This window comes from Rhodopseudomonas pentothenatexigens (assembly GCF_900218015.1).
In the GTDB taxonomy this organism is placed as follows: Bacteria; Pseudomonadota; Alphaproteobacteria; order Rhizobiales; family Xanthobacteraceae; genus Rhodopseudomonas; species Rhodopseudomonas pentothenatexigens.
Map to the genome: position 1 here is coordinate 110600 of NZ_UFQQ01000014.1, position 44526 is coordinate 155125.

Genomic DNA, 44526 nt, shown 5'->3' on the forward strand with positions numbered 1-44526 from the left:
CCGGTTCGATCCCCGATCCCGGCGGACTGGTGAAAGCCTATGCGGCGCTGTTCTCGCGGCGCGGCGGCCGCTTCGTCAAGGGCGACGCGCGCACGCTGCAGCAGGAGGAGGGCGGCTGGCGGGTCGCGACCGAGCTCGGCATCGTCACTGCGCGCGAGGCGGTGGTGGCAATGGGGCCGTGGTCGGACCTGGTGTTCAGGCCGCTCGGCTATCGCTTTCCGCTCGGCGTCAAGCGCGGCTACCACGTCCATCTCGCCCCGCGCGGCAATGCCAGCCTGCAGCACGCGGTGCTCGATGCCGATCGCGGCTATCTGCTGGCGCCGATGAATCGCGGCATCCGCCTCACCACCGGCGCCGAGTTCGCGCGACGCGACGCGCCGCCGTCGCCGGTGCAGGTCGCGCAGACGCTGCCGGTGGCGCGCGCGCTGTTCCCGCTCGGCGACACCATCGAGCCTCAGCCGTGGATGGGGTCGCGGCCGTGCCTGCCGGACATGCTGCCGCTGATCGGCCGCGCGCCGCGCCATCCCGGCCTGTGGTTCGATTTCGGCCACCAGCATCACGGCTTGACGCTCGGCCCGGTAACCGGACGGCTGCTCGCCGAGATGATGACCGGCGAACAGCCGCTGACCGATCCGCGTCCGTTCTCCGCCGAACGCTTCGGTTGAAGCGACCTGCCTGCGCGTCGGATCGCTTGCATCGCGGCACCAGTCGCGGCGATACTGGTTGATGCGTCAATGCAGGACTGTGGAGCTGCCATGAAAGTCAACGTCGAGATCGATTGCACGCCGGAGGAAGCGCGGCAGTTCTTCGGGCTTCCCGACGTGCAGCCCATGCAGACCGCGGTGATGGACAAGCTCCAGGAGCAGATGCTGTCGAACATCGAGAAGGTGTCGCCCGAGGCGTTGATGAAGACCTGGTTCACCTTCGATCCGAAGCTCGCCGAACGGTTCGGCGAGATGTTCATCTCGATGACCGGCCTCGGCAGCGCGCTGACCAAGGACAAGAAGTAAGCGACCATTTGGAGGCGCGATGCCCGTCGACAGCGGCGCTGGCGTGAAGCGCGAGCGGCTGAAGCCGCCGAGCGTGGCGCTGCTGCTCGCCGAGGCGCGCAGCTTCTTCGAATTCAACGCCAGCCTGCTGCTGTCGCCGCTGCTGCTGCAGGCCCCGCGCGGCGACGGCCATCCTGTGCTGGTGCTGCCCGGGCTGCTCGCCAGCGACCTGTCGACCGCGCCGATGCGGCGCTACCTGAAGCAACTCGGCTATCAGGTGTTCGCCTGGGAGCTCGGGCGCAATCTCGGCGGAATCTACCGGATGCGGGCCAAGCTGCGGCGCCGGCTCACCGCCGTTCACGAGGCGACCGGTCGCAAGGTCAGTCTGGTGGGGTGGAGCCTCGGCGGTGTCTATGCCCGGGACCTGGCGCTGCATGCGCCCGAAATGGTGCGCGACATCATCACCCTCGGCAGTCCGTTCACAGGCGACGTCTCCGCTACCAACGCCAAGCGGATCTACGAAAAGCTGTCGGGCGAGGAACTGAGCGAGGTCCATCTCGAGGACCTCGAGCCGCTCGGCGGAGAGATGCCGGTGCCGGCGACCTCGATCTATTCGCGCACCGACGGTATCGTGAACTGGCGCACTTCCCATTTAATGCCGTCGGCCCGCGCCGAGAACATCGAGGTGGTGCTCGCCAGCCATATCGGACTGGTGGTCAATCCGGCGGTGCTGTGGGCGATCGCCGACCGGCTCGCGCAGCCAGAGGGCGAATTCGCCCCGTTCGATCGCTCCGGTCCGTTTGGCTTCGCCTACGCCGTCGCCACCCGCTAAAACGTCGTCGCGCGGCGTGCCGCGCAGGGCAACGAGAGGAGACGGCAATGGCCGATAAGGACAACGATCCGGCAGCGGCATGGCAGGCGATGTTCGGGGAGATGAGCAAGGGCTTTGCGGCGTTCGCCAATCAGGCGCTGGCGTCGCCGGAGATCGGCAAGGTGGCGCAGCAGGTCGGCGGCGTTTCCGCCGAGGCCCACAAGCAGTTCGCCGAGATGATGGACAAATACCTCGCCGGTATGAATCTGCCGTCGCGCGCGCAGATGCAGGAATTCAGCGCCCGGCTGGCCGAGGTCGAGCGCCGCCTCGACGAACTCGCTGCCGCGGCGCAGCCGGCGAAGGCAGGGAAGCCGAAAGGCTAGCCCGGCGAACGCCAAATTCGGGTTAGATGCCCAATCAGCACGTTCTGATTGCGTTGTCGTCTCAAAGACCTGTTTGAATTTAATGGTTTAACGGGATTTCTGGTGCGGTGCAACATTCATGTTGCAGTGCAACATGGTTTATGTCATATTTTACCTGCCCGGGCCGCAGTTCGGACGGGAAGACCATAGCTCAGCCAACGAGGATGGAGATTTCAGATGACCGATGCTGCTAATCACGAGAGCTACACCCAGGCGACCGAAACGGTGGCCGACAGCGTCAAGCAGGCGTTTCAGCCGGTGACCGACGCGTTCAAGAACTTCCAGACCCTCGAGGTTCCGGAAGCCGCCCGCGACTTCGTCAAGCGTGCCGCCGGCACCGCCAAGGAGAAGGCCGCGGATTTCCACGCCGGTTCGGAGAAGGTGACCTCGGTGATCGAGGAAACCGTCACCAATTCGGTGAGCGAAGCTGCCAAGATCACCCGCAACATCCAGCAGGCGATCTATCAGGACACCGAAGCGTTCTTCTCCGGCATCGACAAGCTGGCGTCGGCGAAGTCGGTGAACGAGGCGTTCCAGATCCAGTCCGACCTTGCGCGTTCGCAGGGCGAAGTGCTGGTGTCGCGCGCCAAGTTCGCCACCGAGTATTTCGGCAGACTGGTCAGCGACGGCGCCAAGTCGGTGCAGGACAACTTCGCCAAGACTTTCAGCAAGTCGGCCTGACGCCGCTGCTGACGACCCCGAGCCTCGCGTGATCGAGGCTCGCTGTTCCTCCCGACCTCGGCCCGCTCGCGCGGGCCTTTCTTTTTGATGGCACCTTGTCCCCGTCATTCCGGGGCGCTCGCGTTAGCGAGCGAACCCGGAATCCCGAGGTTGTTCTGCGTTGCTGAGATTCCGGGCTCGCGCCTGTCGGCGCGCCCCGGAATGACTGGGGAGGGGGCGAGCTTACTTTTAGAAAAGTCGTGTCGCGCTGATACAAACGATTTCGGCGCAGCCCACCCGCCAAGTCCCGTCATTCCGGGGCGCGAGCGATCAGCTCGCGAACCCGGAATCCCGAGGTTGTTCTGGGTGGCTGAGATTCCGGGTTCGCGCTGCGCGCGCCCCGGAATGACGAGGGGAGAGGCGTTCGACCTACGCCTGCCGCGCCACCGCCGCCCGCTCGCTCTTCTTCCGCGGCGTTGCGCGCTCGGCTTTGCCCGGCGGCACGGTGATCGCGTCGATCGCCTGTTCGGCGCCGGCGATCATCAGCGTGGTCACCATCTGCGCGTAAGTCTCACGTGACAGACCCCTGCCTTCGCGGAACCAGAGGTAGTGCCAGTTCAGCATGCCGAACAGCGACATCGTCAGCGGCTTCAGCAGCTCCGGCTTGGCGGCCGCGGCCGGAATCGCAGCGGCGATCGCATCCGACATCGAGACGACCAGCTTCCGCTCCAGCGCCTTCAACACGTCCTGCTGCTCCGGCGGCAGCAGCTTCAGGCTGGAGATCTGCACCTGATGTTCGGCGTCGGCGCCGCGATAGGCTTCGAGTAGCGCCGCCGAAATCGCAAACAGTCTTTCGCTCGGAGTGCTTTCGCTCTGCGTTGCGGCGTCGACGACCGTGACCAGGTGCTGCAGGTGATCTTCGAGCAGATCGAACAGCACCGCGTCCTTCGACGGGTAGTAGTGATACATCAGCGCCTTGGAGACGCCGCAGGCATCGGCGATCATGGTGATCGAGGTGCCGGTGTAGCCGTGTTCGGCGAACAGCCGCGCGGAACGGCTGAGAATGCCGCGGCGTTTATCGTCGTAGTCGGTGGCTCGCGTGCGCGCCATGGGCTGTTGGAATCCTGCTGGCGGACAGTGCGTTGCGACGCACCATGGGTGATCGGTTCCGACACTTGCATTGACCGTCCAATTGGTCAATTATATTTCCAACAACTCCGGAGGAGATCGCCATGTACACCCAGGCACTGAACGTGTCCGACGGTGACGAGCGGAACATCGAGGACGCCGAACGGGCGGCGCGGTTCCAGGCGCGGATCGACGCCGAGGAGCGGATCGAGCCGAACGACTGGATGCCGGCGGCCTATCGCAAGACTCTTGTTCGTCAGATCTCCCAGCATGCGCATTCCGAAATCGTCGGCATGCTGCCGGAAGGCAATTGGATCACCCGCGCGCCGACACTGCGGCGCAAGGCGGCGCTGCTCGCCAAGGTCCAGGACGAGTGCGGCCACGGCCTGTATCTCTACGCCGCCGCCGAAACTCTCGGCGCCTCGCGCGAGGAGCTGGTCGACCAGCTGCTGAGCGGCAAGGCCAAGTACTCGTCGATCTTCAACTACCCGACCCTGACCTGGGCCGACATGGGCGCGATCGGCTGGCTGGTCGACGGCGCCGCGATCATGAACCAGATCCCGCTGTGCCGCTGCTCCTACGGGCCGTATGCGCGGGCGATGATCCGCGTCTGCAAGGAGGAGTCGTTCCACCAGCGCCAGGGCTACGAGATCATGCTGACGTTGGCCAAAGGCTCGGCCGAGCAGAAGGCGCTGGCGCAGGACGCGCTGAACCGCTGGTGGTGGCCGTGCCTGATGATGTTCGGCCCCCCGGATCAGGCCAGCCAGCACAGCGACACGTCGACCAAGTGGAAGATCAAGCGGTTCTCCAACGACGAGCTGCGCCAGAAATTCGTCGATGCCACCGTGCCGCAGGCGCATTATCTCGGCCTGACGCTGCCCGATCCCGATCTGAAGCAGAACGACGCGACCGGGCATTGGGAGTACGGCGAGGTTCCGTGGGACGAGTTCAAGCAGGTGCTCGCCGGCAACGGCCCGTGCAACCGCGACCGGATGGCGGCGCGGCGCAAGGCGCACGACGACGGCGCCTGGGTGCGCGAGGCGGCTGCCGCCTACGCCGAGAAGCGCAAGAAGAAACTGGCGGCGTAATCGCCGCGACGATCCTCCGGGAGGACATCACGATGACCACGCCGAACACGCAGCTGTGGGAGGTCTTCATCCGCAGCCGCAATGGCCTCGCGCACAAGCACGTCGGCTCGCTGCACGCCGCCGACGCCACGCTGGCGCTGCAGGCCGCGCGCGACATCTACACCCGCCGCGGCGAAGGCCTGTCGATCTGGGTGGTGCCGTCGAACGCGATCACCGCCAGCGATCCGGCCGAGGCCGGCATGCTGTTCGAGCCGGCCGAGTCCAAGATCTATCGCCATCCGACGTTCTACGAAGTGCCCGACGAAGTCGGGCATATGTAGTGAGTGGCTGTGCTGCAAGGCGTGCGCGCCGAGCACGGGCTAACCTCTCCCCGCGCGCGGGGAGAGGTCGGATTGCGCAGCAATCCGGGTGAGGGGGCGTCTCGACGCGGCCGAGCAATCGAGACTCGCGGAGACGCCCCCTCACCCCAGCCCTCTCCCCGCAAGCGGGGAGAGGGAGCAGAGGCGGCGCCACTGCGAAAGACCTACGGACGCGCAAAGGACACTGAAATGCCTGCCGCCTCGATCGAACTCACCGACACCCCGCTGTTCACCTTCGCGCTGCGCCGCGCCGACGATGCGCTGGTGCTCGGGCATCGGCTGTCGGAGTGGTGCGGGCATGCGCCGATGCTGGAAGAGGACATGGCGCTGTCGAACATCGCGCTGGACCTGATCGGCCAGGCGCGCGAGCTCTACAGCTATGCGGGCCAGGTCGAAGGCCGGGGCCGCGGCGAGGATCAGCTCGCGTATTTGCGCGAGGAGCGGCAATATCAGAACCTGCTGTTGGTCGAGCAGCCGAACGGCGACTTCGCCCGCACCATCGCCCGGCAACTGTTCTACTCCGCGTTCGCCGATCCGTATTGGCGGGCGATGATGCAATCCTCTGACGCCACGCTGGCCGCGATCGCGGCCAAGTCGGAGAAGGAGAGTGCCTATCACCTCCGTCATGCCGCCGAATGGATGATCCGGCTCGGCGACGGCACCGACGAAAGCCACCGCCGTGCCCAGGATGCGGTCGACGCGCTGTGGGCGTTCACCGGCGAGCTGTTCGAGGCCGACGATCCCGAGCGCCGGCTGATCGAGGCTGGCGTCGCGGTCGATCCGGCCAGCCTGCGTGGCACTTGGCAGAGCACGATCGACACCGTGCTGCGCGAAGCGACGCTGACGCTGCCGAGCAATCCGTGGATGCAGCAGGGCGGCCGCAGCGGCCGCCACACCGAGCATCTCGGCCGGCTGCTCGCCGAGCTGCAGCACATGCAGCGGACCTATCCGGGGCTGACATGGTGACGCTGACCGGCAGCGACGCCGAGCTGCGGCAGCGCGCCTGGGACGCCGCCGCCACGGTGTGCGATCCGGAGATCCCGGTGCTGAGCATCGCCGATCTCGGCGTGTTGCGCGACGTCCGTGTCGAGCAAGGCCGCGTCGAGGTGGCGATCACGCCGACCTATTCCGGTTGCCCGGCGATGAACATGATCGCGCTGGAGATCGAGACTGCACTGGCGCGCGCCGGCATCGAACATGCGCATGTGACCACTGTGCTGGCGCCGGCGTGGACCACCGATTGGATGAGCGAGGCCGGCCGCGCCAAGCTGAAGGATTATGGAATCGCGCCGCCGCAGGCGACCGGCTCGCGCCGCGCGCTGTTCGGCGCGCTCGAGATCGCCTGTCCGCAATGTGGCTCGAAAGACACCGAGCAACTCTCCGAATTCGGCTCGACCTCGTGCAAGGCGCTGTGGCGCTGCAAGAGCTGCCGCGAACCGTTCGATTATTTCAAATGCCATTGAGCGCCGCCATGAACATCTCCGCCAGCATTCCGCGCTTCCATCCGCTCACCATCGCCGATCTGCGCCGCGAGGGGCGGGATGCGATCTCACTCAGCTTCACGGTCCCGCCGGAGCTGGCGAGCGCCTATCAGTTCGTGCCTGGCCAGTATCTGACGCTGCGCACCACGATGGACGGCGAGGAAGTGCGGCGGTCGTATTCGATCTGCTCCGGCCCGGACGATGGCGAGCTGCGGATCGCGGTGAAAAAGGTCGACGGCGGCGCGTTCTCGGTGTGGGCGACCGAGGAGCTGAAGGTGGGCGATACGCTCGACGTGATGACCCCGACCGGCCGGTTCGGCGCGATCCACGCGGCGGCGGAAGTCCGCACCTATGTCGGCTTCGCGGCCGGCAGCGGCATCACCCCGATCCTGTCGCTGATCAAATCGGTGCTGGCGCGCGAGCCGGGCAGCCGGTTCTTCCTGTTCTACGGCAACCGCACCACCGATCAGATCCTGTTTCGCGAGTCTTTGGAGACGTTGAAGGACCGCTACCTCGATCGTCTCGCGGTGTTTCATGTGCTGTCGCAGGAGGAGCAGGACGTGCCGGTGATGCAGGGGCGGCTCGACCGCGACAAGGTGCGGCTGCTGCTCACCGCGATGGTGCCGGCGATGAGCGTCGATCACGTCTTCGTCTGCGGTCCGACCGGAATGAGTGACGATGTCGAAACGACTTGCCGAGAGCTCGGCATCGCCGCCGAGCGAATCCATGTCGAGCGCTTCGTCTCGGGGCTCGGCGGCAAGCCGCGGCCGAAGGCGGTGGTCGAGGCTGGCGCGCCGCCGAAGGCGATGGCGTCGCTGATCATCGACGGCAAGCGCCGCGAGGTGCCGGTGGCGGAGGGCGAAGCGATCCTCGACGCCGCGCTGCGCGCCGGCGTCGACCTGCCGTTCGCCTGCAAGGGCGGCATGTGCTCGACCTGCCGTGCCAAGTTGGTCGAGGGTGAGGCCAAGATGGATCTGAACTACTCGCTGGAGCCCTGGGAACTCGCCGCCGGCTTCGTGCTGACGTGTCAGGCCAAACCGACCACCGATCGCGTGGTGGTGGATTACGATCATTTGTGATCGGAGGAGGGGCGCACTCACGTCTCCACTCGTCATTCCGGGCCGCGCGTAGCGCGAACCCGGAATCCAGAGGTTGTGGAACGATAAGGCTGAACAGCTCGAGATTCCGGATTCGCTCACTTCGTGCGCGCCCCGGAATGACGGCGGGGCGGGCTTATGGCTTCGCCGGATGGATGAACGGCCACGGGCTGGCTTCGCTGTCGCGGGGCACGTCGATCGCGATCAGTTGCGGGCCGCCGGCGGCCAGGGCCTTTTCCAGCGCGGGGCGGAAGTGGTCGGGCGAGGTGACGCGTGCTGCACCGACGCCGAACGATTCCGCCAGCTTGACGAAATCCGGATTGACCAGATCGGACGCCACCACGCGGCCCTCGAAGCCGTGCAACTGGTCGCGGCGGACATTGCCATAGGCGGAATTGTCGAACACCAGCGTCACCACGCCGATGTTGTACTGAACCGCGGTGGCGAGTTCCTGCACACCGAACATGAAGCCGCCGTCGCCGGTGATCGCCACCACCGGCCTGTCCGGGCAGGCGACCTTGGCGCCCAGCGCGGTCGGGAAGCCGGAGCCGAGCGTGCCCTGATAGCCGGAGGTGAGGAAGGTGCGCGGCTGATAGATCGGGAAGCCATACCAGGACGCGAAGCCGACCTGCGACAGCTCGTCGGTGACGATCGCGTCGTCCGGCAGCACCTCGCGCAGGATCTTCAAATACGACATCTGCGGCTGGATCGCCTGGATCGCGTCGTTGGTCTTCGCGGTGGCGGCGCGGATCTCGTCGCGGCGGCCTTTCGTCTTGGAATAGCCCGCCTTGCTCACCGCATCGGCGAGCGCGCGGGTGCCGGCTTTCGAATCCGACACGATCGCCGCGTCCGGCGTATAGCGCCGCATCTCGGCCGGATCGATGTCGATCCGCACCGACTTCAGCCCCTCGGGGCGGAACGGCCAGCGGAAGGTGGTCGGCAGCTCCATCCGGGTGCCGATGCCGATGATCAGGTCGGTGTGCGGCCAGAGCTGATAGGCGGCCGCGAAGGTGAGGCCGAGTTCGTGCCGGTTGCTGACGATGCCACGCCCCGACCGGAACGCCACCACCGGCGCGTCGATCATCTCGGCGAGTTCGAGAATCTCGTCGCCGGCTTCCAGCGCGCCGGCGCCGACGAAGATCATCGGCCGCTTGCTCGCCGCAATCAGCTTCGCCGCAGCGGCGACGCGATCCGGATCAGGCGCGGGCGGTGCGATCAGATCGAGTTGCTGCGCAGCGCCGGTTTCGGTGGCTTGTGTGAATACGTCCCACGGCATCTCCAGCGCCACCGGGCCGCGCCGGCCGCTCATCATCTCCTGAAACGCCCGCGCCACCAGGGCCGGGGCGTTGCCCGGATATTCGATCCGCTCGGCCCATTTGATGAAGCTGCGCAAGGTGGCGAGCTGATCCGGCATCTCGTGCAGATGGCCGCGGCCCTTGCCGAGATATGCGCTCGGCACCTGGCCGGTGAGACACATCACCGGCTCGTTGCAGCCGAATGCGGTGAGCAGCGCCGCCGAGGCATTCAGCACGCCGGGGCCGGGCACCACGCTGAACACGCCGGGCTTGCCGGATGCGCGGGCATAGCCGAACGCCATGTAGCCGCAGGCCTGCTCGTGCCGCGCGCCGATCACCTTCAACTGCGCTTTGGCGAAGCCGTCGAACAGGCCGTAGATCTGCGCGCCGGGCAGGCCGAACACGGTGTCGACGCCGTGCGCGACGAGGCCCTGCACGATCGCTTCGCCGCCGGTCATGATGCTCATCTGGATATCCACTGCTTGCTGGAAAGAACTACTCGGCCTCGTCGACCACGCCGTTGCGCAAGATGCCGACGCCGTCGGCCTCGACCTCGATGACGTCGCCGGGCTTCAGATACACCGGCGGTTCGGCGCGGGCGCCGGCTCCGGCCGGGGTGCCGGTGACGATCAGGTCGCCGGGCACCAGCGTCGTAAAGGTCGAGATGTAGGCGATCAGATAGCGGAAGCTGAAGATCATCCGCGAGGTGCGGTCGTCCTGCCTGGTCTCGCCGTTGACGCGGGTGGTGAGGCGAATATCCGCGATCTGCGACTCATCGGTGTAGGGCACCAGCCACGGTCCCAGGCTGCCGGTGTGGTCGAAGTTCTTCCCCTGGGTGACGTTGAACTTGGCATGGCGAACCCAGTCCCGGATCGTGCCCTCGTTGCACAGCGTGATCGCGGCGACATGGTTCAGCGCGTCGGCTTCCTTGATGTGGCGGCCGCCTTGGCCGATCACCAGTGTCAGCTCGCCCTCATAGTCGAGCAGCTTCGACGCTCGCGGCCGCACCAGCGGCGCGCCATGGCCGACGAAGGAGCGCGGCGTGCGCATGAACATCGAGGGGAATTTCGGCGCCTCGCTCCCGTCCTTGTATTCGGCGTTGCGGTCCGGATAGTTGACGCCGACGCAGATGATCTTTTCCGGCTGCGGGACCGGCGGCTGAAGCTTCACCGCGTCGCGGGCGAAGTCCGGCGCGGTATGGTCGGCCTCGTCGACGATCCGCTGCAGCGCGCCGGCCGCGATCACCTCGCGCAGCGTCGGATAGTCGTTGGCATGGCGGGCCGACAGATCGACCACCCCATGATCGCACACCGCGCCGTAGCGGGTGAGGCCGTTGACGGTAAAGGTGGCGAGGCGAGGGGTGGGCATTGGCGTATTCCTTGAGGTCGTCGTCACCCGCGAAGGCGGGTGACCCAGTATTCCAGAGCGTCCGGTTTTAGACACCACTGCTTTGGGATACTGGATCGCCCGGACGAGCCGGGCGATGACGGTGGAAGGTTCAATCCGCAATCACCACATCGGCGACGAAGGCCGGTTCGCGGACCTCCTGGCCGAGGAACGGCGAGCCCTGTTCGAACCAGGACCGCGGGGCGGGGGCGCCCCACAGGGTCTGGCGGCGCGGGTCGCGCAACGACCAGCGCAGCGGCTCGTGGTCGTGGTCCATGGTCTGGTAGTCGCTGCAATACAGCTCGATGCGGTGGCCGTCCGGGTCGCGGACATAGAGGAAGAAAGCGTTGGAGATGCCGTGGCGGCCGGGGCCGCGTTCGAGAGCCAGCCCGCTCGACGCCATCACGTCGCAGAGATGGATGATATTGAGCGGGCCGGGCACCCAATAGGCGAAATGGTGCAGCCGCGGGCCGCGGCCGTTGGTCAGCGCGAAATCGTGGACGTTGCCCTTGCGGTGCATCCACGCTGCGGCGATCCGGCCGCCGTCGCCGTCTTCCTCGGCGTATTCGGTGAGGCGGAAGCCGAGCCGCGCATAGAACTCGACCGTATCCTGGGTCTCGGCCGCGAAGACGTTGAAATGGTCGAACCGCTGCGGATGGCAGCCCTTGTAGCGCTCGTAGCGGCGGAGCAGATGCGGCCGCTTCTCCATCGTCGCATAGAGTTCGAGGCGATAGCCGAACGGATCGGTGACGTGCAGGGTGCGGCCCTGATAGGGGCGGTCGACGAAGCTGTAGATCAGCCCGTTCTCGGCGAAGAAGCTGCCGGCCTTGTCGAGATCGTCCTCGGTGCCGACCTTGAATCCGAGCCGCGCCGCGGCGGGCGCGTCGGCTTTCCGCAGCACCAGCGAATGATGCTGATGCTCCTCGCAGCCGCGTAAGTAAGCGGTGGCGTCGTCGCGGTCCTCGACATGCAGGCCGATGATCTGGTCGTAGAACGCGACGCTCTTGTCCAGATCGACGACGTCGAGCACCACATGGCTGGCGCGGACGATATTGAACGGCGGATCGAACACGTGTTGCGGCACCGGCATCGGCGAGGTCCCCAGGAAGCTAAGTTGTTAGTTCACAGCATCAAAGTTCGTCATTCCGGGGCGCCGCGAAGCGGCGAACCCGGAATCCATAACCCCTGTGTCGGCGACTGTGCACGGCCGCGCCGGCAGGGAGTATGGATTCCGGGCTCGCGCTTCGCGCGCCCCGGAATGACAAAAGCGGGCGCGGCGAGATTCCGGGTTCGCTCACTTGCGCGAACGCCCCGGAATGACTCGGGGAGAGGGCGTCTATCACATCACCCCCAGCTTCTGAATCTTGTGCGTGCCGCGGGCCAGCGAGACGTGCTTGGTTTCCATGTAGAACTCGAACGAGTAGTCGCCGCCGTCGCGGCCGATGCCGGACTGCTTCATGCCGCCGAACGGCGTCGGCAGATGGCGGACGTTTTCCGAGTTCAGCCAGATCATGCCGGCTTCGAGCGCATCGGCGACGCGCAAGGCGCGGCCCATGTCGCCGGTCCAGACATAGCCGGTGAGGCCATAGCGGACATCGTTGGCGATGCGAACCGCCTCGGCCTCGTCCTTGAACGGGATCACCGTGAGGAACGGGCCGAACACCTCGTCCTGCGCCACCTGCATGTCGCTACGGGCATTCGTCACCAGCGTCGGCTGCACATAGTGGCCGCCGCCGGGGCCGTCGTAAGGCGCGCCGCCGACCGCGATGGTGGCGCCGTCCTTCCGGGCGACGTCGACATATGAGCAGACCTTGTCGAGATGGCGCTGATGGATCAGCGGGCCGACTTCGGTGGCCGGATCGAGCGGGTGGCCGACTCTCAGCGCACGCACGCGCGCCGCGAGCTTTTCGATGAACTGATCGGCGATCGAAGCTTGCACCAGCAGCCGGCTCGACGAGGTGCAGCGCTCGCCGTTGAGCGAGTAGATCATGAACACCACGGCGTCGAGCGCGCGATCGAGATCGGCATCATCGAACACGATCACCGGGTTCTTGCCGCCGAGCTCGAAATGCACCCGCTTCAGCGTCGGCGCGCCCTGCGCCATGATGGCGGCGCCGGTCGCGGTCTCGCCGACGAAGGCGATCGCCTTGATCGCCGGATGTTCGGTCAGCGCCTTGCCGGCTTCTTCGCCGAAGCCGTGCACGCAGTTGAGCACGCCGTCGGGCAGGCCGGCGTCCTTGCAGATCCGCGCCAGCAGGTCGGCCGTCACCGGCGACCACTCGGCCGGCTTGTGCACCACGGTGCAGCCGGCCGCGAGCGCGGGGGCGATCTTCCAGGTCGACAGCATGAACGGCGTATTCCACGGCGTGATCACCCCGACCGGTCCGATCGGCACCCGGGTCGAGACGTTCCAATGCTCGTCGCTCGGCGTGTTCAGCCCGTCGCGCGCCTCGGCGCATTTGTCGGCGAAGAACCGGAAGTTCTCGGCGGCGCGGATCGCGGCCTTGGCCATGAAGCGATGCGCCTGGCCGGTGTCGATGCATTCCAGTACCGCGATGTCGTCGGCACGCGCTTCGATCGCATCGGCGATCCTGTGCAGCAGTTTGCGCCGCCTGGCGGGCGCCATGTCGCGCCACGCCGGAAACGCCGCCTTGGCGGCCTTGGCGGCGCGGTCGATGTCCGCCGCCGTGCCGCGCGCCACCTGCGCCAGCACTGCATTGTCGATCGGCGAGGCCGTCTCGAACACCTCGCCGGATGAGGCTGCAACGATTTCGCCGCCGATCAGATGGCCGATGCCATCGGCCTTGAGTTGCTTCAGCAGCGGTGCGGCGCGGTCGAGATTGGCCTGGAATCCGGAAGGGGGCGTAGCGGCATCAGCCATGGCGGGCCTCGGCGATCAAGAGGTCGTGGATCGAATTGCGCTTCCAGCTCGTCTCCTTGTCGTTGACCATCATGTCGAACGACAGTGCGAAGCCCTCGTCGCCGAACAGCGGATCAAGATGGTGAGAGAGCTGGGCGAAGATGTGGTCGCCGGCGCGTTTGCGGGCGGCGAGGTCGCGGCCTTCGCCGAGCCGCAGCAGCATCGCCAGAAAACTGAAGCCCGGCCGGCCGTCGGCAATCGCGAAATGCTCGCAGCGGATCGCGCGGACGCGGATGCCGCCCACCGGAAAGATCCCGGTCTCGATCGCTGCGACGCGGACCAGCTCGACGATCTCGGCGATGTCGATCCGGTCGTCGAGATTGGCGGAATATTCGATGGTGAAATGCGGCATGTGTCCCTCGCTTCGGCGCCTCACCCGAAGTAACAACTCACGGTGCCGTAGGGGCCGTAGTCGGCCTGGATCGTATCACCCTTCGTGGTTTCGATCGCGCGGATGAACGAGCCGGCCAGCACGATCTGGCCGGGCTCCAGCGCCAGCCCCTGCGGCGCGATCTTGTTGGCCAGCCACGCGACCGCGGTCGCCGGATGGTTGAGCACGCCGGCGGCGAGCCCGGTCTCTTCGAGCTGGCCGTTCTTATAGGTCAGCGCGCCGATCCAGCGCAGGTCGGTGTCGAGCGGGCGGATCGGCCGGCCGCCCAGCACGATGCCGGCATTCGCGGCGTTGTCGGCGATGGTGTCGAAGATCTTGCGCGTCGCCTTGGTCTCGGGATCGACGCGCTGCACGCGAGTGTCGAGGATCTCCAGCGCCGGCACGACAAAATCGGTAGCATTCAGCACGTCGAAGATCGTGCAATGCGGCCCGGCGAGGCGATGCCTGATGACGAAGGCGAGCTCGGCTTCGACCCGCGTCGCGATGAAGCGATCGGTCGGCACGATACCGCCGTCGTCGAAATACATGTCGTCGAGCAGGATACCGCTGTCCGGTTCAGCGATGCCGAGCTGGCTCTGCATCGCCTTCGAGGTCAGCCCGATCTTGTGGCCGCGCACGCGGCGGCCCGCGGCGAGCTTGATCTCGATCCAGGCGCCCTGGATCGCATAGGCATCGGGAATCGTGATCGCCGGATGATCGAGTGACAGCTGGCGGATCTGGACCTTGGTTCGTTCGGCGCGATCGAGCCGTTCGGCCGCCGCGCGGATGTCGTCGTTCGAAAGCGCCATCGTCGCTCCAGCGAAAACCGTTTCATCCCGCGCGGTCCGTTCAACAAAACCGTCGCGCGGCAGATGATTAACATGTTAAATGATCGCGCTCAAACCGAAACCGCTCCCGTTGCGATGCAAAAATCTCCGCCACCGTCATTGCGCGCGAAGCGAAGCGATCCTGCCGTGCGATCCAAAGCTGGATTGCGTCGGCGCGATGCGCCCCGCAATGACGGGGAGGAATCGGGCCGAAGCAAAGCGCCGATGCGCGAGTTCTCGCGCTCGCTGCCGATGCTGCTGCTGCGCGGCCGCGAGGCGGTGATGCGGCACTTTCGTCCGCTGCTGCGCGCGCATGGGCTGAGCGAGCAGCAATGGCGGATTTTGCGCGTGCTCGCCGCGGCCGAGGCGATCGAAGTGACGGAACTTGCGGAGCGCGCCTTTCTGCTCGGCCCGAGCCTGTCGCGGATGCTGCGGGATCTGGAAGCGCGCAAGCTGCTGGTGCGCAAGCTGGTGAAGGACGATCAGCGCCGCAGCACGGTGTCGATCACTGCCAAGGGGCTGAAGCTGATCGAGACCGTCGCGCCGTTCTCGGAAGCGATCTACGCCGAGATCACGCGGCGGACCGGTGGCGATCGGCTCGCCGAGCTGCAGGACCTGCTGCGCGCACTGGAGGCGGGCCTGATGGCGATGCCGGTGCGCCATGCCGCAGGCGCGGTGGACAGCGATCCGGAATTTCGCTCAACTCGCGCCCCTAAAGTTCGACCGCAGGCGAAGGCCGCGGCGCCGGGAGGGGACGACGAATGACGCAGCAGCAGATGACCGCTGGCCGGCGGAGCGCGCCGGCATGGTAACCGTGCAGGTCGATCGTCTGATCGATTTCGTCGCCCAGGTGTTCGAGCGCGCGGGATCGTCCAAGGAAGAGGCGCTGCGGATCGGCTCTTATCTCACCACCGCCAATCTCACCGGCCATGACAGCCACGGCGTCATCCGCGTGCCGGTCTACATCCGCTGGCGCAATGCCGGCGCGGTGCATCCGGACCAGACCGTCGACGTGGCAGTCGATCTGCCGTCGCTCGCGGTGGTCGACGGCAAGTTCGGCTACGGCCAGACCGTCGGGCCGCAGGCGGTGCGGATTGGTATCAATAAATGCAAGGCGCAGGGGCTGTCCGCGGTCGCGCTGAAGAACGCCGGCCACATCGGCCGGATCGGCGACTGGGCCGAGATGGCCGCCGCCGAAGGGCTGGTGTCGATCCATTTCGTGACGGCGGCGGGCTCTGTCCTGGTGGCGCCGTTCGGCGGCGTCGAACGCAGGCTGTCGACCGCGCCGTATTGCGTCGGCATTCCGCGGACGGGTGCGCCGCCGGTGGTGCTCGATCTCGCCACTTCGATCGTCGCCGAAGGCAAGGTGCTGGTCGCCGCCCGCGGCGGCAAGAAGCTACCGCAAGGCGCGCTGATCAATGCCGACGGCAGCTTGAGCGAAGATCCGGCGACGCTGTACGGCCCGCACGAGAAAGACGGCCCGATCAATCACGCCAACGGCCAGGGCGCGATCCGCGCCTTCGGCGAGCACAAGGGCTCGGGGCTCGCGCTGATCTGCGAACTGCTCGGCGGCGCGCTCACCGGCAACGGCGCCACCGGCCCGGACCGGCCGTTCGCCAACGGCATGTTCTCGATCTATGTCGATCCCAAACGGATCGATCCGGCGCACGTCTTCGATGCCGAAGTCACGCGCTATGTCGATTACTTCAAGAGCGCCAAGCCGATCGCCGGCGTCGATCAGGTTCTGATCCCCGGTGATCCCGAAACACGCATGCGCGCCGAGCGCACCAAGAACGGCGTCCCGCTCCCCGACGACACCTGGGCGGCGATCGTGGCAACGGCGCGCGAAGTCGGCGTCGACGAAGCCGCGATCCAGGCGGCGACGGCGTGATGGATTGCGACCGGCACGACCTCATCCTGAGGAGACGCGCGCAGCGCGGCGTCTCGAAGGATGGGCCGCGCGGCGCACGCTATCCACGCAGCCCATGGTTCGAGACGGCGCTACGCGCCTCCTCCCCATGAGGGATTCTGCTTGGCTAGGTCACATGGCGTCATGCGCGGGCTTGACCCGCGCATCCATCCTCTTTCGCAGGATGGATCGCCGGGTCGAGCCCGGCGATGACAGCAACGACTAACAACATCGTCCATCACAACGCTCGAGGAGCAACATGGCGAACAAGGTGAAGCAACTCTGGGCCGACGGCAAAGTCGTGGTCAACGGCTGGCTGGCGATTCCGTCGGGATTCTCGGCGGAGGTGATGGCGCAGTGCGGGTTCGACAGCGTCACGGTCGATCTCCAGCACGGCGTGCAGGACTATCAATCGATGGTCACCTGCTTCCAGGCGATGCAGGCGCATCCGGTGACGCCGATGGTGCGGGTGCCGTGGAACGAGCCGGGCATCATCGGCAAGGTGCTGGACGGCGGCGCCTACGGGGTGATCTGCCCGATGGTGAACACCAAGGAAGAAGCGGAGAACTTCGTCCAGTATTGCAAGTACCCGCCGCGCGGCACCCGCAGCAACGGCCCGATCCGTGCCGGACTGTACGGCTCGTCCGGCAATTATCAGGCGACCGCGAACGACGAGACGCTGTGCATCCCGATGATCGAGACCCGCACCGCGGTCGAGAACATGGAAGCGATCCTCGACGTCGAGGGCATCGCCGGCGTCTATATCGGGCCGAGCGATCTCGGCTTTTCCTACGGCCTGGTGCCGAAGCTCGACCGCGACGAGCCGGAGATCCTGAAAATCTACGACAAGCTGATCAAGGAATGCGACAAGCGCGGCATCTATCCGGGCATCCACTGCTCCGGCCCCGAAGGCGCCGCCCGCAACATCGCCCTCGGCTTCAAGCTGGTGACGCTGCTCAACGACAGCGGCATCATGGCGATCGGCGCCCGGAGCTGGGTCGCCGAGACGCGGAAGAACTCGGGCGGCAAAGCGTAAGGGCCGGCGTCCATCTCCATTCTCCACCGACGTCGTCCCCCAGAGCCACCGCCTTCAATCCCCACTCGCCGTCATCCTCCGCGGAAGCGGAGGATCCAGTATTCCAGAGCATTGGTGTTCGGTTGCAAACGCTCTGGGATACTGGGTCGCCCGCTTTCGCGGGCGATGACGGCAGTGTGTGAGGGGCCAGACGCCTTCCGCTTGTGCACCCCTTGCCCTTTGTTAGCGCTTGATCGCCCCGAGTTCCGGTGTTCTGCTCAAATTCAATGCCGGAGCTGCCCTCGTGTCGATCTACGTCGCCCTTCATCACGTCACGCATTACAAATACGACCGCCCGGTCGACATCGGCCCCCAGACCATCCGGCTGCGTCCGGCGCCGCATACGCGGACGCCGATTCTGTCGTATTCGCTGAAGGTCACGCCGGCGAACCACTTCATCAATTGGCAGCAGGACCCGCAGGGCAATTGGCTGGCGCGGTTCGTGTTTCCGGAGAAGGCGGACGAGCTTCGAATCGAGGTCGATTTCACCGCGGCGATGACGGTGATCAACCCGTTCGACTTCTTCGTCGAAAGCTATGCCGAGAGCTTTCCGTTCTCATATACCGCCGACCTGCAGCACGAGCTGGCGCCATATCTGGCGACGATCGAGCCGGGGCCGCTGTTCAAGGCGTATCTCGATTCGATCCCGCGCGAAGCCGAAAGCACGGTCAACTTCCTGGTCGACCTCAACGCCAAACTGCGCGAGCGTGTCAACTACATCATCCGGATGGAGCCGGGGGTGCAGACGCCGGAGGAGACGCTTGCCAAAAGCGCCGGCTCGTGTCGCGACTCGGCGTGGCTGCTGATCCAGACGCTGCGGCATCTCGGCCTCGCCGCGCGGTTCGTGTCCGGTTATTTGATCCAGCTTCGCCCCGACATCGAGTCGCTCGACGGCCCGAAGGGCGCCGCGCACGATTTCACCGATCTGCACGCCTGGGCCGAAGTGTATCTGCCCGGTGCCGGCTGGGTCGGCTTCGACGTTACTTCGGGGCTGCTCGCCGGCGAGGGCCATATCCCGGTGGCCGCGACGCCGCATTATCGCACGGCGGCGCCGATCTCCGGCGTCGTCGGCTTCGCCAATGTCGATTTCAAATTCGACATGCGGGTCGAGCGCATCCGCGAAGCGCCGCGCATCACCAAGCCGTTCTCCGATGAATCCTGGGCGCGGCTCGATGCGCTCGGCGAAAAGGTCGATGCCGATCTGGTCGCGCACGACGTGCGGCTGACGATGGGCGGCGAGCCGACCTTCGTGTCGATCGACGACATGGAATCGCCGGAGTGGAATACGGCCGCGGTCGGCGGCGTCAAGCGGATGCTGGCCGACGATCTGATCCGGCGGCTGCGCAGCCGGTTCGCACCCGGCGGCCTGCTGCATTTCGGCCAGGGCAAATGGTATCCGGGCGAAAGCCTGCCGCGCTGGGCGTTCGGGCTGTATTGGCGCAAGGACGGCGTGCCGATCTGGAACAATGCCGAGCTGATCGCGCCGGTGGTCGGGCAGCGGCCAGCCAGGGTCGAAGAGGCCGAGCAGTTCGCGCTTCACACGGCGAAAAGGCTGGGCATCGACACCGACTACGTGCTGCCGGCCTATGAGGATCCGAACCACTGGCTGCAGAAGGAAGCGACGCTGCCGCCGAATGTCGATCCGCACGACAACAAGCTCGCCGATCCGGAAGAGCGTGCTCGCATGGCGCGGGTGTTCGACACCGGGCTGAATACGCCGCGCGGCTTCGTGCTGCCGATCCAGGCCTGGAATGCGGACGCCGCGCCGGCGCACAAGAAGCGCTGGCGCAGCGAGCGCTGGAAGCTGCGGCGCGGCAATCTGTTCCTGTTGCCGGGCGACTCGCCGCTCGGCTTCCGGCTGCCAATCTCGTCGTTGCCGCACATCCCGGAAGACGACTATCCGTACATCGTGCCGCGCGATCCGCTCGAGCCGCGCGGCGCACTGCCGCTGTTTGCGCCGCCGCCGGCCAGCGATGCCGAGTCCGAGCGCGAGCAGATGGCGGTGTTCGAACAGTCCGCCGAGGCGACGACAAGTCAGCCGGTCGAGGAACAGAAGCTGCGCAAAGGGGGCGTGCGCACCGCGATGTCGATCGAGCTGCGCGAGGGCGTGCTGTGCGCCTTCATGCCGCCGACCGAGAGAATCGAGGACTATCTCGAACTGATCGCCGCGGTCGAAGCCACCGCCGAACAGATGCAGATCCGCGTGCATATCGAAGGCTATCCGCCGCCTTACGATCCACGCATCGACGTCATCAAGGTGACGCCCGACCCCGGCGTGATCGAGGTCAACATCCAGCCGGCGCAGAACTGGCGCGAGGCGGTGCGTACCACGTTCGGCCTGTACGAGGACGCCGCCCAGGTGCGGCTCGGCGCCAACCGCTTCCTGATCGACGGCCGCCACACCGGCACCGGCGGCGGCAATCATGTGGTGGTCGGAGGCGCCAGCCCTGCGGACTCACCGTTCTTGAGGCGGCCGGATCTGCTCAAGAGTCTGGTGCTGTTCTGGCAGCGGCATCCGTCGCTGTCCTATCTGTTCTCCGGCATGTTCATCGGCCCGACCAGCCAGGCGCCGCGGATCGACGAGGCGCGGCACGATTCGCTGTACGAATTGGAGATCGCGCTGGCCCATGTGCCGCCGCCGGGCGTCAAGGGGCCGCTGTGGCTCGCCGACCGGCTGTTTCGCAACATTCTGGTCGACATCACCGGCAACACCCATCGCGCCGAAATATGCATCGACAAGATGTACTCGCCGGACAGTGCGACCGGCCGCCTCGGCCTGGTCGAATTCCGCGCGCTGGAGATGCCGCCCGATCCGCGGATGTCGCTGGCGCAGCAGCTTCTGATCCGCGCGCTGATCGCAATGCTGTGGCGCGAGCCGCTCTCCGGCAAATTCGTGCGCTGGGGCACTGCGCTGCACGACCGCTTCATGCTGCCGCATTATCTGTGGGAGGATTTCCGCGACGTGCTCGGCGAGTTGGCGCGCGCCGGCTACGCATTCGAGCCGGAGTGGTTCACCGCGCAGCTCGAGTTTCGCTTTCCGGTGTTCGGCAGCGTGTATCACGGCGGCGTCACGCTGGAGGTGCGGCAGGCGCTGGAGCCGTGGCACGTGCTCGGCGAAGAGGGCACCGCGGGCGGCACCGTGCGCTATGTCGACAGTTCGGTGGAGCGGCTGCAGGTCAAGGCCGAAGGCTTCGTCGAAGGCCGCCACGTCGTCACCTGCAACGGCCGCCGGCTGCCGATGACGCCGACCGCGCGTGCCGGCGAGGCGGTGGCGGCGGTGCGGTTCAAGGCCTGGCAGCCGGCCGCCGGGCTGCATCCGACGATTCCGGTGCATGCGCCGCTGGTGTTCGACATCGTCGACACCTGGAACGGCCGCTCGCTCGGCGGCTGCGTCTATCACGTCGCGCATCCGGGCGGACGCGCCTACGAGACCAAGCCGGTGAACTCGTATGAAGCCGAGGCGCGGCGGCTGGCCCGGTTCCAGGATCACGGCCACACGCCCGGGCGGATCGATCCGCCGCAGGAAGAACGCACACTTGAATTCCCCCTGACCCTCGACTTGCGCACGCCGCTGCTGCATTGAATCATTCCGCATGGGGGATGAGACGATGGCGCAGCAAGGCGGCCCGGCCCGGAAGGCACGACCGCGCGACCGCAAGGTTGCGCAGTGGACCCGCGACTACACGCGGCTGCCCGGCATCCCTGACGAATTCATCGGTGCCGACGGCCAGCCACGCGCGGTGTGGAGTCGTTATTTCGACGCGTTCGCAGCTCTGTCCGCCGACGAAATCGAGCGCCGCTTCGCCGCCGCCGATCGGCATCTGCGCGACGCCGGCGTCACCTATCGGGCGCCGGGCGATGCGGTCGATCGCGCCTGGCCGCTCAGCCATGTGCCGCTGCTGATCGGCGAGACCGAATGGCAGCAGATCGCCGCCGGCATCGCCCAGCGCGCGACGCTGCTGGAGAGCGTGCTGCAGGACATTTACGGCGACGGCCGGCTGATCGCCGACGGCGCGCTGCCGGCCGCCGCGATCGCCGGCAGCGCCGACTATCTGCGGCCGATGGTCGGGGTGAAACCACCGGGCGGCCGCTATCTGCACTTCTACGCCGCCGACATCGGCCGCGGCCCGGACGGGCAGTGGTGGGTGCTGGGCGATCGCACCCAGGCGCCGTCCGGAGCGGGCTATGCGCTGGAAAACCGGCTGGTGCTGTCGCGCGCCTTCAACGATCTCTACAAGTCGATGAATGTCGAGCGCGTCGCCTCGTTCTTCGAAGCGTTCCGCGACAGCCTGCGCGCGATCGCCGACCGCGACGAGCCGCGGATCGGGCTGCTGACCCCCGGCCGGTTCAGCGAGACCTATTTCGAGCACGCCACGCTGGCGCGCTATCTCGGCTTTCTGCTGGTCGAAGGCGACGATCTCGCGGTCGCCGACGACCGTCTGCACATCCGCACCGTCGCCGGCCTGAAGCGGATCGACGTGCTGCTGCGCCGGATCGACGCCAACTCGCTCGATCCGCTGGAGCTCGACGCCTCCTCGCAGCTCGGTGTCGCCGGGCTGGTCGACGTCGTCCGCAAGGGCGGCGTCGTGGTCGCCAACATGCCGGGCTCCGGCGTGCTCGAAGCGCGCGCGCTGCTCGGCTTCCTGCCGCCTTTGGCGCGCCGGCTGCTCGGCGAAGATCTGAAGATGCCGCACATCGCCACCTGGTGGTGCGGCCAGCCTGCGGCGCGCGCGGAAGTGCTCGACCGGCTCGACGAGTTCGTGATCGAAGGCGCCTACGGCCAGAGCGTGCCGGGGTTCTCGCATCATGGCCCGGTGCTGCCCGGCGAGCTGCCGCCGGTGGTGCGCGATCATCTGCGCGACGCCATCGCGGCGCGCGGGCTCGACTACGTCGCTCAGGAGCAGGTTCGGCTGTCGACCACGCCGGTGTGGGACGACGGCAAGCTGGCGCCGCGGCCGTTCGTGCTGCGGGTGTTCGCCGCCGCCACCGAACACGGCTGGGCGGTGATGCCGGGCGGGTTCTGCCGCATCGCCGACCGGCTCGACTCGCGCGCGGTGTCGATGGGCGAGGGCGCTCGCGCCGCCGACGTCTGGGTGGTGGCCGATCACGCGGTGGCGCCGTCCTCGCTGCTTCCGGCAGTCGACAGCGTCCGCATCCGCCGCATCACCGGGGTGCTGCCGAGCCGCGCCGCCGACAATCTGTTCTGGCTCGGCCGCTATCTCGAACGCGCCGAGGCGACGCTGCGGCTGCTGCGCGCGCTGAGCGCGCCGCAGCGCGACCCCGGCAAGGGACCGCTGCACCATGCCATCGAGAAGATCCAGCGGCTGCTGATCGCCTGGGGCGCGACCTCGCTCGGCCCGCGCGCACACACCGCCAAAATCGCTGCCGAGGCGCTGCAGAGCCCGGACCAGTTCGGCTCGGCGCTGTCACTGATCCGCGCCGCCCAGCGCAACGCCTCGTCGCTGCGCGAGCGGCTGTCGCCGGATGCGTGGCACGTCATCACCCAGATGGAAGCGCGCCTCGCGGTGCCGGTCGAGGGCGAAGAGGCGGTGGTTCAGGCCGCCGACGTCGCCCTGCAGGAGCTGGCGGGCTTCTCCGGCCTGTCGAACGAGAACATGAACCGCGCCGCCGGCTGGCGCTTCCTGCGGATCGGCCGCCGCGTCGAGCGCGCCGTCAACACCGCGCGGTTCGCCCGGCAGTTCTCCTGCGACGGCGCGACCTCCGAAGACCTCGACGTGCTGCTGACGCTGGTGGATTCCCAGATCACCTACCGGTCGCGCTATCTGCTGGCGCCACTGCTCGCTCCTGTGCGGGACCTCGCGGTGCTCGATCCCTACAATCCGCGTTCGGTAGCGTTCCAGGTCGAAGAGCTGAACGAGCACATCGCCAGCCTGCCGGCGCTGCACGAAGGTGGGCTGATCGAGCGGCCGCAGCGGCTGGCGGTAGCGGCACTGGCGAAGCTCACCGCGGCCGAGGTCGAGGCGATCGACGCATCGTGGCTGTTCGCGCTGGAGCAGGACCTGCTCGGTCTCGCCGAGGCGGTCGGCGCGCACTACTTCCCGCACGGCGCCAGCGCGATGCGGCCGGAAAAGCTGACGGGGCTGGCGTGATCTACGACATTCGCCACGTCACGACCTATTCGTATGGCAGCCAGGTCAGCTTCGCCCGCTGCTCGCTGCGGCTGAAGCCGATCGCCGATGCCGGTCAGCGGCTGCTGTCGCATGCGATCGAGATCAAGCCGCGGCCCGCGGTGCGCACCGCCCGGACCGATTACTTCGGCACGCTGACCGAGAGCATCGTGATCGAGGTGCCGCACAAGGTGCTGCGGATCGACAGCCGGTCGCGCGTCGAGGTGACGCGGAAGCCGCCGGCCCGTGAGGCGGACAGTCCGTCCTGGGAGCAGGTGCGCGACGCTGCGCTCACCAGCCGGAGTCTCGGTGCGAGCGCCCCGGTGGGTTACGTGTTTGCCAGCCCGCTGGTGCCGATCCTGTCGGCGGTAACGCGCTATGCGGCGCAGAGCTTTTCGCCCGGCCGCGGCGTGCTCGCCGGCGCCGCCGAGCTGATGCGCCGGATCCGCACCGAATTCCGCTACGATCCCAAGGCGACCGTTATTTCGACGCCGCTGGCCGAAGTATTCGAGAAGCGCCACGGCGTCTGCCAGGATTTCGCCCATGTGATGATCGCCGGCCTGCGCGGGCTCGGTCTGCCGGCCGCCTATGTCAGCGGGTACTTGCGAACCTATCCGCCCGAAGGGCAGGAGCGGCTGCAGGGCGCCGACGCCACTCACGCCTGGGTCTCGGTGTGGTGCGGGGCGGAGTTCGGCTGGGTCGGGTTCGACCCGACCAACGATCTTTTGGTCGGCACCGACCACATCGTGCTCGCGACCGGCCGGGACTTCTCGGACGTCTCGCCGGTTGATGGTGTCATCGTAGGCTCTCGCCGGCAAAAGCTCTCGGTTGCGGTGGACGTCATACCGATCGAGTAACCAATCCGGCCGGCAGTCAGCTGGCCCGAGTGTCTCCCAGCGTACCTTGGTCGCAAAAATCCGGTGCTGCGACAGGTAGTTAACGATTGCCAGCCCGGCGCTCCAAGTAACAACCCTAGGTCGGCGCTTAACACAACGTTCGCGTTTCATCGCCACCTTGGCCGCGTCTGAGGCCCTACGCATCCGAGGAGATGAACCATGAGCAAGAGCATGATCGCCACCGTCGCCGCCGCGGCGTTGGCATTTGCGGCCGTCCCTGCGGTCGCCGGCGCCAGCAAGGACGAGGCGGTCGCGATGGTCAAGAAAGCCGTCGCCGCGATCAAAGCCGATGGCGCGGAGAAGACCTATCCGGCGATCAGCGACAAGGCCGGCCCGTTCATCAAGGACGATCTCTACGTGGTCGTCTACCAGCTCGACGGCAAGGTCCTGGCGCACGGCGCCAACGCCAAGTTCATCGGCAAGGACATGATCGAGGCGCAGGACGTCGACGGCAAGCTCTACGTCAAGGAGCGGGTCGAGCTCGCCGCCAAGCAGCCCTCGTTCTGGCAGGACTACAAGTTCGTCAATCCGGTCAGCAAGAAGGTCGAGCCGAAGGAAATGTACTGCGAGCGGCTCGACAACACCGCCGTCTGCGCCGGCGTCTACAAGCTCTGACGGCGGCGCGGAAGCCGCCGACGACTATTGCCACCGGACTCGGGAGTACTCGATGGGAAGCTGGATCAAACACATCGGACTGTCGTGGAAGGTCCAGCTCGCCCCTGCATTTCTGGTCGTGGTGATGATCGCGATCGGCGCGTTCGCGCTGCAGTCGCTGCGCGCCAACCAGCAGAATGTCGACAAGCTGGTGTCCGGCCCGGTCAGGCTGTCGGAGCTGGCGGCAGACCTCAACAACACCGCCTGGACCGCGCACGCCAAGCTGTACCGGATGGCCGCGACCGCGGCCAACGAGACCGACGCGGCCAAGCTGACGGCCGTCATCAAGGAAGCGGCTGCCGGGATCGGGCAGATCCCGACTCCGCTGGCCGAGGTCGAGAAGGCGCTCGGCGCGGATGCCGCCAAGCCGGCGTTTCAGAAGTTGAAGGCGGCGGTCGCCGGCTATCAGAAGCAGGCCAAGAACGCGGTCGAGATGGCGGACGGCGACGCCGGCTCGGCGATGCTGTTCATCAAGAGCGCGGAGAAGAGTTTCGGCGAGATCGACAAGCTGATCGGCGATCTGATTTTGTCCAGCAACGACAGCCGCGACCGTGAGATCGCGCAGACCGGTATCGCGCTTGATCGCGAACAATGGCTGCTCGGATCCATCCTGGCGGTGGCGTCGTTGGTCGGCATCGCATTTTCGTTCCTGATCGGCCGCAGCATCGCCCGCCCGGTGGTGGCGATGACGGGAGCGATGCGCGAACTGGCGTCCGGCAATTTCGGCGTGCAGTTGCCCGGCCTGGAACGCGGCGACGAGGTCGGCCAGATGGCCCGCGCGGTCGAGGAGTTCAAGGTCCAGGCGGTCGCCAAGGCCGAGCGCGAGCAGGCCGAACGGCAACGCCAGGAACAGATCGCCGCGGAAGCCCGGCGGGCCGAGCTGCATCAGCTCGCCGACAGTTTCGAAGCGGCGGTCGGCCAGATCGTCGAACAGGTCGGGATCGCCTCGCAGGCGCTGGAAGCATCCGCGGGCGCGCTCGCCAAAGGCAGCGCCGAGACCCAGCAGCTTGCCACCACGGTGGCCGCAGCGTCGTCGCAGACCTCGAACAACGTGCAGTCGGTGGCGTCCGCCACCGAAGAAATGACCGCCTCGGTCGAGGAGATCAGCCGTCAGGTCAGCGAGTCGCGCAAGATCGCCGACGAGGCGGTGCAGCAGGCCGAACAGACCGACGCGCGGATCGCCAAGCTGGCGCAGGCCGCCAACCGGATCGGCGACGTCACTCAGCTGATCACCACGATTGCCGGCCAGACCAATCTCTTGGCACTCAATGCCACCATCGAGTCCGCCCGGGCCGGCGAGGCCGGCCGCGGTTTTGCCGTGGTGGCGCAGGAGGTCAAGGCGCTGGCGGAGCAGACCGCCAAGGCCACCGACGAAATCAGCGCGCAGATCGCCGAGATGCAGGCGGCCACCAAGGAGTCGGTCGTCGCCATCAAGGAGATCGGCGGCACCATCGGCAAGATCGCGCACATCGCCTCGACCATCGCGGCGTCGGTCGACGAGCAGGGCTCTGCGACCCAGGAGATCGCCCGCAGCGTGCAGCAGGCGGCGATCGGCACCAACCAGGTCGCGGCCAGCATCGGCAACGTCAATCGCGGCGCGGCCGACACCGGGGCGGCGTCGGACGAGGTGCTGACCTCGGCGCAGATGCTGTCGGGGGAAAACAACCGGTTGCGTGCCGAGGTGGCTAAATTTCTCGCAACCGTTCGGGTCGCCTGACGCGCGTGCCTTTGCTACCCTCCGGCCTGCGCTGCGACCGCAGCGCTCCGCCGGGGACGCCATGATCTACCGCCACAGCATCGGCAACGTCTCGTTCGTGTTCGAGGATCTGCGCGACCTGCTCGCCAAGGCGAGCCCGCCGCGCTCCGGCGACCGGCTCGCCGGGATCGCCGCCGACAGCGCCGAGCAGATGGTGGCGGCCCGGATGGCGCTGGCGAACCTGCCGCTGCGGCAATTCCTGTCCGAAATGGTGATCCCCTACGAGGCCGACGAGGTGACGCGGCTGATCGCCGATCGCCACGACGCCGCGGCGTTTGCACCCGTGGCCGCGCTCACCGTCGGCGGCTTCCGCGATTGGCTGCTGTCGGATGCCGCGACGCCTTCGGCGCTGGCCGCGCTGGCGCCGGGCCTGACGCCCGAAATGGTCGCCGCCGTCTCCAAGCTGATGCGCAACCAGGACCTGATCCTGGTGGCGAAGAAATGCCGCGTCGTCACCCGCTTCCGCAACACCATCGGACTGCCGGGTCGGATCAGCGTGCGGCTGCAGCCGAACCACCCGTTCGACGATGCCCGCGGCATCACCGCATCGATCCTCGACGGCCTGCTGCTCGGCGCCGGCGACGCCTGCATCGGCATCAATCCGGCGAGCGACGATCCGGCCGTGCTCGGGCAGCTGGTGCGGCTGCTCGACGATATCATCGCGCGGCTGGCGATTCCGACCCAGGGCTGCGTGCTCACGCACGTCACCACCACGCTGCGCCTGATCGAACAGGGCGCTCCGGTCGATCTGACGTTCCAATCGATCGCCGGCACCGAGGCCGCCAACCGCAGCTTCGGCGTCGATCTGGCGCTGCTCGCGGAGGCGCATCAGGCGACGCTGGCGCAGAAGCGCGGCACCCTCGGCGATAACGTGATGTATTTCGAGACCGGGCAGGGCTCGGCGCTGTCGGCGAATGCGCATCACGGCGTCGATCAGCAGACCTGCGAGGCGCGCGCCTATGCGGTCGCTCGTGCGTTCTCGCCTCTGCTGGTCAACAGCGTGGTCGGATTCATCGGCCCGGAATATCTCTACGACGGCAAGCAGATCGTCCGTGCCGGGCTCGAGGATCACTTCTGCGGCAAGCTGCTCGGCCTGCCGCTCGGGGTCGACATCTGCTACACTAACCACGCCGAAGCCGATCAGGACGACATGGACACGCTGCTGACGCTGCTCGCCGCGGCCGGCGTTAATTTCATCATGGGCGTGCCCGGCGCCGACGACGTCATGCTCAACTACCAGTCGACATCGTTCCACGACGCCCTGTATGTCCGCGACCTGTTCGGCCTGAAACGCGCGCCGGAATTCGACGACTGGCTGGTCCGTGCCGGTTTTGCCGGCCCCGATCATCGCCCGCTGACGGACGGTGCCCTGCTGCCGGAAATCGCCGCGCGGTTGATCGCCTGACGGGGCCGCTCGGCCGACGCCCGACAAGAAACGCTGGCCGCTCCGCTGCGACCGTGGTTAGATCATGCATCACGGACGCGGTCGGGCGGACTTTTTCGCCGCCATAGGGAACCGGTCGCGGGCCGCGCAGTTGTATTGGACTTGCCGTTTTTGGGGCCGGCGGTCGAACCGTGCCGACGATCGCCGCAACCAACACGGAGATCGTGTCGTTCGCGGGGAAAGTTCGATGAAAGCCGAATCCGGCCAGACCAGTCGTCGCATTCTTTGTGTTTTCCCGCGCTACACCAAGTCCTTCGGCACGTTTCAGCATTCCTATCCACTGATGGACGACGTCGCGGCCTTCATGCCGCCGCAGGGGCTGCTGGTGATCGCCGCCTATCTGCCGGACGAATGGTCGGTCCGCTTCGTCGACGAGAACATCCGCCCCGCCACCGAAGACGATTTCACCTGGGCCGATGCGGTGTTCGTCAGCGGCATGCACATCCAGCGCCAGCAGATGAACGACATCTGCCGACGCGCCCATGATTTCGATCTGCCGGTGGCGCTGGGCGGTCCCTCGGTCAGCGCCTGTCCCGATTACTACCCGAATTTCGACTACCTGCATGTCGGCGAGCTCGGCGACGCCACCGATCAATTGATCGCCAGGCTGGCGCACGACGTGGCGCGGCCGAAGCGCCAGATCGTGTTCACCACCGAAGACCGCCTCGACATGGCGCTGTTTCCGATTCCGGCCTACGAGCTGGCGGAATGCAGCAAATATCTGCTCGGCAGCATCCAGTACTCGTCGGGTTGCCCGTATCAGTGTGAGTTCTGCGACATTCCGGGCCTTTACGGCCGCAATCCGCGGCTGAAGACGCCGGAGCAGATCATCACCGAGCTCGACCGCATGGTGGAGTGCGGCATCCGCGGCTCGGTGTATTTCGTCGACGACAATTTCATCGGCAACCGCAAGGCGGCGCTCGATCTGCTGCCGCATCTGGTCGAATGGCAGAAGCGCACCGGGTTCGCGCTGCAGCTCGCCTGCGAGGCGACGCTGAACATCGCCAAGCGGCCGGAGATCCTCGAACTGATGCGCGAGGCGTATTTCTGTACGATCTTCGTCGGCATCGAGACGCCGGACCCGACCGCGCTGAAGGCGATGCACAAGGACCACAACATGATGGTCCCGATCCTGGAAGGCGTGCGCACCATCGGCAGCTACGGGATCGAGGTGGTGTCGGGCATCATCCTGGGGCTCGATACCGACACGCCGGAGACCGGCAACTTCCTGCTGAAATTCATCGACCAGTCGCAGATCCCGCTGCTGACGATCAACCTGCTGCAGGCGCTGCCGAAGACGCCGCTGTGGGACCGGCTGGAGCGCGAGGGCCGGCTGGTGCACGACGAATCCCGCGACTCCAATGTCGACTTCCTGATGCCCTACGATCAGGTGGTGGCGATGTGGAAAACCTGCATGTCACGCGCCTACCAGCCCGCGGCGCTGTTGGCGCGCTACGATTATCAGATCCGCAACGCCTATGCGCACCGGCTGAAGCTGCCGGCGACGCCGCAGCGCGCATCGAAAGCCAACATCAAGCGCGCCCTGGTGATGTTCCGGAACATCGTCTGGCAGATCGGCGTCAAGGGCGACTACAAGCCGGCATTCTGGAAATTCGCCCTGACCCGGCTGGTCCGCGGCGAGCTCGAATATTTCCTGTCGGTGATGGTGGTGGCGCATCATCTGATCATCTATGCGCGCGAAGCCTCGCGCGGCCATGCCAACGCGTCGAACTACTCGCTCCGCCTGCGCGAAGCCTCGGTCCCGGCGGAATAGGGAGCGCATGAATACTCTTGCCACGCCGCCGCGATCGCTCGCCGAGCTGCGCCGTTTCACGACGGCCCGCATCGCGCTCGGCCGCGCCGGCACCAGCCTGCCGACCGAGGCGCTGCTGGATTTCACCCTCGCTCATGCCCGGGCTCGCGACGCCGTCCATGCGAGGTTCGACGCCGACGCCATCGCGCGCGACTTGCAGGCGCTCGGCCTGCGCACGCTGCAGGTAGCGAGCCGGGCCGGCGGCCGGCGGGACTATCTGGTCCGGCCCGACCTCGGCCGCCAGCTTGATCCGGCGTCGGGCGCGATCCTGGACGGGGCAGGGAAGGCCGCCGACGTCGCGCTGGTGATCGGTGACGGCCTGTCGCCGGTCGCGGTGGCGGCGCAGGCGACCGCCGTGGTGCGGCATCTGCTGCCGCGGCTGGCGGCGGCCCGGATCGGCGTCGGCCCGGCGGTGGTCGCCTCCGGCGCCCGGGTGGCCCTCGGCGACGAGATCGGCGCGGCGCTCGGCGCTCGGATGGTGGTGGTGCTGATCGGCGAACGTCCCGGCCTGTCGGCGCCGGCCAGCCTCGGCGCCTATCTGACCTTCGGGCCGCGGCCCGGCCTCACCGACGCCGACCGCAACTGCGTGTCGAATGTGCACGCCGCCGGGATTTCGCCGGACGAGGCGGCGCACAAGATCGCCTGGCTGGTGCGCGAAGGATTCGCACGCCAGACCACCGGCGTCGCCCTCAAGGACGAGAGTGGCAGCCTGATGCCGGAGCTGCCGGCGCCTTGATCCGGGGCTCTCGGAAAACTCGCAAGCGGACCGCGAATCTGGTGGATTCCGGTTCCCAGTCTCGATGCCGAAGGGCGGTCGGTCCGAGCCTGCGCAGGTGGTGAATTGCTGCATGTCCGAGGACCTGGATGCCGGGCGATGCGACGCTGTCGCATTCGTGCCGGGAAGTCTGGCTAGGACAAGCGATCGATAGGACGGAATTGCGCATGCTGGACAGAAACGTGAACGACGCCGAAGTCGCGGAAATCAAGCGGCGGCGGGTCAGCATCGCCTTCGGCCTGGAGCGGCTCGGTCTGATCCCGCTGCGCGCCCCGGTGGTGTCCTGCATCATCCTGCTGGCGCTGATCGTCGGTGCGGTGTTCGGCATCGAACGGATCAAGATCGATGACTCCCTCAGCCAGCTGTTCCGCTCCGACACCAAGGAGTTCAAGCAGTACGAGGAGGTCACCAAGCGATTTCCCTCGACCGAATTCGACGTGCTGATGGTGGTCGAAGGCAAGGAGCTGCTGGCCCGCGACAATCTCGAGAAGCTGCGCGACACCGTCACCGATCTGCAATTGATCGACGGCGTCCGCGGCCTGATCTCGCTGTTTTCGGCGCGGCAGGCACCGGAGCCCGGCAAGCTGCCGGCGGCGCTGTTTCCACCCGATCTGCCGGAAGGCGAGGCCTACGACCGGTTCGTGCAGACGGTGAAGACCAACGAGATCATCCGCGGCAAGCTGCTGTCCGAAGACGGCACGCTGGCGCTGGTGGTGCTGTCGCTCGATCCCAAGGTGGTGGCCGACAACGCCCGGCTGCGCGCCACGATCGGCGAAATCCGCAAGGTCATGGCCGACGATCTCGACGGCTCCGGACTCAGCCGGCAATTGTCCGGCGTGCCGGTGATGCAGCTCGAAATCCGCAACGCCGTCGAGCGCGACGGGCTGATCTACAACGTCGCCGGCATTCTCGCCGGCTGCATCATCGCCATCCTGTTCTTCCGCAAGATCTCGTTCATGGTGGTGGCGGCGTTTCCGCCGCTGCTGGCGATCCTGCTGGCGCTCGGCGTGCTCGGCTGGGCCGGCTTCAGCCTGAACATGTTCCTCAACGTGATGACGCCGCTGATCATGGTGATCAGCTTCTCGGATTCGATGCAGCTCACCTTTGCGGCGCGGGACCGGCTGATTGCCGGCGAGGACAAATACACCGCGTTCAAGAACGCCGTGCTGGTGGTCGGCCCGGCCTGCGTGCTGACCCACGCCACCGCCGGGATTTCCTTCATCGCGCTGCAGTTTTCCAGTTCGGACCTGATCCGCGCGTTCGGCGAGGCCGGACTGCTCGCCACCGTGCTGGCGCTGGTGGCGGTGCTGACGCTGGTGCCGGTGTTCGGCGTGCTGCTGGTGCGCCACGAGGAAGCGTTCGCGGCCAAGTTCCAGAGCGCCGATCTCGGCGTCAACGCGCTGCGCCGGTTCTGCGCCTTCATCGCGGTGCGGATGGTCGGCCGGCCCGGGCTGTTCAGCCTTCTGGCGGTGCTGGTGGTCGGTGGCCTCGCGGTGATCTATGCCAATCTCGAGCCGCGCTATCGCCTCGCCGATCAGGTCCCCGACAAGGAGCAGGCGGTGCAGGCGAGCGACCGGCTCGACGCCAAGCTCACCGGCGCCAACCCGATCGACGTGCTGATCGAATTCCCCAAGGGCCAGTCGCTGTACTCGCCCGAGAGCCTGCAGATCATCGCCCAGGTCCATGCCACGATCGAGAAGCAGGCCGGCGTCGGCAACGTCTGGTCGCTGGAGACGCTGCGCCGCTGGCTCGCCGAGAAGGCGCACACCACCAGCGTCGACACGCTGAAGGAGTATGTCGACCTGCTGCCGCAGAACCTGGTTCGCCGCTTCATCTCGGAGGATCAGACCGCCGTGGTGGTCTCCGGCCGGGTGCCGGATCTCGACTCCAGCGCGATTCTCCCGGTGGTGCAGAAGCTCGACCACGCGCTCGACGCGGTGCGCGCCGCGCATCCGGGATACGAGGTCGCGGTCACCGGGCTGTCGGCGATTGCCGCGCGCAACAGTGCCGACATGATCTCCAAGCTCAACCACGGCCTCACCATCGAATTCGCGCTGGTGGCGATCTTCATCGGCCTGGCGTTCCGCTCGGTGGTGGTGATGCTGGCCTGCATCCTGCCGGGTATCTTCCCGGTGGTGCTGTCCGGCACGCTGCTGTGGCTGATGGGGGAGGGGCTGCAATTCGCCAGCGTGGTGGCGCTGACGGTGTCGTTCGGCCTCGGCCTGTCGGCCACCATTCACTTCCTCAACCGGTTGCGGCTGGAGAGCCCGCCGGGTGTCAGCGCCGCGCATGCAGTCGAGCGCGCCACCGTGCTGGTCGGACCGGCGCTGATCCTCACCACCGTGGTGCTGGCCTGCGGTCTCGGCGTCACGGTCTTCTCGGACCTGCCGTCGCTGCGGCTGTTCGGCTGGCTCAGCGCCTTCGCGATGGTGGCGGCGCTGATCGCCGATCTGTTCATCCTGCGCCCGACCGCGATGTGGCTGATCGCCACGGCGCAGCGCCTGCGCGGCGGCCGCCATCGCGCCGGGCCGGTGGTGTAGGCCCGCTGTCAAACGAAAGCCCCCGGACTGCAGGATCCGGGGGCTTTTCTGACTCAGAGTGTCGTTGTGTAGATCGTCAGCCGCGGGTCATCGAGATGTTGACGCCGCGGATCTCGCCCTTCGAGCTGATGCCGACCGACTGCTTGTTGCCGCGGGTGGTCAGCGAGATGCTGGCGGCGAAGCCGGCGGCTTCGACGAACACTTCGATGTGGCCGCCGCCCGCCTTGCCCTGCAGGCTGCCGTTGATGTTGCGGCTGGCCTCGCTCCAGTTGCCGGAAATCCGGTCGCCGTTGCTGGCGACGTCGGCGGAGAGATCGAACTTGTAGCTGTCGCTGGCGCAGCGCAGCGTCTGCGTCAACTGGTTGCCGCCGCCGCCGACTCGGTAGGTCGCTTTGCAGCGGATCCGTTCCTTCGAGCCATCCGAAAGCGCCACGGTACCGTTGCCCGACCACGATCCTTCGAAGCCTGAGAACGGTCCCGGGTCCGCGAGCGCGGCCGAAGCCGACAGCATCATCGCGGCGCCGATTCCGGCCGCCTTCAAGGCGTGCAGTGACGAAGTCGTGGAACGAAGCAGGCTCATTCTGGCTATCCTCGGAGATCGCTGTGTAACGCGTCGCGTCACGTCCGCTGGTTAGTGTATTCGCCTTGCGGCAGGTTCAACTCAAATAGTAACGCCGCGCCCGCGCACCAAGGCGGGTGGTCATGCTGTTCCGCCGGCTCGTCCGCGGAACTATCGCATTTGCATCAAATCGGCAACGTTCCGCGAAAATCACCGGGCCCGGCGTTGCTCCGCGCTGCCGCTTGGTAATGCCGCGTGCGTCGGCGCTAATTTGGCCGTATTTGTCGCCTTGATCGACACATCATACCGCTGTGTCGTCGTGCGTGCCGCGATCCATCCAGGCGGCGACGCTGATGAACCGACAACGGGTTTCCGACCCCCAGCCCATATCGAAGGAAGACAATGCAAAAGACTTTGGTTGCGCTCGCGTTGCTGCTGGTTTCGATGTCGTCCGGCGCCAATGCCCAGCAACAGCAGCGTAGCGGCACCGAAGCCGAGCAGAAGGCCTGCTCGCGCGACGTGTCGCGTTTCTGCCGCTCCGTGATGGAGCAGAGCGATCTGGTGATTCTGTCCTGCCTGCAGCAGAATCGCGCCAAGATCAGCAAAGCCTGCGACCAGGTGTTGGTCAGCCACGGCCAGTGAGGCGGTGAGACGGCGTCCGCCGGGCCGGTTTCGGTCCGGTTCGGAGGCGGCGGCGGCGATCGGGGCAGAACTGCGACCCCGACATCCTCCGTCAAGATCGTTGGTTTAGCCGCCGATTTCCCTTATATGGCGTCGCGAACGGTGCGCCCGGCCCGGCCGGGTGCGGCCGTTCGCTTTTTTTCGTCACCAAACCAAGTGTTTAGCCAGTGCCGATGACGACCGCGAGCGAGCTTCGATCGGGCAAGACCCACCGGGACGAGAATTTCCCGGTGGCGTCGTGGATCATCCATCCGCGGCACCGTGACCTGATTCTGGCGTTCTACAACTTCGTCCGGACCGCCGACGACATCGCCGACCACGCGATGCTCGATGCCGCGACCAAGCTGGAATATCTCGATCTGCTCGAAGCCGAGCTGCTCGGCCGCGGCGAGACCCAGCCCGAGGCGGTGCATCTGCGCCGGGCGCTGGCCGAGCGCGGCATGCCGCCGCGCCACGCGCTCGATCTGCTGATCGCATTCCGGATGGACGTCACCAAGCTGCGCTACGAGGATTGGGACGAGGTCATTCACTATTGCCGCTATTCGGCGATGCCGGTCGGCCGCTTCATGCTCGACGTCCACGGCGAAAGCACAGCGACCTGGCCCGCCTCGGACGCGCTGTGCGCGGGCCTGCAGATCAACAATCACCTGCAGGACTGCGGCAAGGACTATCGCACCCTCAACCGGGTGTATCTGCCGCGCGACGTGCTCGACGCCGCCGGTGCCACGGTCGAAGACCTCGGCCTGCAGAAGTCGTCACCGGCGCTGCTGAAGTGCCTGCACGGGCTGGCAGCCCGCACCGCGTCGCTGCTCGGCGACGGTCGGCCGCTTGCCGCCGAGATCAAGGATTTCCGGCTCGGCCTGGAAGTTTCGGTGATCCAGGCCTATGCCGACCGAATCGTGCGGATGCTGCAGACCCGCGACCCGCTCAGCGAGCGCGTGCATCTGAAGCCGACCGAATTCGCCACCGCAAGCTTCGGCGCGATGGGCTCGGAAATCGTTCGCCGCAGCTTCGGAAAGGGGCCGGTATCGCATCCGGCGCCGCGCGCATGACCGTTCACGCCACGCCGGAGCCGGCCGCGCATCAAGGCGTCGCGCTCGGCAGTTCGTTCTACGCCGCGATGCGCATCCTGCCGCGCCCGCAGCGCGAGGCGATGTTCCAGGTCTACAGCTTCTGCCGCTTCGTCGACGACATCGCCGATTCCGACCGGCCGCGCGAGCAGCGGGTCGCCGAGCTGCAGCAATGGCGCGACGACATCGCGGCGCTGTATCGCGGCGCGCCGCCGCCGCGGCTGGCGGACTATCAGGATTCGCTGCGCACCTTCGGGCTGAAGCGCGAGGATTTCGAGGCGATCATCGACGGCATGGAGATGGACGTCGACGCCGACATCCGTGCGCCGGACGAAGCCACGCTCGATCTGTACTGCGACCGCGTCGCCAGCGCGGTGGGGCGGCTGTCGGTGCGGATCTTCGGCCTGCCGGAAGCCGATGGCATCGAATTGTCGCACCATCTCGGCCGCGCGCTGCAGCTCACCAACATCCTGCGCGACATCGACGAGGACGCCGGCATCGGCCGGCTGTATCTGCCGAGCGAGCTGCTGCACAAGGCCGGCATCACCGCCACCGATCCGCGCGTGGTCGCGGCGCATCCGGCGCTGCCGAGCGTCTGCGCGCCGCTGGTGGAGCGCGCGCTGACGCATTTCGCCGCTGCGGACAAGGTGATGAACCGCAATCCGCGCCGGCTGGTGAAGGCTCCCCGCATCATGGGCAAGTACTACTACGCGATCCTGCAGCTTCTGATCGCGCGCGGTTTCGCAGCGCCGCGCGCCCCGGTGAAGCTCGGCAAGGCGTCGAAGATCGCCATCCTGCTGCAATACGCGATCGTGTGATGTCGAAAACGGTTCACGTCATCGGTGCGGGAATCTCCGGTCTTGCGGCCGCGACCCGGCTCGCCCGCGCCGGGCTTGTCGTCCACGTCCACGAAGCGATGCAGCAGGCCGGCGGCCGCTGCCGCTCGTATTTCGACGCCCAGACCGGGCTCGTGATCGACAACGGCAACCACCTGTTGCTGTCGGGCAATCACGCCGCCTGCGGGTATGCGCGTTCGATCGGCACCGAAGCCGGCCTGGTCGGCCCGGAGCGCGCCGAGTTCGACTTCATCGACCTGCCGAGCGCTGCGCGCTGGCGGCTCAAGCTCGGCGGCGGCAAGCTGCCGCTGTGGCTGTTCGATGCGAATAGCCGCGTGCCGGACACGTCGATCGGCGATTACCTCGGGCTGATGCCGCTGCTGTGGGCGCCGACCACCAGGCTGATCGGCGACACCATCAAATGCTCCGGCCCGCTGTACGACCGGCTGGTGGCGCCGCTGTTGCTCGCCGCGCTCAATGTCGATCCGCCGGAAGGCTCCGCCGGGCTCGCCGGCGCAGTGGTGCGTGAGACGCTGCTGGCCGGCGGTCAGGCCTGCCGGCCGCTGATTGCCCGCGACGGGCTGTCGGCGGTGCTGGTCGAGCCCGCAGTGGCGCAGCTCGCCGCCAGCGGGCCGGGCGTGCGGTTCGGCCACGAGCTGCGGGGGCTGACGTCTTCCGGCGACCGCGTCGGCGCGCTGCAGTTCGGCGGCGAGGATGTCGTCGCCCTTGGGCCGGACGATGCGGTGGTGCTGGCGGTGCCGCCGCGCCCGGCCGCGTCGCTGCTGCCCGGCCTGAAGACGCCGCAGGAATACCGCGCCATCGTCAACGCGCATTTCAACTATGCGCCGCCGCCCGGCATGCCGGCCCTGACCGGGGTGATCGGCGGGGTGGTGGAATGGCTGTTCGCGTTCCCGAACCGGCTGTCGGTGACTATCAGCAACGGCGACCGCCTGGTCGAGGCGCCGCGCGAGCAGCTCGCAGCCGAAATCTGGGGCGAAATCTGCAGGATCGCCGGGATCACGGCCAATCTGCCGCCGTGGCAAATTGTCCGCGAGCGCCGCGCCACGTTCGCGGCTACACCGGCGCAGAATGCCCTGCGCCCCGGGCCGGTCACCCAGTGGAGAAACCTATATCTCGCTGGCGATTGGACTGATACGGGGTTACCGGCGACCATCGAAGGATCGGTCCGGTCCGGCAACCGCGCCGCGGACCTGGTGCTGGCCGCCGGCCGCGCCTGATCCGCCCCCAACAACGGAGACACAGCAGATAAAATGGATTCCGGCAGCTACGATACCGGTGTCGGGCGCGACGCGCTCGAAGCTTCGATCGATGCGGCGCGCAGCGCGCTGCTGAACTTTCGACGCGACGACGGCCATTGGGTGTTCGAACTCGAGGCCGATTGCACCATTCCTGCCGAATACGTGCTGCTGCGGCATTACCTCGGCGAGCCGGTCGATGCCGCGCTCGAGGCCAAGATCGCGGTGTATCTGCGCCGGATCCAGGGCGCCCATGGCGGCTGGCCGCTGGTCCACGACGGCGACTTGGACATGAGCGCCAGCGTGAAGGGGTATTTCGCGCTGAAGATGATCGGCGACAGCGTCGACGCGCCGCACATGGTGCGGGCGCGCGAGGCGATCCGTTCGCGCGGCGGCGCGATCCACTCCAACGTGTTCACCCGGTTCCTGCTGACGCTGTACGGCGTGACCACGTGGCGCGCGGTGCCAGTGCTGCCGGTCGAAATTATGCTGCTCCCGAGCTGGTCCCCCTTCACGCTGAACAAAGTGTCGTACTGGGCGCGGACCACGATGGTGCCGCTGCTGGTGCTGTGCGCGCTGAAGCCGAAGGCCAAAAATCCCAAGGGCGTCGGCATCGACGAATTGTTCCTGCAGGACCCCAAGACGATCGGGATGCCGGCCAAGGCGCCGCATCAGAACTGGGGGCTGTTCAAGCTGTTCGGGTCGATCGACGCGGTGCTGCGCGTGATCGAGCCGGTGATGCCGAAGCGGCTGCGCCAGCACGCGATCGACAAGGCGCTCGCCTTCATCGAGGAGCGGCTCAACGGCGAAGACGGCCTCGGCGCGATCTTCCCGCCGATGGCCAACACCGTGATGATGTACGAGGCGCTCGGCTATCCCGAAGATTATCCGCCGCGGGCCATCCAGCGCCGCGGCATCGATCTGCTGCTGGTCGATCGCGGCGACGAAGCCTACTGCCAGCCCTGCGTCTCGCCGGTGTGGGACACCGCGCTCGCCAGCCACGCGGTGCTGGAGGCGGACGGTCACGACGGTGCCAAATCGGTGCGGTCCGCGCTCGACTGGCTCCTCCCGCGCCAGGTGCTCGACGTCAAGGGCGACTGGGCCGTGAAGGCGCCGAACGTCCGCCCCGGCGGCTGGGCGTTCCAATACAACAACGCCCATTATCCGGATCTCGACGACACTGCGGTGGTGGTGATGGCGCTCGACCGCGCCCGCAAGGACCAGCCGAATCCCGCCTACGACGCCGCGATCGCCCGCGCCCGCGAGTGGATCGAGGGCATGCAGAGCGACGACGGCGGCTGGGGTGCCTTCGACATCAACAACACCGAGTACTATTTGAACAACATCCCGTTCTCGGACCACGGCGCGATGCTCGATCCGCCGACCGAGGACGTCACCGCGCGCTGCGTCTCGATGCTGGCGCAGCTCGGGGAGACCGTCGACAGCAGCCCGGCGCTGGCCCGTGCGATCCGCTATCTGCGCGACACCCAGCTCGCGGAAGGCTCCTGGTACGGCCGCTGGGGGATGAATTACATCTACGGCACCTGGTCGGTGCTGTGCGCCCTCAACGCCGCCGGCGTTTCCCATTCCGATCCGATGATCCGCAAGGCGGTGGCTTGGCTGGAGTCGGTGCAGAATCGCGACGGCGGCTGGGGCGAGGACGCGGTCAGCTACCGACTGGATTACCGCGGCTACGAAAGTGCGCCTTCGACCTCCTCACAAACGGCATGGGCCTTGCTTGCTCTGATGGCTGCGGGTGAGGTCGATCATCCGGCCGTGGCACGGGGCATCGAGTACCTGAAAAGCACACAGACCGAAAAAGGACTGTGGGACGAGCAACGTTACACGGCGACGGGCTTCCCGCGGGTGTTTTATCTGCGGTATCATGGCTATTCGAAGTTCTTCCCGCTCTGGGCGCTAGCGCGGTATCGGAACTTGCAGGCCACGAACAGCAAGGTGGTAGGGGTCGGAATGTGATTCTGGGGGCAGTGGACGACCAGGCCGCGGCAAATCGCCAAGATCCGAGGCCGGTATTGATTGTGACGGGCCTGATTCAGGAAGCACGTATCGCGGCAGGGCCGGGCCTCACCGTTATCTGCAGCAGTAGCGACCCCAAGCAATTACGCGCGATCATGGCCGATTTCGACGCATCGTCGATTCGCGGCGTGATCAGCTTCGGCGTCGCCGGGGGGCTCGATCCTGCGCTCGAGGCCGGTGACATCGTCATCGCTACCGAGGTCGTGGCGGGTGAACGCCGCTGGACGTCGGAAGTTGCATTGACGGACGAATTATTGCGCAGCGCCGGTGTCGGCCGCCACCGCGTGGTACGCGGCGGATTGGTCGGGGCCGAGCAGGTGGTCGCGGCGCGCACCGCCAAGGCGGCGCTGCGCTCGGAGACCGGCGCGGCCGCGGTCGATATGGAAAGCCATATCGCCGCCGATTTCGCCGCCGCCGCCAAGCTGCCGTTCGCGGCGTTGCGGGTGATCAGCGATCCTGCGGGCCGAAGCCTGCCGCAGATCGTCTCGACCGCGATCAAGCCGAACGGCGACGTCGATCTGCGCAAGGTGCTGCGTGGCGTCGCCCGCCACCCGACCTCGATCCGGTCGCTGGTCTCGACCGGCATCGACTTCAACCGCGCGCTGCGGTCCTTGCGCGGCTGTCGGAACTTCGTGCAGGAAGCCGTGCTGGGCGGCAGCGGCATCGTCGCCGAGATCTGAGAGCCCGATCTGAGAGCCCAGCCCATGGGCTCCCCATCCTTGAAGACGCTCGGCTTTGCCGGGCGCGTCAGGATGGGCTTAGGGCCGACGTCCTGATCTCCTCCTTCAACCATTCCACGAACCGGCCGAGATAGCGCGGATCGGCGCGCGAGGTCGGGTGAGCGGCGTACTTTTCGCCCTTCACGACCAAGTCCGGAAACGGGCAGACGAGCCGCCATTCGGGCTTTCCGGGAAAGAACTCCTTCGGCGCGACGATCGAGCCGAATCCCTCGCGCACCGCATGCATCGCCACGAACATGTGGTCGAAGCGATGGCCGCCTTCGAACAGGTGGCCGCGCAGGCCTGCCTTGTTCAACCATGCCTCCCAGTGCCCCGGCCGCGTCGCGGACGTGATCAATGGAAACGCGAGAAGATCCTCCGGTTTCTCGATGGGCTGCTCCTGAAGAAGATCGATGCTGCAGACCGGCGTCAGATTCTCCTCGAACAACGCCGTCGATGCTTTCGAATGCCCTCCGATCTTGTCGCCGCTGCCCCGCGTGATCAGAAGATCGTGGGACGCCACGTCCGGGGTCTGGCCGGTCATCCGGGTCGAAATCCACACCGCCAGATCGGGATTAGCGGTCTCGAACCGCTTGAGCCGCGGCATCAGGAAATACATGGCGAATGTCGAAGGCGCTTCGACCGCCAGCACCGCCTTGCTGCGACGGCGCCTGACATACTGGCAGGCGGATTCGATATTGCGGAACGACTGGCTCAGCTGCTCCGCCAGGACGCTGCCGTATGGCGTGAGCGCCAGACTGCGGCCCTCGCGGGTGAAGACCTGCTGTCCCAGCCAATCCTCCAATAGGCGCACCTGCTTGCTGACGGCGCCGTGGGTGACTCCCAGTTCTTCGGCGGCCGCGCTCAAGCTGTCGCTGCGCGCAGCGACAGCAAACGCCCGGAGGGCGACCAGCGGCAATTCGCGTTCTTTCAACATGACCTCCGTGTGACGAGGGCGACCGGCGGGGGCGTTTGAATCTCTACTTATACTCACACGTTTGTTGATTTTATTCGATCGATCCTCACACAGGAGCGGCCTACCACCCGGACGTCAGCCGCCACGACAGGCGGCACTCAGCACCGGGATGACTGCATGACGATCCAACCTCAATCCGACAGACCGCGGACTCTGATCCAGGCCAACGGGCGCAGCTATGCCGTGCCGCCCAGACCGGTGGTCGTGATCTGCCTCGACGGGTTCGACCCCGAATATCTGGAGCGCGGCATTGCCGACGGCGTACTGCCGACGATCGGTGCGCTGAGGTCGGTCGGCTATGTCGGCACCGCGCTTGCCACGGTGCCGACGACCACCAACACCAACAACACCTCGATCGTCACCGGCGTGCCGCCCGCCGTCCACGGCATCAACGGCAACTACTATCTCGACGCCGACACCGGCGAAGAGATCATGGTGACGGACGCGAGGCGATTGCGCTGCGGCACCATCCTCGGCGCCATGTGCAAAGCGGGCGTGCAGACCGCGGTGGTCACCGCCAAGGACAAGCTCCTGAAGGTGCTCGCCTTCGAGATGGACGGGATCGCCTTCTCATCCGAGCACCCGAACGCCGCCGATCTCACGGCGCTCGGTTTCGCGAGCGGCGAGGACATGGTGGGGCGCAGAAGGCCGGATCAGTATTCCGCCGATCTGTCGCTGTTCGCGCTGGATGCCGGCATCAGGCTGCTGGAGACGGCCAAGCCCGACCTGATGTATCTGTCGACGTCGGATTATGTGCAGCACAAGTACCGGCCGGGCGACGACGAATCCAACGACTTCCACGCGGCCGTGGATCGGCGGATCGCGCGCCTGATCGAACTCGGCGCCACCGTCGCCCTGACTGCCGACCACGGCATGGCCGACAAGTCGGGTGCGGATGGCCAGCCGAACGTCGTCTATCTCGAGGACGCTCTGAACGAGAAGTTCGGTGCCGGCATTGCGCGGGTGATCTGTCCGATCGCCGATCCATTCGTCCGCCATCACGGCGCACTCGGGGGCTTCGTGCGTGTCCATGTGATGAAGAGCTGCGATATCGAGACGCTGATGACCTTTACGCGGTCGCTGCCCGGCGTCGAGCTGGTGCTCGATCGCGCCACGGTGTGCGAACGCTACCAGTTGCCGCCGGATCGCGAGGGCGACTTCGTGGTGTTCACCGATCGCGGAACGGCGGTTGGAGCCAGGCGTGAAGATCACGACCTGTCGGCGCTGGGCGACCATCGCCTGCGCTCGCATGGCGGGCTTGGCGAGCAGCGCGTGCCGTTCGTGCTGTCGCGTCCGCTCAGGCGCGACTACCGAGAGCGCGCCGAAACCGGCGTGCTGCGCAACTACGACATCTTCGACTTCGTCCTGAACGGCGTCGAATAATCCCGCCCCACCCCAGTCACAGCAGCCACAAAGGAAACAACATGCGTGCGATTCGCTTCGCATTGATGGCGCTCGCCATCAGCTCGGCAGGCGTCACAGCCGGTCGTGCCGAGATGTCGGTGATGGGGACCGGTTCGGCCTTCGCCGCTCCGATCTACATCAAATGGGCAGAACAGCAGAAGCCGACGACGGGGCTCGCGATCAACTATCAACCATCAGGATCCTCGGTCGGACAACTGCAGGTGCTGAGGGGCCTGACGGACTTCGGCGGATCGGACGTGCCGATGGACGACAACAAGCTGAAGGAAGGAAATATCCGGCAATTTCCGACCATCGTCGGCGGCTACGCCGTCGTGGTCAATATTCCGGGCGTTTCGGCCGGCAAACTTCGGCTCACCGCGCCTGTGCTTGCGGACATCTTCATGGGCGTGGTCAAGTCGTGGGACGACGTGCGGATCGTGCAGCTCAATCCGGGTCTGGCTCTGCCCAGCCTGCCGATTTCGCTGCTGTATCATGCCGGCGGGTCGGGCGGCACCTACGCGATCTCTCGCTATCTGTCCAAGAACAGTGCGGCCTGGCGCGACAGGATGGGGATCGGCATGACGTTGAGTTGGCCGGTCGGTGCCGGCGTCAAAGGCAGCTATGGCGCGGCGTCGACGGTGCCGATGACGCCCGGCGGCATCGGCTATGCCGAGCTCTCCTACGTCACTGCCAACAACCTTGCGACCGTGCAATTGCAGAACAGGGCAGGGCGGTTCGTGATGCCGAATGGACGCAGCTTTGCCGACGCCGCCGAGCATGGCGACTGGTCCGTGCCGAACTTTGCGGTCGATCTCACCGACATGCCGGGAGAGCACGCCTGGCCGATCGTGACGGCGACCTTTGCGCTGGTGCCGAGAAGCCCGGACAAGCGCGCCACGTCGGCCGCCGCCTTGGAGTTCTTCAAATGGGCGTTCGCCCATGGCGACGCCACCGCGCGGTCGATGCAGTTCGTGCCTCTGCCAAGCAAAGTCAAAGCCGACATCGTGACGACTCTCATGAACTGATCGCCGAGACGTGCCCAACAAAAAAGCGCGGCCCGCCGGCCGCGCCAGACTGCTGACAAAGTCCTCGCCATTGGCGGGGGCTTTTGATTCCATGGGGGATGCTTCGCAAACCCTCACCGCAACAGACTTCGATCGAGATG

39 protein-coding genes (1 of these 39 running past the window's edge) are annotated in these 44526 nt (G+C 66.7%); 30 read left to right on the plus strand and 9 right to left on the minus strand.

The genetic code is table 11. The features are described from left to right. The 5 genes from DWA33_RS14935 to DWA33_RS14955 form a co-directional block, all read left to right on the plus strand. Positions 1-665 carry the 3' portion of an FAD-dependent oxidoreductase gene (locus DWA33_RS14935; RefSeq protein WP_114358860.1) on the plus strand. 589 nt of this gene lie to the left of the window's left edge, so the window shows 665 of its 1254 coding nt (coding positions 590-1254); its start codon lies off the left edge, out of view; it ends in the stop codon at positions 663-665. Positions 666-755: 90 nt separating this feature from the next. Further along, the gene (locus DWA33_RS14940) at positions 756-1010 is read left to right on the plus strand and encodes a DUF6489 family protein (protein ID WP_011159311.1); all 255 of its coding nucleotides are present in this window, start codon (positions 756-758) and stop codon (positions 1008-1010) included. 19 nt (positions 1011-1029) lie between these two features. Then, positions 1030-1821 (plus strand): alpha/beta hydrolase family protein, encoded by a 792-nt coding sequence (locus DWA33_RS14945; RefSeq protein WP_114358861.1) that lies wholly within the window; start codon positions 1030-1032, stop codon positions 1819-1821. A 47-nt stretch (positions 1822-1868) separates the two neighbouring features. Continuing rightward, positions 1869-2183 carry a poly(R)-hydroxyalkanoic acid synthase subunit PhaE gene (locus tag DWA33_RS14950; protein ID WP_114358862.1) on the plus strand — a complete coding sequence of 105 codons (315 nt, stop codon included), beginning with the start codon at positions 1869-1871 and terminating at the stop codon, positions 2181-2183. Positions 2184-2399: 216 nt separating this feature from the next. After that, on the plus strand, positions 2400-2903 hold the full coding sequence (locus DWA33_RS14955; protein ID WP_114358863.1) for a phasin: 504 nt from the start codon (positions 2400-2402) through the stop codon (positions 2901-2903). Between the two features lie 408 nt (positions 2904-3311). On the opposite strand, the gene DWA33_RS14960 is transcribed toward DWA33_RS14955, so the two are convergent. After that, positions 3312-3992, minus strand: a complete 681-nt coding sequence (locus tag DWA33_RS14960; RefSeq protein ID WP_114358864.1) for a TetR/AcrR family transcriptional regulator — start codon at positions 3990-3992, stop codon at positions 3312-3314. Positions 3993-4114: 122 nt separating this feature from the next. Between DWA33_RS14960 and paaA the strand changes: the two genes are divergently transcribed. The 5 genes from paaA to paaE all read left to right on the plus strand — a co-directional run bounded on the left by paaA (position 4115) and on the right by paaE (position 8017). After that, positions 4115-5098, plus strand: coding sequence for a 1,2-phenylacetyl-CoA epoxidase subunit PaaA (gene paaA / locus DWA33_RS14965; protein ID WP_114358865.1), 984 nt, complete (start codon positions 4115-4117; stop codon positions 5096-5098). Positions 5099-5130: 32 nt separating this feature from the next. Then, positions 5131-5418, plus strand: coding sequence for a 1,2-phenylacetyl-CoA epoxidase subunit PaaB (paaB, locus tag DWA33_RS14970; RefSeq protein WP_011159305.1), 288 nt, complete (start codon positions 5131-5133; stop codon positions 5416-5418). 228 nt (positions 5419-5646) lie between these two features. Next, on the plus strand, positions 5647-6423 hold the full coding sequence (gene paaC, locus DWA33_RS14975) for a 1,2-phenylacetyl-CoA epoxidase subunit PaaC (RefSeq protein ID WP_114358866.1): 777 nt from the start codon (positions 5647-5649) through the stop codon (positions 6421-6423). Beyond that, complete coding sequence (gene paaD, locus DWA33_RS14980; protein ID WP_114358867.1) at positions 6417-6920, plus strand: 1,2-phenylacetyl-CoA epoxidase subunit PaaD; 504 nt, start codon at positions 6417-6419, stop codon at positions 6918-6920. The genes paaC and paaD overlap by 7 nt, the downstream gene beginning before the upstream one ends. A gap of 8 nt (positions 6921-6928) precedes the next feature. Next, positions 6929-8017, plus strand: coding sequence for a 1,2-phenylacetyl-CoA epoxidase subunit PaaE (gene paaE / locus DWA33_RS14985; RefSeq protein ID WP_114358868.1), 1089 nt, complete (start codon positions 6929-6931; stop codon positions 8015-8017). 154 nt (positions 8018-8171) lie between these two features. Here paaE and DWA33_RS14990 read toward each other — a convergent pair whose 3' ends face one another. From DWA33_RS14990 to hpaH, 6 genes are all read right to left on the minus strand, one after another. Continuing rightward, a complete protein-coding gene (locus DWA33_RS14990; protein ID WP_114358869.1) occupies positions 8172-9797 on the minus strand; it encodes a thiamine pyrophosphate-dependent enzyme in 1626 nt (541 codons plus the stop codon). A gap of 28 nt (positions 9798-9825) precedes the next feature. Then, on the minus strand, positions 9826-10698 hold the full coding sequence (locus DWA33_RS14995) for a fumarylacetoacetate hydrolase family protein (protein ID WP_114358870.1): 873 nt from the start codon (positions 10696-10698) through the stop codon (positions 9826-9828). Positions 10699-10828: 130 nt separating this feature from the next. Next, positions 10829-11806, minus strand: coding sequence for a 3,4-dihydroxyphenylacetate 2,3-dioxygenase (gene hpaD, locus DWA33_RS15000; protein ID WP_114358871.1), 978 nt, complete (start codon positions 11804-11806; stop codon positions 10829-10831). A gap of 249 nt (positions 11807-12055) precedes the next feature. Then, on the minus strand, positions 12056-13597 hold the full coding sequence (gene hpaE / locus DWA33_RS15005; protein WP_114358872.1) for a 5-carboxymethyl-2-hydroxymuconate semialdehyde dehydrogenase: 1542 nt from the start codon (positions 13595-13597) through the stop codon (positions 12056-12058). Then, positions 13590-13988, minus strand: coding sequence for a 5-carboxymethyl-2-hydroxymuconate Delta-isomerase (locus DWA33_RS15010; protein WP_114358873.1), 399 nt, complete (start codon positions 13986-13988; stop codon positions 13590-13592). Before DWA33_RS15010 ends, hpaE begins: the two co-directional genes overlap by 8 nt. A 20-nt stretch (positions 13989-14008) precedes the next feature. Next, positions 14009-14815 (minus strand): 2-oxo-hept-4-ene-1,7-dioate hydratase, encoded by an 807-nt coding sequence (gene hpaH / locus DWA33_RS15015; protein ID WP_114358874.1) that lies wholly within the window; start codon positions 14813-14815, stop codon positions 14009-14011. Between the two features lie 183 nt (positions 14816-14998). Here hpaH and hpaR point away from each other — a divergent pair, with 183 nt between their 5' ends. The 12 genes from hpaR to DWA33_RS15075 all read left to right on the plus strand — a co-directional run bounded on the left by hpaR (position 14999) and on the right by DWA33_RS15075 (position 33823). Then, on the plus strand, positions 14999-15598 hold the full coding sequence (gene hpaR, locus DWA33_RS15020) for a homoprotocatechuate degradation operon regulator HpaR (RefSeq protein WP_430707896.1): 600 nt from the start codon (positions 14999-15001) through the stop codon (positions 15596-15598). A gap of 40 nt (positions 15599-15638) precedes the next feature. Then, positions 15639-16724, plus strand: coding sequence for a malate/lactate/ureidoglycolate dehydrogenase (locus tag DWA33_RS15025; RefSeq protein ID WP_114358876.1), 1086 nt, complete (start codon positions 15639-15641; stop codon positions 16722-16724). Positions 16725-17001: 277 nt separating this feature from the next. Beyond that, positions 17002-17778 carry an HpcH/HpaI aldolase family protein gene (locus DWA33_RS15030; RefSeq protein WP_114358877.1) on the plus strand — a complete coding sequence of 259 codons (777 nt, stop codon included), beginning with the start codon at positions 17002-17004 and terminating at the stop codon, positions 17776-17778. 283 nt (positions 17779-18061) lie between these two features. After that, on the plus strand, positions 18062-21400 hold the full coding sequence (locus DWA33_RS15035) for a transglutaminase family protein (RefSeq protein WP_114358909.1): 3339 nt from the start codon (positions 18062-18064) through the stop codon (positions 21398-21400). Positions 21401-21425: 25 nt separating this feature from the next. Then, the gene (locus DWA33_RS15040) at positions 21426-23927 is read left to right on the plus strand and encodes a circularly permuted type 2 ATP-grasp protein (RefSeq protein WP_114358878.1); all 2502 of its coding nucleotides are present in this window, start codon (positions 21426-21428) and stop codon (positions 23925-23927) included. After that, positions 23924-24802 (plus strand): transglutaminase family protein, encoded by an 879-nt coding sequence (locus DWA33_RS15045; RefSeq protein ID WP_114358879.1) that lies wholly within the window; start codon positions 23924-23926, stop codon positions 24800-24802. The genes DWA33_RS15040 and DWA33_RS15045 overlap by 4 nt, the downstream gene beginning before the upstream one ends. Positions 24803-25000: 198 nt before the next feature. Further along, positions 25001-25456 (plus strand): cache domain-containing protein, encoded by a 456-nt coding sequence (locus DWA33_RS15050; RefSeq protein WP_114358880.1) that lies wholly within the window; start codon positions 25001-25003, stop codon positions 25454-25456. Between the two features lie 52 nt (positions 25457-25508). Beyond that, entirely contained in the window at positions 25509-27212 is a 1704-nt protein-coding gene (locus DWA33_RS15055; RefSeq protein ID WP_114358881.1) for a methyl-accepting chemotaxis protein, read from the plus strand. 61 nt (positions 27213-27273) lie between these two features. Further along, positions 27274-28656 (plus strand): ethanolamine ammonia-lyase subunit EutB, encoded by a 1383-nt coding sequence (locus DWA33_RS15060; RefSeq protein WP_114358882.1) that lies wholly within the window; start codon positions 27274-27276, stop codon positions 28654-28656. A 226-nt stretch (positions 28657-28882) separates the two neighbouring features. Further along, the gene (gene hpnP, locus DWA33_RS15065; RefSeq protein ID WP_114358883.1) at positions 28883-30469 is read left to right on the plus strand and encodes a hopanoid C-2 methylase; all 1587 of its coding nucleotides are present in this window, start codon (positions 28883-28885) and stop codon (positions 30467-30469) included. A 7-nt stretch (positions 30470-30476) separates the two neighbouring features. Beyond that, positions 30477-31244 carry an ethanolamine ammonia-lyase subunit EutC gene (gene eutC, locus DWA33_RS15070; protein WP_114358884.1) on the plus strand — a complete coding sequence of 256 codons (768 nt, stop codon included), beginning with the start codon at positions 30477-30479 and terminating at the stop codon, positions 31242-31244. Positions 31245-31450: 206 nt separating this feature from the next. Next, entirely contained in the window at positions 31451-33823 is a 2373-nt protein-coding gene (locus tag DWA33_RS15075) for an efflux RND transporter permease subunit (protein ID WP_114358885.1), read from the plus strand. A gap of 76 nt (positions 33824-33899) precedes the next feature. Here the strand turns inward: DWA33_RS15075 and DWA33_RS15080 are convergent, their stop codons facing one another. Beyond that, positions 33900-34403 (minus strand): hypothetical protein, encoded by a 504-nt coding sequence (locus DWA33_RS15080; protein ID WP_114358886.1) that lies wholly within the window; start codon positions 34401-34403, stop codon positions 33900-33902. A gap of 381 nt (positions 34404-34784) precedes the next feature. On the opposite strand from DWA33_RS15080, the gene DWA33_RS15085 reads away from it, so the two are divergent. The 6 genes from DWA33_RS15085 to DWA33_RS15110 all read left to right on the plus strand — a co-directional run bounded on the left by DWA33_RS15085 (position 34785) and on the right by DWA33_RS15110 (position 40942). Then, positions 34785-35024 (plus strand): hypothetical protein, encoded by a 240-nt coding sequence (locus DWA33_RS15085; RefSeq protein ID WP_114358887.1) that lies wholly within the window; start codon positions 34785-34787, stop codon positions 35022-35024. Positions 35025-35236: 212 nt separating this feature from the next. Next, positions 35237-36115 carry a squalene synthase HpnC gene (hpnC, locus tag DWA33_RS15090; RefSeq protein ID WP_114358910.1) on the plus strand — a complete coding sequence of 293 codons (879 nt, stop codon included), beginning with the start codon at positions 35237-35239 and terminating at the stop codon, positions 36113-36115. Next, the gene (hpnD, locus tag DWA33_RS15095; RefSeq protein WP_114358888.1) at positions 36112-36951 is read left to right on the plus strand and encodes a presqualene diphosphate synthase HpnD; all 840 of its coding nucleotides are present in this window, start codon (positions 36112-36114) and stop codon (positions 36949-36951) included. The genes hpnC and hpnD overlap by 4 nt, the downstream gene beginning before the upstream one ends. Next, positions 36951-38207 carry a hydroxysqualene dehydroxylase HpnE gene (hpnE, locus tag DWA33_RS15100; RefSeq protein ID WP_114358889.1) on the plus strand — a complete coding sequence of 419 codons (1257 nt, stop codon included), beginning with the start codon at positions 36951-36953 and terminating at the stop codon, positions 38205-38207. The genes hpnD and hpnE overlap by 1 nt, the downstream gene beginning before the upstream one ends. A 33-nt stretch (positions 38208-38240) precedes the next feature. Then, positions 38241-40202 (plus strand): squalene--hopene cyclase, encoded by a 1962-nt coding sequence (gene shc / locus DWA33_RS15105; protein ID WP_114358890.1) that lies wholly within the window; start codon positions 38241-38243, stop codon positions 40200-40202. Then, on the plus strand, positions 40199-40942 hold the full coding sequence (locus DWA33_RS15110) for a phosphorylase (protein ID WP_114358891.1): 744 nt from the start codon (positions 40199-40201) through the stop codon (positions 40940-40942). The genes shc and DWA33_RS15110 overlap by 4 nt, the downstream gene beginning before the upstream one ends. A gap of 67 nt (positions 40943-41009) precedes the next feature. Here the strand turns inward: DWA33_RS15110 and DWA33_RS15115 are convergent, their stop codons facing one another. Beyond that, positions 41010-41918 carry a LysR substrate-binding domain-containing protein gene (locus DWA33_RS15115; protein WP_114358892.1) on the minus strand — a complete coding sequence of 303 codons (909 nt, stop codon included), beginning with the start codon at positions 41916-41918 and terminating at the stop codon, positions 41010-41012. A gap of 156 nt (positions 41919-42074) precedes the next feature. Here DWA33_RS15115 and phnA point away from each other — a divergent pair, with 156 nt between their 5' ends. Together phnA and pstS are read left to right on the plus strand one after the other, a co-directional pair. After that, positions 42075-43340 (plus strand): phosphonoacetate hydrolase, encoded by a 1266-nt coding sequence (gene phnA, locus DWA33_RS15120; RefSeq protein ID WP_114358893.1) that lies wholly within the window; start codon positions 42075-42077, stop codon positions 43338-43340. Between the two features lie 41 nt (positions 43341-43381). Further along, on the plus strand, positions 43382-44386 hold the full coding sequence (gene pstS, locus DWA33_RS15125) for a phosphate ABC transporter substrate-binding protein PstS (RefSeq protein ID WP_114358894.1): 1005 nt from the start codon (positions 43382-43384) through the stop codon (positions 44384-44386). The last annotated feature ends 140 nt before the right edge of the window (positions 44387-44526 follow it).

Coding starts and splice junctions, on each gene's coding strand:
- DWA33_RS14940 (WP_011159311.1), top strand. CDS start 756: ATGAAAGTCAACGTCGAGATCGATTGCACGCCGGAGGAAGCGCGGCAG.
- DWA33_RS14945 (WP_114358861.1), top strand. CDS start 1,030: ATGCCCGTCGACAGCGGCGCTGGCGTGAAGCGCGAGCGGCTGAAGCCG.
- DWA33_RS14950 (WP_114358862.1), top strand. CDS start 1,869: ATGGCCGATAAGGACAACGATCCGGCAGCGGCATGGCAGGCGATGTTC.
- DWA33_RS14955 (WP_114358863.1), top strand. CDS start 2,400: ATGACCGATGCTGCTAATCACGAGAGCTACACCCAGGCGACCGAAACG.
- DWA33_RS14960 (WP_114358864.1), bottom strand. CDS start 3,992: ATGGCGCGCACGCGAGCCACCGACTACGACGATAAACGCCGCGGCATT.
- paaA (WP_114358865.1), top strand. CDS start 4,115: ATGTACACCCAGGCACTGAACGTGTCCGACGGTGACGAGCGGAACATC.
- paaB (WP_011159305.1), top strand. CDS start 5,131: ATGACCACGCCGAACACGCAGCTGTGGGAGGTCTTCATCCGCAGCCGC.
- paaC (WP_114358866.1), top strand. CDS start 5,647: ATGCCTGCCGCCTCGATCGAACTCACCGACACCCCGCTGTTCACCTTC.
- paaD (WP_114358867.1), top strand. CDS start 6,417: ATGGTGACGCTGACCGGCAGCGACGCCGAGCTGCGGCAGCGCGCCTGG.
- paaE (WP_114358868.1), top strand. CDS start 6,929: ATGAACATCTCCGCCAGCATTCCGCGCTTCCATCCGCTCACCATCGCC.
- DWA33_RS14990 (WP_114358869.1), bottom strand. CDS start 9,797: ATGAGCATCATGACCGGCGGCGAAGCGATCGTGCAGGGCCTCGTCGCG.
- DWA33_RS14995 (WP_114358870.1), bottom strand. CDS start 10,698: ATGCCCACCCCTCGCCTCGCCACCTTTACCGTCAACGGCCTCACCCGC.
- hpaD (WP_114358871.1), bottom strand. CDS start 11,806: ATGCCGGTGCCGCAACACGTGTTCGATCCGCCGTTCAATATCGTCCGC.
- hpaE (WP_114358872.1), bottom strand. CDS start 13,597: ATGGCTGATGCCGCTACGCCCCCTTCCGGATTCCAGGCCAATCTCGAC.
- DWA33_RS15010 (WP_114358873.1), bottom strand. CDS start 13,988: ATGCCGCATTTCACCATCGAATATTCCGCCAATCTCGACGACCGGATC.
- hpaH (WP_114358874.1), bottom strand. CDS start 14,815: ATGGCGCTTTCGAACGACGACATCCGCGCGGCGGCCGAACGGCTCGAT.
- DWA33_RS15025 (WP_114358876.1), top strand. CDS start 15,639: ATGGTAACCGTGCAGGTCGATCGTCTGATCGATTTCGTCGCCCAGGTG.
- DWA33_RS15030 (WP_114358877.1), top strand. CDS start 17,002: ATGGCGAACAAGGTGAAGCAACTCTGGGCCGACGGCAAAGTCGTGGTC.
- DWA33_RS15040 (WP_114358878.1), top strand. CDS start 21,426: ATGGCGCAGCAAGGCGGCCCGGCCCGGAAGGCACGACCGCGCGACCGC.
- DWA33_RS15050 (WP_114358880.1), top strand. CDS start 25,001: ATGAGCAAGAGCATGATCGCCACCGTCGCCGCCGCGGCGTTGGCATTT.
- DWA33_RS15055 (WP_114358881.1), top strand. CDS start 25,509: ATGGGAAGCTGGATCAAACACATCGGACTGTCGTGGAAGGTCCAGCTC.
- DWA33_RS15060 (WP_114358882.1), top strand. CDS start 27,274: ATGATCTACCGCCACAGCATCGGCAACGTCTCGTTCGTGTTCGAGGAT.
- hpnP (WP_114358883.1), top strand. CDS start 28,883: ATGAAAGCCGAATCCGGCCAGACCAGTCGTCGCATTCTTTGTGTTTTC.
- eutC (WP_114358884.1), top strand. CDS start 30,477: ATGAATACTCTTGCCACGCCGCCGCGATCGCTCGCCGAGCTGCGCCGT.
- DWA33_RS15075 (WP_114358885.1), top strand. CDS start 31,451: ATGCTGGACAGAAACGTGAACGACGCCGAAGTCGCGGAAATCAAGCGG.
- DWA33_RS15080 (WP_114358886.1), bottom strand. CDS start 34,403: ATGAGCCTGCTTCGTTCCACGACTTCGTCACTGCACGCCTTGAAGGCG.
- DWA33_RS15085 (WP_114358887.1), top strand. CDS start 34,785: ATGCAAAAGACTTTGGTTGCGCTCGCGTTGCTGCTGGTTTCGATGTCG.
- hpnC (WP_114358910.1), top strand. CDS start 35,237: ATGACGACCGCGAGCGAGCTTCGATCGGGCAAGACCCACCGGGACGAG.
- hpnD (WP_114358888.1), top strand. CDS start 36,112: ATGACCGTTCACGCCACGCCGGAGCCGGCCGCGCATCAAGGCGTCGCG.
- hpnE (WP_114358889.1), top strand. CDS start 36,951: ATGTCGAAAACGGTTCACGTCATCGGTGCGGGAATCTCCGGTCTTGCG.
- shc (WP_114358890.1), top strand. CDS start 38,241: ATGGATTCCGGCAGCTACGATACCGGTGTCGGGCGCGACGCGCTCGAA.
- DWA33_RS15115 (WP_114358892.1), bottom strand. CDS start 41,918: ATGTTGAAAGAACGCGAATTGCCGCTGGTCGCCCTCCGGGCGTTTGCT.
- phnA (WP_114358893.1), top strand. CDS start 42,075: ATGACGATCCAACCTCAATCCGACAGACCGCGGACTCTGATCCAGGCC.
- pstS (WP_114358894.1), top strand. CDS start 43,382: ATGCGTGCGATTCGCTTCGCATTGATGGCGCTCGCCATCAGCTCGGCA.